This window comes from Neochlamydia sp. AcF84, assembly GCF_011087585.1.
Classification (GTDB): domain Bacteria; phylum Chlamydiota; class Chlamydiia; order Chlamydiales; family Parachlamydiaceae; genus Neochlamydia.
The window spans coordinates 1-57,671 of sequence record NZ_VJOT01000046.1; the positions used below are offsets into that span (position 1 = coordinate 1).

General features: G+C 37.2%; 33 protein-coding genes and 1 pseudogene (1 of these 34 running past the window's edge). 7 read left to right on the top strand and 27 right to left on the bottom strand.

The features are described from left to right. Positions 1-56 precede the first annotated feature (56 nt). From NEOC84_RS05180 to NEOC84_RS05190, 3 genes are all read right to left on the bottom strand, one after another. Positions 57-512 (bottom strand): transposase, encoded by a 456-nt coding sequence (locus NEOC84_RS05180; RefSeq protein WP_166156183.1) that lies wholly within the window; start codon positions 510-512, stop codon positions 57-59. A 226-nt stretch (positions 513-738) separates the two neighbouring features. Next, the gene (locus NEOC84_RS05185; protein WP_166156186.1) at positions 739-1,284 is read right to left on the bottom strand and encodes a hypothetical protein; all 546 of its coding nucleotides are present in this window, start codon (positions 1,282-1,284) and stop codon (positions 739-741) included. A gap of 237 nt (positions 1,285-1,521) precedes the next feature. Then, positions 1,522-1,920, bottom strand: a complete 399-nt coding sequence (locus tag NEOC84_RS05190) for a hypothetical protein (protein ID WP_166156189.1) — start codon at positions 1,918-1,920, stop codon at positions 1,522-1,524. A gap of 763 nt (positions 1,921-2,683) precedes the next feature. On the opposite strand from NEOC84_RS05190, the gene NEOC84_RS05195 reads away from it, so the two are divergent. Continuing rightward, entirely contained in the window at positions 2,684-4,588 is a 1,905-nt protein-coding gene (locus tag NEOC84_RS05195) for a leucine-rich repeat domain-containing protein (RefSeq protein ID WP_166156192.1), read from the top strand. Between the two features lie 818 nt (positions 4,589-5,406). Next, positions 5,407-6,873, top strand: coding sequence for a cryptochrome/photolyase family protein (locus tag NEOC84_RS05200; protein WP_166156197.1), 1,467 nt, complete (start codon positions 5,407-5,409; stop codon positions 6,871-6,873). Between the two features lie 684 nt (positions 6,874-7,557). Here the strand turns inward: NEOC84_RS05200 and NEOC84_RS05210 are convergent. The 5 genes from NEOC84_RS05210 to NEOC84_RS05230 form a co-directional block, all read right to left on the bottom strand. Beyond that, positions 7,558-8,817, bottom strand: coding sequence for a PP2C family protein-serine/threonine phosphatase (locus tag NEOC84_RS05210; RefSeq protein WP_166156203.1), 1,260 nt, complete (start codon positions 8,815-8,817; stop codon positions 7,558-7,560). 917 nt (positions 8,818-9,734) lie between these two features. Beyond that, positions 9,735-10,223 carry a methylated-DNA--[protein]-cysteine S-methyltransferase gene (locus NEOC84_RS10085; RefSeq protein WP_166156207.1) on the bottom strand — a complete coding sequence of 163 codons (489 nt, stop codon included), beginning with the start codon at positions 10,221-10,223 and terminating at the stop codon, positions 9,735-9,737. 17 nt (positions 10,224-10,240) lie between these two features. Next, complete coding sequence (locus tag NEOC84_RS05220; RefSeq protein ID WP_166156210.1) at positions 10,241-11,668, bottom strand: Ada metal-binding domain-containing protein; 1,428 nt, start codon at positions 11,666-11,668, stop codon at positions 10,241-10,243. Between the two features lie 532 nt (positions 11,669-12,200). Continuing rightward, positions 12,201-13,328 carry a DHH family phosphoesterase gene (locus NEOC84_RS05225; RefSeq protein WP_166156213.1) on the bottom strand — a complete coding sequence of 376 codons (1,128 nt, stop codon included), beginning with the start codon at positions 13,326-13,328 and terminating at the stop codon, positions 12,201-12,203. Between the two features lie 817 nt (positions 13,329-14,145). Next, complete coding sequence (locus tag NEOC84_RS05230; RefSeq protein ID WP_166156216.1) at positions 14,146-16,317, bottom strand: copper-translocating P-type ATPase; 2,172 nt, start codon at positions 16,315-16,317, stop codon at positions 14,146-14,148. Between the two features lie 910 nt (positions 16,318-17,227). Here NEOC84_RS05230 and map point away from each other — a divergent pair. Next, on the top strand, positions 17,228-18,121 hold the full coding sequence (map, locus tag NEOC84_RS05235) for a type II methionyl aminopeptidase (RefSeq protein WP_166156219.1): 894 nt from the start codon (positions 17,228-17,230) through the stop codon (positions 18,119-18,121). Positions 18,122-18,342: 221 nt separating this feature from the next. Beyond that, positions 18,343-19,287, top strand: a complete 945-nt coding sequence (locus NEOC84_RS05240; RefSeq protein WP_166156222.1) for an alpha/beta fold hydrolase — start codon at positions 18,343-18,345, stop codon at positions 19,285-19,287. Between the two features lie 379 nt (positions 19,288-19,666). Here the strand turns inward: NEOC84_RS05240 and NEOC84_RS05245 are convergent, their stop codons facing one another. Further along, positions 19,667-20,224: a peptidylprolyl isomerase gene (locus NEOC84_RS05245; protein ID WP_166156225.1), complete on the bottom strand. Its 558-nt coding sequence runs from the start codon at positions 20,222-20,224 to the stop codon at positions 19,667-19,669. Between the two features lie 389 nt (positions 20,225-20,613). Between NEOC84_RS05245 and NEOC84_RS05250 the strand changes: the two are divergent. Next, positions 20,614-21,533: pseudogene (locus tag NEOC84_RS05250) on the top strand (IS481 family transposase). A gap of 195 nt (positions 21,534-21,728) precedes the next feature. On the opposite strand, the gene NEOC84_RS05255 reads toward NEOC84_RS05250, so the two are convergent. From NEOC84_RS05255 to NEOC84_RS05305, 11 genes are all read right to left on the bottom strand, one after another. Further along, positions 21,729-22,262: a leucine-rich repeat domain-containing protein gene (locus tag NEOC84_RS05255; protein WP_166156230.1), complete on the bottom strand. Its 534-nt coding sequence runs from the start codon at positions 22,260-22,262 to the stop codon at positions 21,729-21,731. Between the two features lie 276 nt (positions 22,263-22,538). After that, a complete protein-coding gene (locus NEOC84_RS05260) occupies positions 22,539-26,183 on the bottom strand; it encodes a DEAD/DEAH box helicase (protein ID WP_166156233.1) in 3,645 nt (1,214 codons plus the stop codon). After that, on the bottom strand, positions 26,184-26,813 hold the full coding sequence (locus NEOC84_RS05265) for a hypothetical protein (RefSeq protein ID WP_166156236.1): 630 nt from the start codon (positions 26,811-26,813) through the stop codon (positions 26,184-26,186). Further along, a complete protein-coding gene (locus NEOC84_RS05270) occupies positions 26,814-27,455 on the bottom strand; it encodes a hypothetical protein (protein ID WP_166156239.1) in 642 nt (213 codons plus the stop codon). Next, positions 27,456-27,878 carry a hypothetical protein gene (locus NEOC84_RS05275; protein ID WP_166156242.1) on the bottom strand — a complete coding sequence of 141 codons (423 nt, stop codon included), beginning with the start codon at positions 27,876-27,878 and terminating at the stop codon, positions 27,456-27,458. An 81-nt stretch (positions 27,879-27,959) separates the two neighbouring features. Then, a complete protein-coding gene (locus NEOC84_RS05280) occupies positions 27,960-28,766 on the bottom strand; it encodes a hypothetical protein (protein WP_166156245.1) in 807 nt (268 codons plus the stop codon). 438 nt (positions 28,767-29,204) lie between these two features. Continuing rightward, a complete protein-coding gene (locus NEOC84_RS05285) occupies positions 29,205-36,167 on the bottom strand; it encodes an ankyrin repeat domain-containing protein (RefSeq protein ID WP_166156248.1) in 6,963 nt (2,320 codons plus the stop codon). Between the two features lie 29 nt (positions 36,168-36,196). Beyond that, a complete protein-coding gene (locus NEOC84_RS05290; RefSeq protein ID WP_166156251.1) occupies positions 36,197-36,835 on the bottom strand; it encodes a hypothetical protein in 639 nt (212 codons plus the stop codon). A 623-nt stretch (positions 36,836-37,458) separates the two neighbouring features. Continuing rightward, positions 37,459-38,856, bottom strand: coding sequence for a sodium:alanine symporter family protein (locus NEOC84_RS05295; RefSeq protein WP_166156254.1), 1,398 nt, complete (start codon positions 38,854-38,856; stop codon positions 37,459-37,461). Between the two features lie 16 nt (positions 38,857-38,872). After that, positions 38,873-40,264 (bottom strand): sodium:alanine symporter family protein, encoded by a 1,392-nt coding sequence (locus NEOC84_RS05300; protein ID WP_166156257.1) that lies wholly within the window; start codon positions 40,262-40,264, stop codon positions 38,873-38,875. Positions 40,265-40,434: 170 nt separating this feature from the next. Next, entirely contained in the window at positions 40,435-41,988 is a 1,554-nt protein-coding gene (locus NEOC84_RS05305) for a hypothetical protein (RefSeq protein WP_166156260.1), read from the bottom strand. A 193-nt stretch (positions 41,989-42,181) separates the two neighbouring features. Between NEOC84_RS05305 and NEOC84_RS05310 the strand changes: the two genes are divergently transcribed. Further along, positions 42,182-43,273, top strand: coding sequence for a 3-deoxy-7-phosphoheptulonate synthase (locus NEOC84_RS05310; protein ID WP_166156264.1), 1,092 nt, complete (start codon positions 42,182-42,184; stop codon positions 43,271-43,273). 1 nt (position 43,274) lies between these two features. Beyond that, on the top strand, positions 43,275-43,718 hold the full coding sequence (locus tag NEOC84_RS05315; RefSeq protein WP_166156267.1) for a hypothetical protein: 444 nt from the start codon (positions 43,275-43,277) through the stop codon (positions 43,716-43,718). A 189-nt stretch (positions 43,719-43,907) separates the two neighbouring features. On the opposite strand, the gene NEOC84_RS05320 is transcribed toward NEOC84_RS05315, so the two are convergent. The 7 genes from NEOC84_RS05320 to uvrA form a co-directional block, all read right to left on the bottom strand. Beyond that, positions 43,908-44,267 (bottom strand): hypothetical protein, encoded by a 360-nt coding sequence (locus NEOC84_RS05320; protein WP_166156270.1) that lies wholly within the window; start codon positions 44,265-44,267, stop codon positions 43,908-43,910. After that, positions 44,264-46,489, bottom strand: a complete 2,226-nt coding sequence (locus NEOC84_RS05325) for a hypothetical protein (RefSeq protein ID WP_166156273.1) — start codon at positions 46,487-46,489, stop codon at positions 44,264-44,266. Before NEOC84_RS05325 ends, NEOC84_RS05320 begins: the two co-directional genes overlap by 4 nt. Positions 46,490-47,303: 814 nt before the next feature. After that, complete coding sequence (locus NEOC84_RS05330; protein ID WP_207391808.1) at positions 47,304-50,165, bottom strand: valine--tRNA ligase; 2,862 nt, start codon at positions 50,163-50,165, stop codon at positions 47,304-47,306. Positions 50,166-50,961: 796 nt separating this feature from the next. Further along, positions 50,962-54,039 (bottom strand): serine/threonine-protein kinase PknD, encoded by a 3,078-nt coding sequence (pknD, locus tag NEOC84_RS05335; RefSeq protein WP_166156279.1) that lies wholly within the window; start codon positions 54,037-54,039, stop codon positions 50,962-50,964. 416 nt (positions 54,040-54,455) lie between these two features. Beyond that, the gene (locus tag NEOC84_RS05340) at positions 54,456-54,824 is read right to left on the bottom strand and encodes a hypothetical protein (protein ID WP_166156281.1); all 369 of its coding nucleotides are present in this window, start codon (positions 54,822-54,824) and stop codon (positions 54,456-54,458) included. Between the two features lie 190 nt (positions 54,825-55,014). Continuing rightward, on the bottom strand, positions 55,015-55,536 hold the full coding sequence (locus NEOC84_RS05345) for a DUF192 domain-containing protein (protein ID WP_242678205.1): 522 nt from the start codon (positions 55,534-55,536) through the stop codon (positions 55,015-55,017). Positions 55,537-55,635: 99 nt separating this feature from the next. Further along, positions 55,636-57,671, bottom strand: the final stretch of a protein-coding gene (gene uvrA, locus NEOC84_RS05350; RefSeq protein WP_166156286.1) for an excinuclease ABC subunit UvrA. It continues 3,661 nt past the right edge of the window; 2,036 of the gene's 5,697 nt are visible here — the last part of the coding sequence; its start codon lies off the right edge, out of view; it ends in the stop codon at positions 55,636-55,638.

A 57,671-nucleotide genomic window follows, 5' to 3' on the forward strand; every position in this document is an offset into this window, starting at 1 on the left:
TTGAATAGATTTAAAGTAAAGTTTGGCATCGGTAGGAAAGGCGATAGCTTTAGGCATTACGGTTGTATCGGCAATGACTTTTTTAAAGCTTTTTTTTTCACTGCGCCTGTCAGAACAGCTGCTGCAATCGTCCCTTGTAAAATCTTGCTAAGTCCAGCTTCGCCTAATCTAGATCTCCATCTAATTAAAGAAGTAGGATGAATAGGCAGCGCATGATGCCAAAACTCATACCCACAAAAGTATTGCCAATAAGGATTTTCTACCCATCGATGCACCACATTTACATCCGAAAGCCCATACATATGCTGCAAGATAAAGAGCCCTACAACTAGCCTTACAGGCTTAGCTGGCTGCCCTATCTTTTCTACAAACAGCTTATCAAACTCTTCTTCCAGCTGCTTCCATTCAATCAATTTGGATAGCTGGATAAGAGGATGATCTAGATTGAGTTCATCGCTAAATCGAGATTTAAAAAGACGGCTTTGTTTGTTATCTAGCTTGATTGGTTTCATAGTCAACTTTGCAAGAAATTAAGAGCTTTATAATGATTTAGGCGTAAACAAATTATAGCGATTTGGGAGAAAAAACGCTCTCAAAATATGCTTAAGCATGAAATATCCTTTAAATCATGTCAAACTAGCTAGATAAGAAAGAAAAGTAAAATATTGGTAAGCATTTTTTACTTTTAGTTTAATAGCTTTTTAGATAAATCCATTAGCAAGATAGATTCATAAGGTTTTAGCGTATGTGTGGCATAACTTTTCTTTCAAAAAAAGCCATTGCTTGATCTTCAGGTACACGTACTTCCTCAGTAAAGCCCCTTTCTTTTTTCCACTTATCCATAAACACTCGAGGATTAGTTTGAAATTCTTTTGTTTCTAATTTGTTATGAATGTACTTCAATAATTTGTCCGGATCTCCATAGGCATTTCGAGGCTGCTGAGCAAAAATTTTAGCTTCAGTGATAAAGAGTTGAATATTTACATGACAATTCTTTAAGGGAGAAAATGGTGAGATAGGTTGAGGAAGATGTAGTGAAAAAAAAGTTTTCGCTGCCCGATTTTTGAGCTGCTGATCTTGCTTGGTTAGGCTTGGCTTTTTATTGATACGTCCATAAAGATAAGTGGCAGCATAAACAGCTGCATAACCTACAGGGATTGCTAAAATAAAATAGGAAAACATTTTTAGCAGGTTTAAAGCATTTAATTGCGTATAATTTTTTTGATAATTCCAGATTTCATGAAAGCCTTTAAAATAGCTTCTTACCAGCCCTTGTAATTCCATGCCGTTGTTCCTTACCTTTATAGCTTCTATCTTTCCTATAGTAAAAAGAATTTGATTAAATTCCCATCTCTATTATAAATTTCATTTTTTTATCCTTTTAAAACGTTGTCGATAAGAAATACAATAAATTTTAAATTACTGTTATAAGCTTTAATTTTTTAGATAATCGCTTCTCCTCTTTGACATCTGTAGGGGGAAAGGAATCAGGATCCCAGCTTTAAATTCCTCCTTATGCTTTCAATTAAACAGGGAAAGGGAACATTTAAAATAATTAGGGTAGCGTTCATATTTAAAGGAGGGATTAAATGGCTCAGAGGAGGTCAATTGATAGATAAGAAGTGCGAAGCTACCATAAGCTGTCCCCGCTAGCACCGTCTCGCCATACCCGCGAATGGTATTTAAGATACCATGGAAGAACTGGTGGATCCCACAGTTGGTCATATGCCTCCACTTTCTTTTATTCTTTTCATCAAAAACCATTCCTAGATAACCTGTTCCTGCCAGAATAGCTCCTGCCGTTGCCTGCACGTTACCTGCCACAACACGTACAATTCCACTATATATACCTATGACAGGGAGGCTTCCTAAAATATTAAATTGCTTCTCTATTTTAGTTAAAGTTTGAAGGTAATCCATTTTTCTACTTTTGTTTTGCAAAAATTAATAAACATTAAATGTTAATGCAATTATGTTAATTTTAGATAAAGAAAGATTTTCTAATAATTAAGTTGGAAATCTTACAGCATGAGGGGAAGTTTACGGGGTGTATTAACCGTGATTCTAGCTCCAAAATTGTGGAATAAATTTTTAGGAATTGATTAACGGGCAACGGTAACGCTTAAAAGAAATTTGCCATAGCAAAATGCTTTTTAATAAGCAGGAGGGGATGGTTTTTGTAGCGTTTAATCTAGCAAAAACTTATTTTTCCTCATTTAACCAGAACTTTTTGATCTTATGCAAGCTCTTTAAGGCAAACAGAGGCAGGGTAAATATGCTATCCTAATTTATGCAAAGTGTGAAGCCTTTAAAGAATTTTATTCATTCTTTTTGCTTCGTAAGAAAAGACGAGGCGGAAAAGATAATAAGCTTCTTTTCTTAGAAGAATAAAAAGAATAGCTTTGGCGTTTCATATTTATAGGTGATTAGATAAAAACGTGGTGGCAATTAATCTTAAGTATTTAATCATAAAAATTAAGAAGAAAATTGCTAGAAAGATAGGAAAATCCGCTAAGGTTTTTATAAAATATGAAAGATTTCTTTCAGTTTTTAAAATAAAGATCGTTAAATAAAGAGGAAAAAAGAGTAAGTTCTCTAGCAGAGAGTTAAGATAAATCTTTGAAAAACCATCTCTCTTCTAATAATGAGAGAATAAATTGCTATGAAACTTTAAGGAGCTTATATGATGCCGCCAACTTCTACTTCTAGCAGCAAGGTAAACCTCTGCGTAATAGGCTCGAATAATATAAAAGACGCGACATCAGGAAAATTGATGGCTCATGCTGTTGTTTTGTTTCCTTGTGGTCACACCTTTAATGAAGATACGGTGATCCAACGTTTAGCAGGCGATAAGCTTTGTCCTCTAGATGGAAAGCCTATTGAAGGGCATGCACCTAACCACACGGTGAGGCAACTTGCCGCCACAGCTAAGCTCCGTCCGCTAGAATCTTCTAGAGAGATTTATATTGAGCGCTTAATCAGTCTTTTGGAGGAACTTCAAATTCCAGAAAATCCGACTTTAAAGAAAATGGTTGAGCTTGGAGACAAAATTCACGCTCTTTCTCCTCTTTCTATTCCCTCTCTTTACGGCGCGATAGCTCATCTTCATTTTCCTGATAGGGAGGGGGATGTGGCAGAACAGGTTCGTAGCTTGGATCAAATTTATCGGATTGAATCCAATCTTTCCGTTGAAGAAAAGGTGTCTTGCATTTTTCAAAGGCTTTTTAATTTAGCGACTTCTTATTCTCCAATGGAAAGAACATCCAAGAATAGCAAGGATTTTACTCTTTCTAATTATTCCTCCTATCTACTAAATATTAGCCGCCTATGGCTTTGGGGCCGCCTACCGGGAGGAAAGGAGTACTTAAACCAGGCAGAAATTAAAGCATTACCTTTAAAGATAAAAGGAGAGCTGCTAGCACAATGGATTAAAGAGCATGATGAAGATATTAGTTGTTTATATTTAGATATCCCATTAAAAATTTTAGAGGAGCCGAATTTAGATTTACAGTTAGAGATTACAATTTTGCCGCCTGAGATTGGGCAACTTTCTCAGCTGGAAAGGCTTTTTATATGCCATAGACAGCTAACCGCGCTTTCTGCCGAGATTGGGCAGCTTTCTCAGCTGGAACAGCTTAATCTAAGCTGGAACCAGCTTGCCTCTCTTCCTGCTGAAATTGGACAGCTTTCTCAACTGAAAAAGCTTTGTTTACACAGCAATAAGCTAACCATGCTCCCTACCGAAATTGGACAACTTTCTAAGCTGGAAAAGCTTGAATTAAGCAATAACCAGCTTGTTTTTCTTCCTGCCGAAATTGGGCAGCTTTCTAAGTTGGAACAGCTTGACTTAAGCCGTAACCAGCTTGTTTTTCTTCCTGCAAAGATAGGACAGCTTTCTCAGCTGGAACAGCTCGACCTAAGCTACAACAAGCTAACAGTGCTTCCTACCGGGATTGGAAAACTTTCTCAGCTGAAACACCTTGACTTAATAGATAACCATCTAAACGCTTTACCTGCTGAAATTGGGCAGCTTTCTCAGCTGGAAAAGCTTGACTTAATAGACAACCATCTAAATGCGTTACCTATGGAAATTGGGCAGCTTTCCCAGCTAACAAGGCTTTGGTTAAGCGACAACCAGCTCACTGCGCTTCCTGCGGAAATTGGACAGCTTCATTCTTTAACAGAGCTTTACTTAGTCAATAACCAGCTAGCTACCCTCCCTTCAGAGTTTGGACAGCTTGATGAGCTGCGGCTACTTTACTTGAATAAGAATCGGCTAACCTCTCTGCCTTTAACGATTGGACAGCTTGATTCCTTGCAAGAGCTTTACTTAGATAGCAACCGGCTAGCGAATATCCCAGGAACCATCGGGCAGCTTCTTGATCTTGATAAACTTCACTTAAGCAACAACCGGCTAACCTCTCTACCTAATGGCCTCGGGCGGCTTTCTTCTTTGCGAGAGCTTTACTTAGACAACAACAAGTTAACTACTTTTCCTAGATTACTTCAACAGCTTCCTGGTCATTGTGAAGTTGATGTAAGGGGCAACCCTTTTCTAGAAAATATTTATAAAAGTAAAATCGTGTGATGTTGAATTAGTAGATTAAAGATATTGTTAGATCGAGAGGTAAGGCGCCCTAAAGCATTTTTTTTTGCAACTTAAGTAACTTAGGTTTTGAAGCAGCATTTAACAAAACAACATTTAGCTCTCTTTAATTCAAAAAAATTTGTTTTCTTTAGTTTCTTCTAGCAAAAATTAGGCTAAGAAGTAAATCTTTTCTAAACATGTAGAGGTCCTTATTTATTCAAATTTTTATCTGTTTTTTTGCTAGCCGAGAGAATAATTTAATTAAGGAAGTCGAAAATTTTTGAATAGAAAATCTACATGGTCGCCTTTTTAAGGATGTTTACCCTAAAGGTTCACATCCGAATTAATTTACAAATTTCTTAACGTAAGTTTTTCTTATTTAGTTTAAATTATACACTTTGAAAAAACTTAGCCTGCATAACCAATCCTCTGAAACATCTCTCTCTACTTGGTCCGAGGGGTTTTTATGAAGTATGGGGCCGCATAATGAGTTTCTTAAAAGCGTATTATTTCTTAAGTCTATTCATTCACTCTATCGATTCCATCTGCCCATAAAAGCCAAACATTTAACTTGCTTTTGATGCTAATAATTTATTTGCCACTGCTATCTATTGTAGTCGCTACTGCTCCAGCTATCCCAGCTAAAAGCTCAAAAATAGAAGATGACTGAATTAAAGCAAATGATAGAGGCTTTTGTAAATAATCATTAGCTATTATTTAGCATAAAAATTTTAAGCAACCTTTTTATATAATTCTTGTTTAAAAAGGGATCTATTTGAGATGGTTAAAGAAAAGTTAGAGAGAGGATTCATTAAAAAATGAAAGAGATTACCCTAATTTTTCCCCATCAGCTTTTTGAAAAACATCCTGCCTTAGATAAAACGCGCCCTGTTTGCTTAGCTGAAGAATTTCTTTTTTTTAAGGTACAAAAATTTCACAAGCAGAAACTTGTGCTTTTGCGAGCAGCTATGAAAGCTTATGCCGATTGGTTAGAAAAGCAAGGATATTCTGTTTTCTATATTGACTCCACCTCCTTAAATAAGCGAGGAGACCTTTTTGAAATTTTAGCACAGAAAGAATATGACCAGGTTCATTTAGCGAATTTAACGGATGATTGGCTTTCCCAGGATCTTACTAAAGCTGCTAGAAAAAATCATTGGAAACTCTGCTTTTATGAGTCTCCAATGTTTTTGTGTACTGAAAAAGAGCTTCAGCTTTTCTTTAAAGGAAAGACCCACTATTCAATGGCTCCTTTTTACATTTATCAGCGTAAGAAACTTAATATTTTGATGGAAGGAGACTCTCCTGTAGGGGGTAAATATAGCTTTGACAAAGAAAACAGAGAACGTTTACCTAAAGGAATTGTTATTCCTCCCCTTGTTGCGCCTAAACAAAATCGCTGGGTTAAAGAAGCAGTTGAGTATGTAGAAAAGGAATTTCCTAAAGCCTATGGCAAGTCTACCCCCTTTTCCTATGCCGTCACTTTCAGCGAGGCTAAAGAAGTTCTTTCTGATTTTGTTGAGCATAGACTTCAGCTATTTGGTACCTATGAAGACGCCATACATGCCACAGAGGCAGTAATTTTTCATAGTGGTCTATCACCTTTATTAAATATTGGATTGCTGACTCCTCAAGAAGTAGTTGAAAAGGCTCTTTCTGCTCACACAAACCTTAATATTCCTTTAAATTCTTTAGAAGGCTTTCTTCGGCAGATTATAGGGTGGCGCGAGTTTATTAGAGCTTGCTATCTCTTAAAAGGAAGAAAAGAAAGATGTTCTAATTTTTTTAAGCATACTGCTCCTTTACCTAAAGGATTTTGGGATGGAACTACAGGAATTTTACCTATTGATAATGTAATTAAGCGCTTATTGCAGACCGGTTATTGCCATCATATCGAACGCCTCATGATTTTAGGGAATTTTCTACTGCTAGTAGAAACGGATCCCAATGCTGTTTATGAATGGTTTATGGGCTATTTTGTTGATGCTTACGACTGGGTGATGGTACCTAATGTTTATGGAATGAGCCAATATGCTGATAAAGGATTGATGAGCACAAAACCTTACATATCAGGAGCTAACTATCTGCTTAAAATGAGTGCTTACAACAAAGAAGAGTGGGTAGATAAATGGGATGGCCTTTTTTGGCGCTTTCTTGCAAAACATCAAGCTTTCTTTGAAAAAAATCCTAGAACAAAGATGCTTCTTAAATTGCTACAAAAAAATGCTAATACTATTCATCCAAAAATAGCCTTAGCAGAAACATGGCTGATGCAACAGCGTTAACTTCCATATTGAAGAGCAAGAAATTGCAGATAAATAATCTATAATCTTGACTAAGGAAGCAATAGGGGTAAAGAAATTTAATTCAGCTATAACCTCAAGAGTTGATGCAGCTTTTACTTTGACAGTCTATTCTCAACAGCTTCTAAGGTTTTCCTAAATTATCTTATACGCTTTAAAAACTAATACCTTGCTCTAAAGTAAACTAAGCTATGTACGCCCTTTTTAACTGAATCGGCTTATAAAATATAATGTAAGCCAGCTTAGGTTCCTACTAGAAAAGATCTCCAAGCGGCATCTACCAAAGTTACTATTAAAAGCCCATCTTTTAAGGTGGCTTGATTAGGGGTCGTAGGTGGCATAGGTAGCAAATCCAAATAGCATGCCTGTTAAGAAGGTGTTTAAATAGCTAGTTTTTTGGTGCAATGAAGGTAGAATAACCAAGAGAGATAAACATGCGGCGTAGATAAAAAAACTGGTGGGTAATATTATAGGCGAATCATCCATAAGATGACCAATATTGTGGCGATAAAAGCTCTTCCTCTTCAACCTAGCCACACAACAAAAATAGGCTGGATAGAACCGAGATTAATTCCAATGTGCATGACCTTAAAATTTTTTGTAAATGCTTGATTTATTCAATTATTAATCCCTTAATATCCTTGGCGTAGCCCTATCTATTTTTACTTAATGGATTTTCACTACTACCACCGTGATATTATCTGTGGAATTTTTTTCCAGCGCATAATCAACCAATCGTTGAGCTAAATTTTTTGGGGGATTATCCAAGGTGGCTTCTCCTTCCTCTATTTCTTCTTCCTCTGTGTTTTCTAAGTCAACCAAAGGCTCCTCTTCTTTTTCTTGAGGCTCTGAGGTAACATATGCTATTATCTCATTTTCTAAAACATAATCTTTTAGTCCATCACAAGCGATGATAAGAATGTCTCCTTTTCTTAATCGATTGACGGTAATTTTGGGCTTGTGAATAACTGCCGGTTTATCAGGCTTTCCAGTAGCATATTTATCCCCGATAGCACGACTTACATTAATACCAGTACGCGAATTAGGATACCTTAACATCTTAGGATTTTTTGCAAGAGGCCATGATTCTGCTAGCGTGGGATTTTCTAGGGCTATAGCTGCTCTTGCTGCTTCTTTTGCGTGCCTCCAATTTCGCACGCAAGATAAAGCGATGGACTCTTTGTTTCTATAGATATTAGCTTCAGTATCACCTAATGTAGCTGTATAAATGAGATGGGTATTTTTATCTATAAAGCTTATAGCTAGTGTAGTGCCTATCATATCATAGTAAGTGTACTGAATAATATTTTGGTGAATTTCATCAATTAATTGTTCGAAAGTTTGATGTACATTTCCTTCATTCAAAGCTAATGTTTCGAAGAAATTTTTTTCAAATTCTTCTTTCGCCTGCTTAGCAACCTGTCTGCCCCCATGCCCATCAAAAACCCCCATCAAAGCTCCTTGGGAGTTCTCTTGGAAAAGGTGGACATCTTCCATACGTGGTCTTTTACCTTGAGCTTCGGCTGATACATATTCCAAGCTTAAAGCAGGAGCTTTAGGCAGATTATCATCTAGGATAGGGAGACAGCTTTGATAAGTGGCGTAAGCCAGGATATCCTCTTCTATATGCTCTTCCATAGCTTTTTGAGAGTTTTTTAGCATTTTTTGCATAGCATTATCTATCTTTAAATTACGGGGCTTCCAAATTGCATATTTTTTTCTCTTTAAAATTTGTTTGCTTAGCTCTGTTTCCTTAACTTCCAGTGCTCGTTTCATCACCTTTTTTTCTTTTTGAAATGATTGAGCTTGTAATGGAGATTCTTTAGAATCATTTTCAGAGGTGGAAATTATAGAGTCAGAAAGATTCATTACCATTTCGAAAAAAAAGCTTCCAGGCTTAGCTTGTCCATCGGTTTCTTTCATCATAAACAAATCCTATTTTAAAATAATTTTTTAGTGCTTTTTTTGTCGCTAAACTTGGTTAAATTTATCGAAAGCTTATACGAGTTTTTTCTGCTTTAAATTCTTCTAATATTTAACAGTTATTTACTTTAGCTTGTTTTTATCTTTGTGCCTAGTAATAAAAATACTTAGCATTCATGTTTCTCATTTTCTGATTAGCAAGGTCAGTATTAAATAAAATGATTAATCATATTGTAATGGAGAGGCTAGGTTCAAACACAGGGAAATAGAAAAGTAAAATTTGCATCTCTTTCTCGCCTAGGTAGAAGGGGGCTTCCCTCTATGTTAATTGGGGATATGGCGATAAGAAAAAGAGATTTATTACCGGTTGCCAATGAGCGTAAAAGACTTATAAAGACAGTACTTATAGGTAAGCTTTTTACCGATCATCTTAAAGGCAAGTCCTAAACCCTTTAATGCCTCCAAGAAGAGGGGAAAGACTTAAAATCAAGAGATGGACACCTGCTGAATAAAGAATTGAACGATCTATCAAAAGTCATGAAAGATTTTGCAAGAGACGAGGAAGCTCTGCAGCTATTATGGAAGATCGCTTGCTGCCACGGCAATATTTTGCTTTAAAGAAACTTTGAAAGAAATTCTTCCTCTAGGAAAGTAGCTTACAAGTAAGCAGGGTTATATGCTAAATCTTTGACTGTAAATTAAGATCAGAAGAGGGGGAGAGGGGCTTCAAAGCATGGGTACTAGCTGAGGTGATAAGCCCTAGGATAGGTAGCGCCTTATCAGATGAGCTACGTACCCATATAGGCATTAACGCTGGTCGAATCCTAGGAAATAAATCTCTGAAAATTTTATTTTAATCGTTTTTTTAAGTGCAAAGGTTAAAAAAGAAAAGGGTTAAACTCTACTTTTTTTTAATTTTTTTAGATAACAGGGAAATCTTCAATTTTTAAAAGCGTTCTTTTGGCTTCTAATCCCCCAGCAAATCCTGTTAGTTTTCCATTCGTTCCAATCACCCGGTGGCAAGGAATAACGATTGATAATGGATTTCTTCCTATGGCTGCTCCTAAGGCACGTACTGCGCGAGGATGATTTATTTCTTTTGCAAGCTGTCCATAGCTAAGAGTAGTGCCATAAGGAATATGCTTTAAGGCCTCCCAGACTTTGTTTTGGAAGGGTGTGCCGTGGTGTTCTAAGGGGAGTTCAAAGAATTTTCGCTTTTTATTAAAATATTCTAAAAGCTGCTTTTCAGTTTCTATAAGAAGAGGATGATAGACATCTTCGATAAGTTCATCAAGCTTGACACGGTTGAGCTTTTCACGCTCCCATAAGATAGCTATAAGGACCTTGCCTTGAGCTACCAGCTTTAACTTCCCTACGATTGAATCCATGTATTTATAAAAAATTTTCATCTAATGAAGCTCCTTTTTTAAGATGAATGATAAGAATATTTTTTCCATAGGTAAACGGCAGCATATCCTCGCCAGGGTCGGATACAGCTTAAGTCCAAGGAAGGATTAAGCCTCAACGCTCTTTTTAAAATTAGATCCGTAGCGGGAAAAGCATCAGGATCTGCTATAGCTCGTAGGCTAATGTATTCTGCAGTCCATGGCCCAATACCTTGGATGGCAAGAAGGGATTTTTTAAATTCTTCAGGTGCTTGAGCTGGCGAAAGGCTAATTTCTTGTTGAAGAATCTTCTGGCTTAGCATTCGAATGGCAGCTTTACGTACTTGTGTGGTTTTAATCTCATGCAGAGAAGCTTTTGCTAAAATCTCAGGGATGGGAAATAAGTATCTTTCTTCATGCGTTACGGGATGAAAAATTTTTTCTCCATAATATAAAACCAAATGACCAATTAGCTGGGAGGCATGTCTCATGGTAATGCCTTGCCCTAAAATTGCGCAGATAGCTGTTTCATAAGGATCCCAACCATTAGCCAGCCTTAAGCCCGGCCATTGTTTCCATAGCAAAGATAAAGGTAAATGAGAAGCAAATTGATTGGCTATGAAAAGAGGATCGGAATTAAGGTCGAACATTTTACGGACACGGCTGGCTACTGCACATAAAACTTTAGTATCATGGCAAGCAATCTGCAGCTTGAGATAAGGATAGCGACTATCTGCTTCTACTGATAAAGCCCCTATTGAATCTTCAATCTTAAAAACTCGCTCATAGCTGTTCTCAGAAATACTTTCCATATAAGGAATAAAATGGTTTCTAAAATGATGAATTAAATGCGACCAGTCTAAAGGAGGGTGATAAGTTAACTTTAAAATAATGTTCTCATGAGGGGAATTGGAAAGATTTTTCTTTCGTATTAAAGAGGGGGCTTGCTTATAATATTTTTTAAAAGCATCATTAAAACGTCTTAAAGAGGAAAAGCCCGCGTCTAATGCTATACGAGTTATAGAAAGCTTAGTCTTTGTTAGAAGCTTTAAAGCAAAATTTAAACGATTATTATCCCAAATTTTTTGAGGAGTTAAGCCTATCTCCTCTCTAAATAGCCGGCGTAAATGCCTAGCGCTTAAGCCAAATTGCCCAGCAAAATAATCTTCTCCTTTATCCCCCATCCCCTGAGCAGTAAGTACTCTAAGAACATGTGACACTATTGCCGATCTGCCTGAATAGGCGAAGGAAGAGGTCGAAGATGGGGGGTGGCATCGTAAGCAGGGCCTATAGCCTACCTTCTCAGCAGATGAAGCTTTGAGAAAAAATTCCACATTTTGGCGTTTTGGCCTGGCTGGACAGATAGGACGGCAATAGATTTTAGTAGTTTTTACTCCCACATAAAATTTGCCATCAAAGCGAGAATCTTGGGATAGAAAAGCTTTATAAAAAATATCTTCTTCATTCATAACCATGGCCTATTTCTCTCTAATATAGAAAGAGTTTAATTAGAATGCTCGCCATTTTCGGCCGGGATCCTAAAATATCAATGAATTACCTACAGGGTAAAGTTGCATGTTTAACATTAAGAGAAATGTAATGATTAAAAGATTCTAAAGAGCAAATTAGACGGAGGGAAAGGTCTAGAAAACATTATGGGAAGAAAGATCAAGTAGGAGCTCAATCTAAAAATAAGCCTCCTTAAGTCATTCTTTGCCTCTTTATTGTTTACAAAAAAGTTTGATTACTACCCTACAAAGCTTTTTTAGCTTGTCCCAACCTTGCTCTTTAGCTCTTAGTCAAAGCTAATGCTAGCAGGTACGTAGATTCAGGTTAAAAGGAAAGACCTGGCGTTTGAGCCTATCAATAGGTTCTCTAAGAGAAATCGAGGGGTTATATTTGAACCTTTTTCTCTTTTATAGAGCTTATGGCATCTGGTTTGTTGCCCAAGAGGTTAAATAGATAAAAAGCTTTGTTCTTTAAAGAATGGTTTATTCTTTATCAGGATAGAGTAGCTAAATTTTTTAAAAAATGAAAATAAGGTTGCAAATGCTTCCTAGCTATAAAACTTTCTATTTCATAATATGCCAAGCATGGATGCCTTAAAGAGGAGCTCGGTAAAAGTAGCTTCTTTAGTATCAGGTCTTTTTCGACATAAAATTTAAATGATTCTAAAATTAAGGGGGAAGGGGTATAAACGATTATTCTATGCTTCGGACCTATGGGGCTTATGGGAGACATAAATAGGAGCAGCAGCGATAGGTCTTTGTCCTGAACATATGTATTTAGCAAAGGAAGCAAGCTTTGCCTCTCTTGTTGCCACCAATCGACTCCTTGCGGAAGAGAAGAAATTCCATAGAAAAAATTTCCGGCTAGATAGCTCTTGAAATCCTTATTAAGAAGCTGTAGGGGAGATAGTAGGGAGATGTTATTCTTTTCTACCTGGAGGATATCATAGAAATTAGAAGGGAGGGTGTCAGCAGCCACCTGGAGTAGTTTTTCAGCTATTTTAATATCTCGCCAGGTAGTTTTATCTATAGATTTTAAATCATGAGTATCTATCAATATAGGTGCCAATAGCAAGATAGCTATTTCAGGTGTAATATTAATGGTAGGATGAGTGATCAGTTTTTCTGCAATCAAAGTGGCTGTAGAACCCACCGGTTCTATTAGCAAGCTTGCAGGCGAGAGAAGAGGATAATTTATTGGCTCAGGAAAATGATGATCGATGATGCTTTCTACGACGGCAGAAAAAATCTGTTGGTCCTTTCTTAAAATATGATGATCGACAAGATTTAAGCGTAATTGGCTTCGAGAAAAAAGATAACTGAAAGGGGCTTCTTCTAAAAAAAGAAGATGATTAGTAGGGATTTTTGCTAGCTGGAGCAAATAGAGAAGGTCTCTGCGAGCATTTAACTCCTCTCTTTTGAGGTTGATAAGAGGAAGGTAGAGCTCTTGTTTAGAATGATTTTCATATAATAAGTAAGCATAAGTTAGGGAAGAAATAACGGAATCTAAATCAGCGGATTCATTTCCTAATACATAATGAATGAGCCTTAAGTTATTTGGTAAGTTAAGGCATTGGAAATATTCATCCAAGGAAGTTTTTAAAAATGCTGAAAAAGACATGTTTGGAAGCATTAATGGAAGCAAATAAACCGATCTTAAATCTCCTCCGCATATTAAGCAAGTTTTGCGGGCATTTTTTTAGCCAAAAATATTAGCAATCATTCATATGAAAAAATTAAAAGTTTTTTTTCTAAATGTTGCAAGCCTAAATGAGAAAGAGCTATTCATGCCAATAGCCCTAGATTGATGGCTAGCTGGTATAGAATAATTAGCTCGCCTCTTACATAATCGTACGTATAAAGCCGATCATTTAGCGCTTAGAATTTTTACAATTCTGTTAGATCTTGGATGTTTTAACGCTTCTATGCCATGCATTTATTGCGATCCCTACAATTGCTTAAAATGCTGAGCATGAGAAGAATACTGATTTTTAGAAGTTTAGAATAAGGATTATTTAGCTTTTAAGTCTTGCTCAATGATGTGTCGTCACGTCAGCCGTAGAGAAAAGAAGGCATAAAAAGATGGGGGTGGCGTAATTAAAAGACACAGATTATTTACCAAAGAGATACTAATTTTATAGGAGTAGTTTAGGAATTCAAAAGATCTAAAAATTTAGCTAGCCATCTAGCTTAGGGCCTAATGTATTGACTGATAAATGGGCAAGATAAGAAAAGAAGAAATGAACATTTCAATAGACACGCCTTATGTTAACCATTTTACAACTTATTTACTTTATAGTCTTGAATTGTATTAAAACACAAACGACAAAAAGAGAGCCGTTTTGTGCTTTGGTTACCGGTCCAGCTGCTTGTCTTAATAAACGCTTATTCTTTTTTTTCTCAGTAATTTTTCTAAGGGTTGATTTCTCTGTTCAGTGTTAACACTTTCTTAGCCTTAGCGCATTCATGATTACTGACACAGAGCTAAACGCCATGATTGCGCTGGCAATCATGGGATTTAAAAGCAATCCTATCCAAGGGTACAGAATGCCGGTTGCTAGAGATACACCTATAATATTGTAGATAAAAGCAAAAAATAGATTTTGCCGAATATTGCGCATAGTAGCTCGGCTTAACTTAATGGCTCGTACGATACCCATTAAGTCACCTTTTACTAAAGTAATTGCTGCACTTTCTTTAGCAATGTCTGTGCCTGTTCCCATAGCAATGCCTACATGGGCAGCAGCTAGGGCGGGTGCATCGTTGATTCCGTCACCAGCCATAGCAACAATATGCCTATTTTGTATGGCGTTCTGAATAAAGAGGCTTTTACCCTGAGGAGTGATTTCCGCATAAGTCTCATCAATATGGGTAGCTAAAGCAACTGCTTGGGCTGTCTGCGTATTATCTCCAGTCAACATAATAACTTTCAAACCTAGCAAATGGAGTTCATGAATAGCCTGAGCAGAAGTGGGTTTTAGAGCATCAGCTAACGCCATAAAGCCTATAATATTTCCCTCGACAGAAACAAACAGCACGGTTTGCGCTTGTGCTTGCGCTGCTTGAGAGGCTTTTAGTAATTCCTCTTGGCCGTGTACCTGCATTCTTTGCATTAAATTTCGACTGCCGATCAATACTTCTTTGCTATCAACTATTCCTGCCACGCCTTCACTAGTCATAGATTTAAATTTTACGTTTGGTAAAAGATTTAAAGATCGACGTTGAGCTTCATTCACAATGGCTTGAGCTAGGGGATGCTCACTGTTTTTTTCTATCGAAGCTGCGTATGTCAAAAGTTCATTTTCTTGCCAGCCATGCATGGGGGTGATTTGCAAGATACTAAGTTTTCCTTGGGTTACGGTACCGGTTTTATCTACCATTAAAGTATCAACTCTTTCTAAAAGTTGTAAGGCTTCTGCATTCTTTACGAGAATGCCTGTTTGGGCGCCTCTACCGATGCCCATCATGATTGACATAGGGGTGGCTAATCCTAAGGCACAGGGACATGCAATGATTAATACTGCCAACGCATTAATGAAGGCAAAAACAAAGCTTGGCTCAGGTCCTTTCCATACCCATATCATAAATGTTAGAATGGCTACTCCTATCACCGCGGGGACAAAATATTTGGCAATTAAATCCGCAAGTTTTTGAATAGGAGCTTTACTTCTTTGGGCTTGGGATACCATTTGGATGATATGTGCCAGCAGAGTGTGATTGCCCACACGTGTGGCTTGCATAAGAAAGCTACCCGCTTGATTTACAGTACCACCTGTAACCTGATCTTTAACTTGCTTTTCAACAGCAAGGGATTCACCAGTTAGCATTGACTCATCAATAAAACTTGTCCCCTCGATAATAAAGCCATCCACAGGAATTTTCTCACCGGGCTTTACTTTTAAAATATCGCCTTCTTGCAGTTGATCTAAAGGTGTTTCTTGTTCTTGGCCATTTTTCATTACATGAGCGCTTTTAGCTGTTTGATTTATTAAAGAGCGTATAGCTTGGTTGGTATGTACTTTAGCTTTAAGTTCTAGCAGTTGCCCAAGAAGAACAAGCACAGTGATAACTGCCGCAGCTTCAAAATAAACAAAAAGTTGCCCCTTTTCTTTAAACGCCGCAGGAAAAATGTGAGGAAAGATCACAGCGATAGCACTATATAAATAGGCGCTTCCTATTCCAAGGGCAATTAAAGAAAACATGTTTAGAGAACGATTGACTATAGACAACCATGCCCTTTCAAAAAAGGGCCATCCTGCCCACAAGACAACAGGCGTGGCAAGAATAAATTGCATCCATTCAGATGCTGTGCCTAAAGATAGGGTTAAAGCATCCAAGGTAGGGTGCATTTTGCTCATCGCTAAAAAGAAAAGGGGGAGGGTTAGGATCACTGCTACCCTAAACCTCTGCCACGTCTCTACATATTCTGAATCATCTGTTTCTAAGGAAAGATGTTTAGTTTCTAAAGGCATACCACAAAGGGAGCAATAACCGCGGTAATTTTGCTCAATCTCTGGATGCATAGGGCAGCTATAAGCTCCTCCTGAAAAGGTAGCTTTTGAGATAACAGGCTTTTTACTTTCATGACAAGGAGGAAGAGAAATATTCATACAGATCCTTGATGCTAGGAATTTACCATTTAAATCATAGAATTTAGAACTAAGAATTTTGGGATCCTTATAATCAATCCCTCTTATAAAGTTTTTTTGTTTAAACCATCGGTTAAAAAGTTGTCCATTGAAAAGTTAAGCTTTCTTAGATTTTTGCTATAAAGTTGAAGGCATGCCATTATGAGGGCACGGATTTATTGAAATTAATAAAATCTTTCCCGAAAGCTTAACTTAAGAGGCATTGCTGCTAAAGCACACTTGTTTAGCTGGTTTCCTAGCAAGAATCACTTTATTTTATTAGTAACCCTTTCTTTTTTTTCTAAAGTTTTTTTTGTGGCTTTCCAATAGAGGTGTTTTATCAGCATTCTTGCAAGATAGATAGAGAGCGAGAAAAATGAAAAGATAGATAAGCCAATATAGATACAGCTGGCCGTGTGGTCATAAAGGAAAATGAATACTTTTCTTAAACTTTGACCTTTTAGGCTCCATCCCAAAAAAGTGATAAAAATAAAATAAAAGCCAAAAAAAATAATTCCTAATCCTAAAGTCATCCATATTTTTTTGTCGAATTCATGGCATAAGCGAGGTAGGGGGCTGCCCCATTGCCTAATAATATAGACACCCAAAAGAAAGTTTAAAGATAAAAATCCTAAGAAAAAAAGTAAAAACAAGAGCTGTACAGTGGTGTAGTGCATAAATAATAACTTCTAAAAATTTTAGGATCTTGTAAAAAGCCTGTTAGTGAAGAATGTGCTTAGCTTATTTAAATGATTGGATTTCTTCTACCTTAAACTTACAAAAAAATTAGCTTATGCAGCTTTAGCAGGGTAACTCTTAAGAGAAGAAAGGTTAAAGTAGATTTAATGCGCTAGATTGAATAGAATACTTTCGCAAAATAAGGAAGTGAAGAATGAATGAAAAATATAAGCAAGATTTTATTCAAGCGGGGAAGATGGCTCATCAAGTACGTGCTTTTGGTAAAGCATTAATCAAAGCTGGGGCTTCATATAATGAGGTTATCACTAAAATTAAAGAGAAAATATTCTCATTAGGAGCCATTCCTGCTTTTCCTCCTCAAATAGCTTTAAATAATGTGGCTGCACATTTTCTACCTCAACCTGACGAAGATATTATTTTTTCCCAAGAAGTAATCAAATTGGATGTAGGAATATGTTATCAGGGCGCTATTGGTGATTGCGCGGTCACAGTAGATTTATCAGGCAAATACCAAGCTCTCATTGATGCTGTTGAAAGTGCTTTACTAAGTGCTGAGCAATCTATCCAGGTAGGTCTACCTATTAAAGAAATTGGTAGAATTATTGAAGAAAAAATTTCTTCCTATGGATTTAAATCTGTAAAAAACCTTGCAGGTCATGGGCTAGGAATTTATAAGGTACATACGGCTCCTTTGATTCCTAACTATTGCGATAATTCTACAGCTATCGTAAAGCCGGGTATGACCTTTGCCATTGAACCTTTTGCTACCGATGGAAAAGGTTTTATTTATGAAGCGGGGAGCCCTGCAATTTTCTCTTTTGTGCGTGCTCGGCCTATTCCATTATCTGTTCCTCGTTCTTTGATTGCAAAAATTAAAAGTTTTAGTGGGCTTCCTTTTTGTATGCATGATCTTATTGAAGCAGAGCTTGAACTTTCTGAAATTAGGCGCCATATGGCAGAGCTACTTAAAGCAGGGTCAGTGGTAGGTTATGCTCCTTTAGTAGAAGAAGGTCAAGGCATAGTGGCACAAGCTGAAAATTCTGTATTAGTAGATAAAATGGGAAAAGTTTTTATAACCACACGTTAAGCAAGGCGCAGAGAATTAAAATAAATCGCATTAAGTTACCGCCTTTTTGCTAAGAACTTTTAAAAACTGTCGATAAAAAGTGCAAGCCGGTGAATAGGATAAAGAAAATGATAGCCTATCTAGGAAGCTTCAAAATTAAGTTGCGTAAAAATTAACTTTAAAAGTTGCAGGGATCAGTCCTTTTTTGTGATAATTAAAAGCAAATCTTATAAAGGCATCCCTTGCTCAGCAAATTAAATTTTCAGCCTCTTTTTGGATTGAGCTCTCCTCATGTCCAAACCACTTTACCGACCTTTCTAGCCAATGGTAAAGCACCGCCTTCCTATGAAATTCTAGTTTCATTAGAGGATGGTGATCAATTGTCTTGCTATCTTTCTAACCCTCATCCAGGAAAACCTCCTACCAAAATTGTAGTGATGGTTCATGGCCTAGGAGGAAGCTATCAATCAGGTTATCTTTTACGGCTATCACGAAAGATGTATCAAGCTGGCCACTGTGCAATGCGTGTTAATCTTCGTAGTGGGGGAGTAAGTAAAGCCAAACGTCCTTATCATGGAGGCACAAGCCAAGATATCTTAAGTGTTTTGAAATGGCTTAAAATTCGTTTTCCTACCTCTTCGCTTGTTGTAATAGGCTTTTCTCTTGGTGGAAATATAGTTCTTAAATTAGCAGGCGAGTTAGGAGAAGAGGCTGTTCAATACATGGATCATCTCATAGCAGTATGCCCTCCAGTAGATTTACATCATGCTGTTCAATATATCGAAAAAGAAGCCTACTGGATTTACCATAAGTATTATTTAGCCCGGGTGTTAAAGCAGAGCCAAAAATGGCTAAAAGATCTTTCTATTCAATCGATGTATGAGTTTGATGATAAGGTGACCGCCCCTTTATGGGGGTTTAAGGACGCTATCGACTATTATCAACATTGTAGCTCGATTAAATTTATTCATTCTATTGCGATCTCTACTTATATCTTATTTGCAGAAGACGATCCATTTATTGATTGCTACAGGATAGACTACAATCATATTCCCTCGAATGTAAATGTTTATATGACCAGGTATGGTGGACATATGGGATTTCTCGGCTGGGCAGGCAAGGAACATGGTTGCCATTGGATGGATAAAACGCTTATGGATTGGATCTTCTCATCTTCCTCCTGTTAAGAAATTGTAGGTTTAAAAAAACTCCGTCTACATATCCAACTCTCAGAAAGCTGTCTTTCTACTTAACGTGAGTGGTTTATAAAGCATGAGGTTGCATGAGAAGTAGCTCAAAAGCATATGACTCTAACTTTTTAATTAAATGTGGGCTATCTGAGTATTTACTTAAAATTCCTGCGTTAGCTATTGAGAATGCCCGCCCCTCTGCCTTGTAGAGAAGATAGATTGTATAAGATTAAAAGACTTAAAAAGGAGTGAAGGGAGAAGCAGACCTTTAAAGGTAGAGAAAAAGAGGCTATAATGAAAAGTAATCCCACAGCCCATGAAGCATAACAATGAGAGGATACAAATAAAAATCTATCTATACCCTCTCAATCAAATGTTAATTTTTAAGGGAAATTTTAATAATTTTTTGTGCTACGAGAGGACGGTTTTGTGCATTAGTCTGCACGTCCTCTATTTTTTGGACAATCTCATAACCTTTAGTGACTTCCCCGAAAATGGTGTGCTTTTGATCCAGCCAGGGGGTTTTAGCGGTGGTAATAAAAAATTGACTTCCATTGGTATGAGGGCCTCTATTAGCCATGGCTAAGATACCGGGATGATCAAAATGGCGATCTGGATGAAATTCATCAGCAAAAGGCTTGCCCCAAATGGATTGGCCACCTGTACCGTTACCTTCAGGATCACCTCCTTGAATCATAAAACCCTTGATCACTCGATGAAAAGTAGTCCCATTATAATAATTTTCTTTAGCATGAGTTAAAAAGTTTTCCACGGCTTTAGGCGCTAGGTCAGGAAAGAGTGTCACTTCAAAATTGCCTTGGGTAGTTTCAAAGACGACTACCGGATGTTTAGAATGATAAGATTCGCCATAAAGAGCTAGATGAGCAAACAGCTGAAAAAATGCTAAACTTAATAATAACATCCATTTTTGCATGGCATACCTCTTGTTAATTAAAGGGTTTAGGTAGTAAAAAAATTAACATAGGTAGTAAAAACAGTCAACCATTTGCCCATTAAAGAAATTTTAATCTTTGAATAACATGTGATTTATATGGCAATGCCTAGCAGGTATAAAAGTGCAATAGACAGGACTTAATCGGGACATTTGTGATAAAAATAAAGAAAACGTGATTTAAAAGCCGTCAAGGTTGAAGTCCTGTTACTATTGAAAGTGATAGGACTAAAGTTGAAAGTGAGTGGCTCCAAGAGCCATAAGGAGGGTCAAAATGTCAAATTTAGCAACCCATCAAAAAGTTACAAAAAACAAGCTTAAATGTTCTAAAGCTAGCCGAAACATTAGGGAATGTATTTCATGCATGTAAAATGATGGGATATTCTAGAGATAGCTTTTACAGATTCTAAGAACTTAATGAAACAGGTGGAGAGGCAGCTCTTCAGGGATAACGCCTAGAAAACCTTGGATAAAAAGCAGGGTAGACGAGTCTACCGAAAAAGATGTGGTTGATTTTTCTCTTCAAAAGCCTGCTTATAGACAATTAAGAGTATGTAATGAGCTTGAAGAAACAAGGAGTCTTCATTTCGCCGGGAGGCGTACGCTCTGTTTGGCTACGATACAATCTTTAAGACCTTTCCAAAACGTCTCAAAGCATTGGAAGCTAAAATGTCTTTAAGAAGAGATGATATTAACAGAGGACCACTAAGAGCTCTTGTAAAAGCCAAGGAAGAAAAAGAAGCGCATGGCGAAATTGAAACTGAACATCCAGGTTATCTATTATCTCAAGATACTTATTATATAGACACTGTTAGAGGCGTTTATCAACAGAAAATGATCAATATCTATTCTAAGGTATCTTTTGTCAAACTATACGATAGGAAAAATGCGTTAATAGCAGCAGATATGCTAAATGATCGAATCATTCCTTGGTTTGAAGAGCAGGATGTTCGAATGTTGATATTGTTAACCGATCGTGGAACAGAGCATTGTGGCGTAAGAGAACACCAGGAGTATGAAATTTATCTGGCCATCAAAGATATTGACCACTCGCGCACTAAAGCTCGACATCCTTTAAACCAATAAAATCTGCAAAGGTTTTCCCCAGACTATCCTGAACGAATTTTATGCCATAGCTTTTAGGAAGAAAGTGTTTAAAAATGTTGAAGAATTACAAGAGAATGTGGATAAAAGGATGAATGAGCATAATAACGAAAGAATACATACAGGAAAGTATTGTTTTGGTAAGATGCTTTTACAAGCCTTCCTAGATGCAAAACATCTTGCATAAGAAAAGATGTTAGATAAGTTACAACTACCAGAAATAGTATTTGCCAGGCAATTCATGTTTTTCAGGTCAGGTGCTATCTAGGATATCCTAGCAGCCAAATAAAAACGTTTTACCCTACCTTAAAAAGCTAAAAATCTCTTAATATAATCTACAGCTCTTAATCATTTTTTTTATGCTTAATTAAGAGCTTCTTGATCAAGTAAATATCACTGTAGCAGGATAACTTTCGATAATATTTTTACAGCTATAGGGGATTTCTTTAATTTCTGTCCTATAAAGAGAAATACTTCTAATATTTTTTGTCTCTTGATTAACAACATATTCTGGTAGGCTTTCGATAGGATTTCCATTTAAAATTAGGTTGCGTAGTTTAGTAAGCTTTCTAATTTCTTCTCCTTCTGGAAAAGTTTTTAACTTGTTAGAGCTTAAGTCTAGGATAGTTAAATTTTTGAGTAAAGATAACCCTTTTGGTATGGTTTCCAAATTCTTACCAGAAATTTTTAGCGCTTTAATCTTTTCTAAATCTTTTAGGGCTTCCTCAGAATTAGAGTAGTGAGCCTTTACAAATCTTCTTGCTTCTCGGTCACCGTTTTCGAAAATAAGTTTGCACCATTTTGAAGCTTCATTATTAATAGAAGAGAGAGGCGTTTTTTCCCCTACTTCTATTATCTGCCCTTCATCGTAACCAGGGGGTCTAGAAAAATGAAGGCTGTTAATTATTATACTCATGAAGTGCTCCTTTTATAGGAAGGTTTTTATTTCACCATCTCATTTTTATTTTATTATTAGCAACCTAACAAATTCTCTTTATCTTTTTTAAAGAGTTTAAAAGATAATGGTAGGCTCGCTAATCCTAGCTTAATTGCCCGTTAATCAAGTTGATTTTATAATCAAAAATATGAAAACCTCAGGCCGTATAGGATGCCTCCAGGACACCTTTACCTCCAGTTGCTTTATTACTTTTTTTATTCAGTAGAATTGAACAGACACTTATTAAATTACTTTTCAAGGAGCTATGTTTTTTAAACTAACTTTGGCCATTTCGCGAATGTATTCGATAAAAAACAAGCCTGAAGAATCCTGATATTTTTTCCATAAAGCCATATGATGTTCAAACAACTTTTTAATTTCCTCTTTTAACAAAGCAAGTTTGTCATTCCTAATGCAGGAAATCTGCTTATTAAGAGTATTGGAAGCTTCTTCGTTTTTATCTTCTTTTTCTATCTTTATAAACCAATCCACTTCCTCTTGAGCCCTAATCATCTCTTGGATCTTTAATTGACCCGACATCTCTGAAAATTTTTTATAAACTTTTACTGACCATGTATGAAGGATTTGAGCTTGGATATAGGCCCCTATTTGTTTAAGAAGGTTCTTCCACTGTTCTTGTTCTGCTTGATCTACTTGAAGCAGTTTTAATATATCTTTTACTATCAGCTGCTCGGTAGGGCTTAACGTATGAATATCGGGGGAATGATTTTTACTTATTTTTTGATTCTTTAGAGTATCGGCCCATTTTTCTAAAATTTGTTCATTATTACAAAGAGCATTAAATGAGTGGAGAAAAGTAAAAAATTCTTGTACTAAGGTATAGCAATAGCGTTCAATCTCAGCTTGAAAGATTTGCTCATGCTTTAGAAAATTTGCTTCTCTCATTCGTTGATAGTGAAGGCAATGCTCAATAAATTCATGCCGTGGGACTTCTATTTTCTGCATACACTTCAGCAAATGCGGTAGATTTTCTAAAGAAATGATGATTTCTGAGGACCCCTTTTGTCCTTGACGGCCCGCTCTTCCACGTGCTTGATATTCCACTCGGTCAGAGTTAGGGTAAAATGTTAATATCACATGCAGGCCTCCTCTTTCGAGGCTTTCGGGATCTAGTCTAATATCCGTGCCTCTGCCTGCATTATTAGTAGCAATGGTAAGGGCGCCTGGTAGGCCAGCCACGGCTAAAATATCCTCTTCTTTTTCAGTTTGTATTTCATTAAGCATCCGATGGGAAATGTTGTTTTTAATTAACATTTCTCCAAGCACTTTGGAGGCATGAATAGTAGGGCATAAGACTAAAAGAGGGCGGTTTGTTTGTTTAAATTGTTGAATTTTCTCAATAATGGTTTGCAGATGAAGCTCGTTGGTATCTACTGCAACTAGAGGAAAATCTTTTCTTAGCACCGGCTTTTGTGTAGGAACATCAAAGGTTTCTACCTGATAAATTTTTCTTAATGTTTCTCTTTCTATTTGCGATCCAAGCGTGCCTGTAAGCCCATACAAGCAATTATACATTTCATAAAATGCAGGGTGGGATAAAGAAATAGGAGTTATGGTTTCCTTCGCCGGGGAAATAGAATGTTTAATTTCCACAAATTCATGTAGGCCATGGCTCCAGCGAGAATGCTTATGTATACGCCCTGTATTAATTGCATCAACGATTAAAATCTTTTTTTTATCTTCACCGCTTTTAGCATCAACCACATAATCTATATTTTCCTGCAAAACGAAAAGGGCTTTGAAAGCGGATTTAAGCCAATTTTTTAATTGTCTATTGCCTAATTGATGAACTTGAGAACTAAATTTTCCATTTGAATATTCTTTTAAAAATTCTTTAAGTTGTTGGAGGGATTCATCCTTAAAGAGACTTTTAGTATAGTTTGCTTTTACAAATGCAAATATAGGCTTGTAGACCCAATTAAAATGTATTTCAGCAGCATTTCCTAATCGTGCACTATTAGCTGCTGTATCGATCGTTAAATTATCTAGTTCATCAATGATTGCATAATTAAAACGTTTAAAAAGGTTGTGTTCGGAATGTTGAGGAAAGAGTGGCTTAAAATAAAGCATTTCGCGCATCACAGCAAATTCAAAATCAGTGGCGGTTCCGTATAGTATATTTGCTTTGAAGGAATTAGCTTCTGGCTCATTTTTGCAGATATGCGAGGAACTAATTGCAAAAATGTTAAAAAATTTGGCTGCTTGCTGCTGGTCACGCCTGGCTAGGTTTTGCGAAGAAGAGATAACGTGAACGCTTTTATTTTGCATAGCTAATACAAAAGCAAGCAAGGTCACAATCAAGGACTTACCTTCGCCTGTCTTGACTTGAGCTATGCAACTTGTCTCATGCGCTAATAAACCTAGTACGGTCAAGGTTTGAATGCTATGAAGCTCTATTTGAAATTTTATCTTTAAAGCTAAGTGACCGATAGCCATAATCTTTAAAATATCGCTATAGTTTGGCTGAGGGTGAAAACGGATTTTATGTGCCAAACTAATTAATTCTTCCAGCTGCAAATGTTTCCACTTGTGACACAAACCTTGTATTAAGGAGAATTGCTTAGTAATAGTTTTTAAATGCACGTCAGGAAGGCAGAAGTGAACATGGCCATCATCTTTCTTAAATCTTACCAGCACATTTTTTATATCTTTTTCTAGAATAGCTGCATTCATAGGAGTAGTGGGTGCAAGCTGCTCTAGCTTTTCTAAGAACTGATCAGGGCTTAGCTGGCAGTTGGAGTAACAATCTAATAATTCAAAAGCTTGTTCGGCTATCTGTAGATCTTCCGCCAAAATATGCATATGCTTGAAAATATGTATAATATGCTCTAGCCTAATGGAAAAGTGTACACGCGTAGCCTCGTAAAAAATCTGCAGCGTTTCTTCTCCCCATTTTTCATAAATATGTTGGGCTTCTGCAAGTATCTCTTCTAGCTCTGCTAGACAAAGCTCTTTTTCTCCCCAAGAATCTTTCCTGCGGGATGCAAGGATCGTAATTTTAATGAGAGCAACTTTAGAGCTCTCATTAAGTTTAGAATCCTTTTTTACCTTAGAAAAAAAGGATTTGTAGGTTTCTATCTCTACTTGATTTTTTTCTAAAGAAAAGTCTAGATAGCTAATAGCTGTTTGGATTAAATGAGGGAGGGAAAAGCTTTTTTCTAAAGCATTTAATAGATTTGCAGGAACTGTTTTAAGCAAGGGAGCCGGTGGCTGGTGCTCTTGCTTTTTAAATGGGGCTATTGAATTTATCTTTTCCAGATTGTTAGGCTGGTTTTTCAATTTTAATCCGAGCTTTCTTATTGCTGCCTCATAAGGAGGAAAGTGAGAGATCGAGGACAAAGGCGCAGTGGTTAATAAGGTAATTTGGTAAAAAGCCTCAATAGCTTCTAAAATTACAGGCAAGCTAAAATTCTCCTGCATGTCCACACATGTGCCCAGAGCTTGCTCCCCCTTCATTGCAAAAATCTTAGTAAGCTTTTTCAATATTTCCCTTATATTATTTTTACCCTCAGTTATAATTACATATAAAATTTTTTCTGTAATCTCTCTGCAGCTTTTACTGGATTGGTTAAGAATGTCTAAAGAAAGCTTCCGCTTTAATTCTTCGATCTCAGGTTTGAGTTTTTCACATTCTAATCTTGCCTCTGTATCTATAGGGTCTTCTTTTTCAAACCACCAAATTGAAAGATCGTCTTTAAGATCCTTAAAAAATTCTTGAAGATAATGAAAAATACCAAGAGCAATTCCTTTTATTTGAGCCCCTAAATAAGAACATATTTTACAAATTCTAACGAATAGTTGAGAAGCATGCGCAGTTTTTTGTGGGCATGTTTTGATAGGAAGTATATAAGATGAAGTAACACTTGGAGTTATTGCCATTCAATCTTCCTTATTTTCCAAAGCTTGTGTTAATAGAAGTGGAAAAACATTTCCTGCGCCTTTTGCAGCTTTTTCTGCTTCTATTACATGCTTTTCAAATAGGGTGTAAACTTCTTTAAACCTTGTAATAAAATTTATGCGTTGATTTACTTCAAATTCAAGGTCAAGTTTCTCTACTGCAAGAATATTTAACTGATCCACAGGATTATCAGGATCAAAATCAGTTCTCCCACAGCCTCTAATATTCTTGATAAGAAGATGTTTATATTTGTGATAATATTCTAAGCATTTAGCTTTAAGCTCTGGTCTTTCGTTTATAAAGGTATCCAGAAGTAAAGTTTTTCGCTTTAATTCTTCAATCTCAGGTCTAAGCCTTTCACATTCTAACCTTGCCTCTGTATCGATAGGATCTTCTTTTTCAAACCACCAAATTGAAAGATCGTCTTTAAGATCCTTATAAAACTCTTGAAAATAATAAAAAATCTCAAGAGCAATTCCTTTTACCCGGGCACCTAAATAGGAACATATTTTACAAATTCTAGAGAATACTTGAGAAGCATGCCCAGTTTTTTGTGCGCATATTTTGAGAGGAAGTATACAAGATGAGGTAACACTTGAAGTTATTGCCATTCAATCTTCCTTATTTTCCAAAGCTTGTGTTAATAGAAGTGGAAAAACATTTCCTGCGCCTTTTGCAGCTTTTTCTGCTTCTATTACATGCTTTTCAAACAAAGCGTAAACTTCTTCAAAGCTTGTAATAAAATCTATACGTTGATCTAATTCATACTCCAGGTCAAGTTTTTCTACCCCTAAAATATTTAATTGGTCCACAGGATCATTAAGATCAAGATCAATAGCAAGTCTTGTTCTTGGAGAACCCCTTTGATTCTTGATGAAGAAATGTTTATATTTATGGTAATATTCTAAGCATTTATTTTTTAGCTCTGGCCTTTCGTTTATAAAGGTATCCAGGAGAAAGGTTTTCCGCTTTAATTCTTCAATCTCAGGTCTAAGCCTTTCACATTCTATCCGTGCCTCTGTATCGATGGGATCTTCTTTTTCAAACCACCAAATTGAAAGATCATCCTTAAGATCCTTATAAAATTCTTGTAAATAATAAAAAATCTCAAGAGCAATTTTTTTTATGCGGGCACCTAAATAAGAACATATTTTACAAATTCTAACGAATACTTGAGAAGCATGCCCAGTTTTTTGTGAGCATGCTTTGATAGGAAGTATACAAGATGAAGTAATACTTAAAGTTATTGCCATTTAATCTTCCTTATTTTCTAATGTTTGCATTAATAGAAGAGAAGAAGTATTTCTTGCCCCTTTTGCAGCTTTTTCTGCTTCTAGCACATGCTTTTCAAATAGGGCGCAAACTTCTTTAAAGGTTGCAATGAAATCTATACGTTGCTCTAATTCATATTCAAGGCCAATTTTCTTCACTGCAAGGTTATTTAACTGACCTGCAAGATTATTGCCGATTAAAAGCAATCTTCCTACCCCCTCCACTGTCCTTTGCAAGAAGATGTTTAGAGTGGTAATAACATTCCAAGCATTTAGTTTAAGCTCAGGTCTTGCATTTATAAAGGTATCTAAAAGTAAAGCTTTTCGTTTTAAACCCTCACTTGTAGGTGTAAGCTTCTCACCATTTATCTTTGCCTCTGGAGCAAGAAGATCTCCTCTCTCCACTCATAAATTAGAAAATAACTTTTAAAATCATTAGATATATTTTGGAAAAGGGTAAACATATAAGTTCCTTTTCTGGCATAGTTAGGAGAAAGCAAATTTATCTTTTAACTGAAGGAGAAAAGTAGCTATATCTACGCCTTCTATAATAAAAGCTTGTTGTGGAAACAAAGCTTGGTTAACTAAAAAATGCTGCTGTAGCGTTCTAAATAAATCAACAGAACATTCTTCATCTTTTTCTAATTCTTGAAGCTCTTTTAACACGCGTGCTGCACTTAATTCTAAATGTACTTGCATGTTCTCTAACCTATTTTTTTCAGCTAGGTCTATGGATTGAATCCACTTTAATCGATGTGTACTTCCTTCGCGCAAAATAAAAGTGTCCACTAGCTTTCGTGCAGAAAAGCTACTTCCTAACAACCCGCATGCAAACGTTATTGTTCCGGCGGGAACTGCTCCTATACCTCCTCCCGCTAAAGCTCCTCCCAGTGCTCCCGTGCTGCCTAAAACAAATGCTCCGGTAGCCGCTATTTTAATCCAGGTCCATTGATGTCGGCTCCTCAATTTTTTTAAGTTTTTTTCGTCATATCCACTGGAATCTTTTAAAGTTTCTATATAATGCTTAATAGCATTTCTATAAATTCGGTCGAGCACTAAAATTTCTGGTGATAATTTCTTTGGATCTAAGCCTGCTAAGGCAGAAGGCAATAGAGAATCTCCTTGAAGAATTGCCATAATATGCTCAAAGTTTATGGCTCTCTTTTCCTCGGCAGTCATCAAAACGGGGTTTTTTTTCCAGTTCAATTTTGAGTTTTTTTTGACTAAAGTAAGCTTTTTTCCGTCATATTTAGCACGGATACGAGTGCAAGAAAAAGAAACGGTAAGAGACATAAAATTATTTCCTTATGTAATGAGTTAAATTTTTTTTATCCTATATATATGCTTAAGCCCCATGTGAAAAATGAATTATACGGGGGCAAAATCTGAAAATTTCTTCAGCCTTTATTTAGATTCACTTCGCCTATTTTCCTTTCTTTTTTATAAAAAAGTGTTTTTTTATTAATTATTTTATGTTTATATAAGCATAAAGAGAGGTAGCTAGGGTAATGCTGAGTAGGATGTTTTTTCTTAAATTATGCAGTGCTATTTCCTTTATATATTTTAACCTAATAGCCTTAATTTACTGGTTTCATCTCTCGTCTTTTAACAGCCAATTATCTTGTTGCTTTTGTTTCATCCCAAGTGGCCAGCGTGTTAAATATTAGCCTAAAATTTGGCCTGGCAATTGTCCTTAAGTTCCCTCTTTTAATAGCCGTAGGGTTTTTTTGATTATATTAGAGGTCCTATTTTATGAAGGAATTTTTTGGCCTCATTATTTAATAGATTTAAAAGTTTTTCCTTTCCCTCAAAGTTTATTTTCTCTACCTGTTGAATAATATTTAATGCCGAAATATCTGGATATAATGCATGAGCTCCTGCCTTAATGAGTAATCTGGCGATATCAAAATGTTGTTTTTGCACACAGGCATACCATAAAGGCGTACGGTAGTGTTTATCACAAATATCCACATCAATATTAACAGGTGATTGAGAGTGCAAAAGGCGGCGCACAGATTCTGTTTGTCCTTTTCTTACAGCTAAATGTAAAGCAGAACTGCCTTCACTGTCTTGTTCGTTGATATATTGCGTACGAGATAAGAGAGGAATAGCTAGCGGGTAATTACTTCTTACGGCTCGATGTAAAAGCGTTTCATTTTTCTTCTTTTTTTTATCCAACTTTTGATATTTTTTGAAGACACGACGTAAGGTATCGTTATCTTCGGCAACCAAATCAATAGGACGTTTGCCTTCAAAATTACAAATCTCTTGATTCGCGCCGCAAGTTAATAGTAAGCGAACAATTTCTACTTGACCTTTTTGAGCTGCACTATGTAAGGGAGTTAATCCGGTATCATCTTGGATGTCTAAGCTGGCATGATTTAAAATTAAAATTACAATATGGTTGAAGTTTCTAGCTGCGACAGCTAAATGCATCAATGTTTTACCTTCGTGATTAGCTTCATCTAAATCCGGCCGTGCAAATTCAATCAAAAGTCGAAAGTGTGTATAAGAGCCATTTTCTGCCGCTAATTCAAAAGCATTTTTGTTTAAAGGGCCATTTGCCCATGGATCCGCACCATTCTGTAAGAGCCATGCTGTGCTTTGCAAGGCTCCTTGCATACAAGCAATATGCAAGCCTGTATGATAGGGCTTTAATAAAGTATTAGGGGTGATACCATGCTGATAGAGATAAATGACGGCCTCAATATTATCCTGAGAAATTGCTATTCGAGCAGCTTGATTGAGGCTTTCAACATTTTTTGAAATACGATATTTATAGAATATCTCTAAGAGCGGCTTGGCAGCTTTGTTCATAGCAGCAAATGATAAAACATCTAAGTCGTGCTCAGTTTTTGATTGGACTTGAACTTGCTGTTTTAGTAGCCATCTGGCAGTTTCTGCTTGGCCATTAAAGATGGCCAAATGAAGGGGAGTGGCTCCTTGAAAAAGGCTGTCATTATTAGGTAAATCATTTAAATTTTCTGATGCTTCTAATTCTACACGAGTATCTAAAGAAACCCCTAATTGTTTTAAGTTGGATAAAATATCTGTTTGGCCATGATAAGCTGCAAGATGGGCAGGTTCTAGGCTTGAGCGAGAGGTGTTATTACATGTCTCTTGACGTGCTATCAATAGCTTGAGCACTCGCTTTGCTCCTGGAAAAGTAATAATGTTAATTTCCTTTTCATCTATAATATGAGGATTAGCCCCCTTGAGAAGCAGATGGCGAGCAATTTCCTCTCTTTCTAAAGTCAAAGAGATATATAAAGGCGTTACCTTTTCTAACGTTCCTATTTGATTGGGACGAGCTCCATATTTTAAGAGAGCATTAACGGCAAGGGATTTATTATGCTTGCATGCAAAAATTAGAGGTGTTATCCGCTCAAAGTCATAATGTTCAAGATTGGCTCCGAGTTCAGCAAGTATGCGAATGTTTTCTTTAGTAGTTGGAGTATTGTTCCGTATAGCATAAAAGAGGGGGGTACGCCCCTCATTATCTTCTCTATTTAAATCTTTCTTTTTAAGCTGTTGAATGAGTGTTTTTAACTCTACAAGATTGCAGTATTGCGCTGCTAAATGGAGAGGGGTGCTTCCTTTATGGTTTTTTATAGTTAATTCATTAGCAGGAATGCTCAAAAGAGATAGATTGTTTTTGGCAAGCAGGTGGGCGACTGTATCTCCATTACTATCACTTACTTTATGTATAAGAACGGGATATTTTAATAATTCGCTTATAAGCAAGCGAACATTATTCTTTTTAGAAAATTGAAGAATAAAATGTAGATAAGTTCCCCAATAATTAGAAAAGTTATCAGGCGAGAAGATTATCTCCTTAGAATCAAACTGAGGGAAAATTTCTAGTAAACCATTGACATCATCATTATTCAACGTTTGATAAAACTTACTAACCCTTAAATCTCTTTCGGCTGTCTTATTGTTTAAAATAGCAACTACACCTGGATGCTTGCAAGCAAGCTCTAGATTAGATTTACCAGATTTGTGGCCTTCATTCAGGAATCCCGCATTTAGAAGAAGTTGAACACTGTGGGGATTTCCCTGTGAACACGCTAGATGCAAAGCATTATAATCAGAATGAGTAGTTCTTTTATCTACAAAGCCTGTATGTAAGATGGCTTCAAGAATTTCCTTATTTCCTCGGAATGCAGCTAGCATTGTAGGAGTCCATCCATAGGGGTTAGCATAGTTGAAGGAGGCAAAATTCTTGCGTAAGAGAAAAAAAGCCTTATTAGAATGGTGAAGAATGGCCTCATATAAAGCATCGTCTAAAACAGCTTGTGAAGGCTTGGTAAGCATTAATAAATCAAAAATCCTTTCATCATCTTTTCGTGCAGCTTCACATAAATCCTCTCCACTTATAAGGATTTTGTGCTTGAGTAGGAATGTGACCAATTCTAAGCTATTGGATCGAATAGCATAAAATAAGGGAGAATGGTTCTTATCGTCTATTTTTGAAAGGTTGGCACCTTTTTCTACCAATAGCTGTACTAATGCCTGTGAACCTGTTTGGGCAGCTAAATGAGAAGCGCAGCAATTACGATCATCAAGAGGAATGTTGACTAAATCGATGGTTGTAAAGCTCTCCAACAGCAGTTCAATGCAAGCCTGCTGCCCTGATTTCATAGCTGCATAGAAAAGGTGTTTTTTTCCATAATGATTCTCTAAAGAAATATTGTTTTTCTTTACTATTTGAATAAGGAAATGCAATACACGTAAACTTCCATTTTCTGCAGCAATATAAGCAAGTGTTTTACCATATTCTTTTTCTAACGGTTGCATTCTATCTTTTACCTTATAAATCAAACTTCTAAAAAGAAAGATACCATCAGCCTTTGCAAGATAATGTAACAGCTTCCATCCGTTAGGTCCCTCGATGGCTTCTAAATTTGCTCCCATAGGTTTAAGAATGAGTGAAATAATCTCATAGCTTCCTGCCTGCGCGGCTACTAATGTATACTTATCCAGCTCCTCAGAAGATATATCTATAGAATTAAATATTTTTTTGATGCAGGCGTTATAGGTACTTGTTAATAAGGGCCGTGGGTAGATGGAGGCATGTTTTTTGAAAAGTTGTTTGACAATAGACCAAGCTCCTAGGGAAGCAGCTATGCTAAAAGGTGTTTCATTTTCTATATTAACGCTATTTAAATCTTCTGTAAAATTGATTAAGAGCTGTGCTGCAGAAAGATTGCCATAACGAAGTGCAATATGTAAGGGAGTATCGCCACAGCAGCTTTTATATTGGCTAAATTTAGGAGTATTAAGTGCTACAAACTCTATAACTTCAGAGGATCCTTCTTGCGCGGCTGCTTCAATGGCAAGAGAAGAGGGTTGGGTGGCTTGAAAAAGTAATTTAAGGATAGGAAGGCAATTATTTCTTATAGCAATTTCTATAGCTGTAACGCCATCTTGGCGCTTGATAGATGGATCAGCTCCTTTTTCAAGTAAAATGCTTACTACTTCCACTAAATTATGCTCGCAAGCCATCATCAGGGGAGTTCCTCCTTCAGCAGAGCAAATGTTTATGCAAGAATTGACGATAGATTTACTTTCCAATAGCCTGTGAATAATTGGAAGGTCTCCCTCATGTAAGGCGCAATGCAATTCTGTATATCCGCCAGTGAGAGTAGCTAAGACAGATTTCCGTTTTAATAAATGATGTATGAACTCTAGCTGTCGATGTTGAATAGCGATAATTAAAGCAGTCGATCCATTATTGCTTGCTGCAGAGAGCAAATTTGCATTCTTTTTTAATAATAACTCTAAGTGTTTTACATTTCCTGCCATAGCAGCATAGTGGATAGGTAAATAGCCGTGCACATCTTTTAACTCACAGGCTAGAGTTTGACTCAATAAAGTGTCCAAATAAAAAGGATTTCTAGCTAAAGCAGCAATATGGAGAAGTGTTCTTTTATATCTATCGACCATTTTATGCAAAGGCGGCTTTGTTGCCATTAATTTCATAAATTCATCTTTTTGGTCCGCCTGGATAGCTTTTTCAAGCTTTTGCCTTTGCTCTACCGCTTTCCAGTCGCTTCCTTTAGGAACTAGAAGATAGGATTCCATCCAACTGTAATCTTCAATCCGTTCTAGGGGAGCATCTTCATGCATTAAACTAAAGGCAACTCCTTGGAAATTTTCGCTTTTTATTTTAGTCCATGTCTCGGGAATTAATTCATGTAATTTGCTCCAGTTATCGTGGACAATGGTATTGGCCAGGGGAGAACCTTGTATCTGCTCGGTGACTAGCTCCATTCCGCAACCTCCTACCACTCTTTTGGACTTTTCTTTGATCTCTTTGCTAACCTGGGGTGAAATATGAATTTGATCATATTGAACTTTATTAAGAGTAACAGAGTTATTGCTAATTTTATTTAGATCAAAAATCGCCTCAAAAAGCTTGAGGTATAAACGGCTTCTAATTTGTGAGTCGCTAAGATTCCACGAATAATAATTGTTTTTTAAATTTTTTAAAATTTCAACGTAGTCTGACAAAGTTTGCTCAAAATAAAGAGAAGCTACTCGTTTATAAGTAGGTTGGAATAGATCATTTTGATTTAAAAAAGTTTGAAGCGATGAATTCGCACGTTGGAAAACATTTTGTTTGACGATGTCTTGTAAGAGATCAAGGAGGTCTACTTTTTGATCTAAAAAAAACTTTTTTTCTAAATTTTCTTCTTCTCTATGAAGTAGCATTAGCTCGCTAAGGTTTTTAAAGTAATTTTTTAGTTTTTCTTCGTGGTTTTTCAAAAATTGACGCATGACTTCACGCTTATTAACTTCAAGCTTCTCTGTATGGTGTACAGAGATAGGAAGATAAGGAAATAAGGGAGGGCATCCGTGCACAAGAGATTGCTCACATGATGGTAAGATAGGAACTTTGCCATATTTTTTTAATGTGGAAAAATAACTAGAAAAAAAGTTGATGATCCCAAGCATAGAAAAATAATGGCGACAAAGAGGCATCTTGACCATATGATTGTGAATTCTCTCTGACATGAGTTCATAAGCATTTTCCAAATCGGTATAGGCTGCAGGCATACATCCATATTTTCTCACATGCTTTGCGAGCGCTTCATTATAGGCTGGAGAAGGCTCTATGGTATAGTGAACCTCAAAATCTGTATCAATTAAGAATAAGTTTTTTTCTTTACGATAACTATTTTGTTTGGCAATAATTCTAAATGAATTTTTGAATCCCTCCTGGCTTTCAAAAATTTTTTCGTAGGGCTCATCTACAAAAAGAGCATCATGGATTTTATCCCATAATCTTTTACTTTTAATTAAATGAGTTAAGCCATTAACTGCAAAATAATTTTTATCTCCATCATTTAAATAAGCTTTGCAGTATTCTTCAAAGCTTATTAGCTTTTCTAAAGCAGAGGCCGACTTTTTATCCCAGTCTGGATTTTTATACCATTCATCTACGAACTCTTCGGAATAAATGCCCCCATTTAGGTAACCCTTCATCATATAATCTAGCATGCTGATTACACGACCTACGAGAGTATTTTCATAAGCTGGATGAATGACGGGAAATAGATCAGCTGTTCCCTGTTTGAAATGCAAGCTGAAAAAAGGTATAGCATTATCTACATAAATCCCTACAGCTAGCTCTCGCAAAATTTGCTGAAGCTCTTCATTTGAAAAAGGAAATTCTCCTTCAGGGAGTTGGGGGGTGCAGAAAAAGTGAGTGTTTTCAAATAAAGCGTCCGGTGAATCGAATAAGCCTTTAATATATTCCATGCTGCAGGCTACTCCGCCAATCTCTCCTTCTGCTCCACCTTTAACAGGGATAGGAGAATGGGGATGGGTAGAGTTATAAGAATTTGTCAGTCGCGTTTGTTGCAAGGTTTGATAGAATTGTTTACGGGCTGGAGTAGCTGCTTTAGTGGTAAATTTGCGAGAATCATCTAAAATTTTACTTGTTTTAGCTAAGATACTCTCGAGCTCTTTTCTCTCATCGGCTGTAAGGTCATCAAAACGCAATCGTAATTTAATGTCTCTTATAATTTTTTTTGCCCCGTTCTGCTGATCACTTACATCTTTTATATGGTCATAAGGCTTACCGTTTTTCGGGTTTAGGAGAGGTTTTCCTTCTCTGTTTAATAGTACTATGCCTTGTGCTTCTTTTCGATAAGCTGTATAGTGATAACGATTCAAGGCTCCCTTTTCAGTCAGACGCATTAAGCGTTCATTCAAATCTTTAATCACTTCCTGGCAAGGCTTTTTATCATACTGGCTTTGAGCTACTTTTCCTTCTAGAATGTAATTATGCCTACCTGCAGCTTCAAGATGGGGCCAGATAGAGAGGCATAATATGTTAATATCATACACCACATCCCACTTACGCAAGCTACAGCTTGTTAAACGAGTAATAAGCTTAGCCGGTGGCTCTTGAGGATTTAAAGAATTAATGATGTTTTTTTCAGGTACAATCACCAAGTGGCCTTCTCTATCTAACACAGCCCCTACCAGTTTATCATCCATTTTCCAAAGCTGAATGATGCTGCCCTCAATATCGTAAAAGGGAAGCATAAGAGGAATTAATTTTTGTTTTAGAAAATGCACCTTATCGTAGTTGATAGGTTGAATACGTTTATTTGTAAATCCTTCCCGGGTAGAGAGATTTAAAGGAAGATGTAAAGTAAATTGTGAAGGCGAGTTAACCATTTTTTATTCTTCCTTTATTAGAAAGGTAGTTAAAATTTTTGCTTGAGCCTTTGGCGAGCTTTTTCTAGCACACTTAAGTCTAGAAGCTCCATTTGACTGTTGAGGAGGCAATTTTCTATATCATCAGTATCAGGAAGGTTCTGATACTTTTCTCCCGAAGCAATAGCTAAAGCATTAAAGGCGCAGCTTCGTATAAATTCGCGAGCATAAGTACTATGTTCATGAAAACTATCCAGTTTTCCAAGGTTTTCAAAAACATCTAACACAAGCTGTAAAAGCTCTGGATCATAATTTTCTTTAAGAAAATCTCCGGCAATGCTTAACGCCCATAAGCGTATGTCATCATGAGGATCCCACTCTACACCTCTAATAAACATTTTAAGTTCTTTCAAATAATCTTTAGTGTACTCCCAGTAAGTGCAAAGGGCTTTTAAAGCTTGCATGCATACCCATGGTTCCGTTTGATGATAAAGAAATTTTTCCAATAAAGGGCGGTGACGAATTAATCCTAATCTGCCTACAATAAATATCCATGTATCTAAATCCTCATCTTCATCAGCCTTCTTATCTTGAAGTTTGTGTTCCACATAGGCAATTTCTTCAGGGGTTAGCTTACCCCATTTTGCTTCATGGGATAAATCGCTTGCTCTGCGCATTTTTTTTGGCATATCTTCGTTGATCCCCTAATAAGCGTTATAAGATTAAAGCTCGCCTAATTTTCTCTTAGTATAATTTATTATATAAATCAGGAATCTTATTGTTTTATCGTAAATAATACAAGCATTACTTTTACTAATGTTAGTTTTTTATTAGTTTTCCCTCTGAAAAAAAACTAAGCAGCGTGTTTATTTGATAATAGAATGATTTATAGTTCCTCAAAGAAGATTGTTATAAAAAGTGGGTTAATAGGTAGCTGGCAACCAACGTTTTAGATTCTATGATGCAGCTAAAAAGCGAAGTAGGACACGATGAATAACTTTTAAGTCGGAAATTTTCAATTTGATTTGATAAGAAGTTTTAGTGAAATTTAAGTCTATAATTTCAATAAGACATTTAAATCTTTCCCAGCTAACCCTTTTAAATTAAGGCTATAGTTTTTTTAAAGCAGATGATTAAATAAAGAGCTGCTTAAAAACTTATGACTGATATATCAAAGAGCAAAATAAAATGATTAGTGAACGATTTTAAGAAGCGCTTTCTTAATTTAATCTTATTCTTCTTTCTAACCCGATTATCCTACTTGAATTATAGCTGCATTGCTAAAGAGGCAGTTTACCTTAAGAAAAAAGTTTTAAGCCCTATCTTCTTGTTCATGGGAAAGCACTTTAAGAAATGAGCGGCTTTCAGCGATCACTACTTTTGACAGGGCACAGAGACCAATTAAGTTTGGAAAGGCCATTAAGCCATTGCATATATCAGAGATTTTCCAAACGACATCGAGCTCTAAGATGGCGCCAGGAATGACTACTAAGGTAAAAATAGCCCTATAAAAAGGAACGGATTTAGAGCCTAGTAAATATTCCACACATTTTTCTCCATAATAAGCCCATCCTAGGAGAGTGGTAAAAGCAAACAGCACAAGGCCTAGAGTCACTACATAGGCTCCCCCTGAAAATGTTTGGTTAAAAGCTGCAACGGTCATCGAAGCTCCGTTGAGGAGCTTACCCTCTGCATCTAAGCTACCAAAGACTTCGGTGACACCTAACACCAACGCCGTAGCGCTGCACATTACAATGGTGGCTAAAAAGCATCCTGTCATGGAGACTAAAGCTTGCCGTCCTGGTAAATCTGTTTTGGCGGCTGCGGCAGCAATCGATGCTGTTCCTAATCCTGCTTCGCTAGTCATGAGGCCACGGCTGACACCCACCTGAATAGCCATTAACATAGTCGAACCTGCAAATCCCCCAAAGGCGGCTTGTCCCGAAAAGGCATACTGAAAAATGTGTGATAAAGCAGTAGGCAAGCGATCATAATATTTACACAGTATCACGCCTGCTCCGCCAATATAAATGATGGCCATAAAAGGAACTAATAAACCGGCAACCTTACCTATCGATTTGATTCCTCCCAAGAGGGTAGCCCCTGTTAAAAGTGCTACAATGAAGCCAGTCACCCATGGCTCGATGTGAAAGACATTTTTCATTACATCTGCCACAGAGTTGGCTTGAAGCATATTACCGCCTCCAAAGGTTCCAATGGCTCCAAAGATTGCAAATAATACCGAAAGCCACTTCCATCCTAATCCATATTCAATGAAATACATGGGCCCCCCACACATCTCGCCTCGCCCATCCATCTTGCGATATTTAACAGCTAAAATGGCTTCCGCATATTTAATGGCCATACCTATCAATGCGGTGACCCACATCCAGAAAAGTGCCCCTAAGCCGCCTATGGCAATAGCTGTGGCTACACCCGCAATATTTCCTATTCCTATGGTAGCTGCTAGCGCCGTCATTAAAGACTCAAAATGGCTAATGTCACCTTGACCTGATACATCTTTTTGTCGGCCAAAAGCTATTTTTAAGCCATAGGGGAGGTAACGAAATTGTAAGCCTTTTAAGGCTATGGTAAGGTAGAGCCCCACTCCTATTAATAAGATTAAGAGGGGAGCGCCCCATATCCAGCTGTAAATATTATCTAAAGTGTGCAGGAGTAAAAAGCTTAATTCTAAATCTGGGGTTGCCATCGCTAAGGGGTCCTAGTTATTGCTTTGATTCAAAGGTTTTTTGTAAAGCTAATCTTTCTTTTTGAACTAAAGCTAAGAAATGTTCATTTTCTGCCACAACCACTGCCGATAGACCTATCAAGGAAATTAGATTAGGGATGACCATTAATCCATTCGTAATATCTGCTAAATACCAAGCGACCTCCATCTTGGTTACAGCACTGGGAATAATAATCAAAGTGAACAAAATGCGATAAACATTTACAGAATTAATGCCAAAAATGTATTCAAAGCATTTTTCTCCATAGTAGGCCCAAGCCAGCACGGTAGAAAAAGCAAATAAAATAAGGCCAATAGAAACGATATAACTGCCGCCAGGGAGGGTGGATTCAAAAGCTGCAAAGGCCATCGCAGCCCCATTTAAAACCTCTCCAGAATCGTTTATAGCTCCTTGCACTTGGGTAACTGCTAATACAAGGCCCGTTACTGTGCAAACAATGACTGTAGAAATTAAAGCACCCGTCATCGTAATCATGCCTTGACGCCCGGGGCTATCCGTTTTGGCCGCCGCCGCTGCTATAGAAGAAATCCCTAAACCTGCTTCATTGGAGAACACGCTACGCGAGACTCCTGATTGTATAGCCATCATAAGAGTAGCTCCTACAAATCCACCAGTGGCTCCTTGTCCTGTAAAAGCAGTTTTAATGATAAGGCCAAAGGCATGAGGTATTTTATCAAAATGAAAAGTAATGACGATAAGCCCGCCGATAATATAAAATAGAGCCATAATAGGGACTAATACTCCGGCCACATGTCCAATACTTTTAACCCCTCCAATAATGACTAATCCTGTAATGCCCGCTAGCACAATTCCTGTCCAAAAAGGATCCACCGCTTTAAGATGCTGAATAGCTTCGGTAATAGCATTGACTTGCACTAGATTGCCAGTAGTGATAGCTGCTAAAGCTCCTAAAAGAGCAAACAGTAGAGCCATCCATTTCCAACCCAAACCTTTCTCTATATACTGCATGGGGCCACCCATCATCTCACCACGATCATCTATTATCCGATATTTCACGGCTAATATAGATTCTGCATATTTAGTAGCCATTCCTACAAACGCTGTGACCCACATCCAAAAGATTGAGCCTAAGCCGCCGACAGCTAAACCTGTAGCTACTCCCACAATTGCTCCTGTTCCAATAGCGCCAGCTAAAGAGGTCATTAAAGCTTCAAAAGGGCTAATATCTCCTTTAGAATTTTGGCGTGTGCGGGCAAATACTTGTTTGATTGCATAACCGAGATAACGAAACTGCACACCTTTCAAAATAATAGTCAAGTAAGCCCCGGTGCCGATAAGAAAAATAAGAAGAGGTGCACTCCAGATAGCGTTTTTAAAGTTACTCAGAAAAATATCCACATTTTCCATCAGGAAGTCCTTTGTTTGAGGAAGAAAAAGGATATCTTAAAAAAGCTTTTTATTAAAGTCTAAAGCGGTTAACAGCAGCTAGGCGATTAAACTAAAAATTATATTAAATACTTTTGTATGAGTTAATTTCTTTAGCTTTTAAAGCCCCTTCAGAAGAGCGGGCAAAGAAGTTAAAAAAGAAATTCCTTTCCTTGCTTTTGCTCATGCATCAAGCGGCGTTTTGAACGCTGCTCTAAAGAGCTTTGCCTATCTTTCTCATTAAGTAAATGAGGAAGCGATAGGTTAAGGTCAGGAAGAATCTGCAAAATAATGAAGCGAGCATCTTCGGCGAAAAATTTAAAGTATTCTCCAAGGGCGATATTTTCGCTTTTTTGTAAGCATTTTCTTTCTTCTTTATCAATTCTACTGATAAGGGTATCGATCTGGACAAGAAGTGAATCTACAAATAAGCGGCATTCATGGCTAGATGGATGGCCGGCACTTTGCTGTTTAGCTAAAGAACGCAGTTGGTTTAGCTGTTTTGATAATAGGCCTATTTGGTAAAAAAAAGGAGCATAAAAATTGTAATTCCAATCAGGACGATGAGCGGAAAACCATGTTTCTACCCACATAAAGGCAGGTATCTGGGCCTTCCACATCATTTGAGAAGCTGTCCATAGGTTACAGTGGTGAATTCCTTTTTTAGCAGGAAGTTGATTAGCTACGCATAAGACTCCTAAAAAATGCTCATTTTGGCAACGTAACATGTATTCATCAATTAAATCGTGCACTAAAAGAGGCCATAAGCCCTCACTTTGAGGCACTTGCCCTACATTGAGGACAGGCATTAAAGGGGAGAAAGATTTCTCAATTTGATGACGGAGTTGATTCCAAAAGGGATGCGGGGATTGATTATTAAGTAAGCAATCTTCAGCCGTAACAGAGTAAGCTAACACGGTGTTTTGTCGCAAATCGTTAGCTAGGCGAGACATCCAGCTAGCGCTTTGCTGAGCAGATTCTTCTTGATCTGCAGGCACATAAAAAATTAAAGTTTTAGACTTTTCTAAAATATTTTCCACTAGGCGTGCTTCTTCTAAGACCAGTTCGGGTAGAGTATAAAAATCCATCCCTGGGGCTTCTAAAAATTCAGGATGTTGCCATTGGCTTTCCCAAAAAAGAAAATCATAATGGGCATTTTGAGAGGAAATTTGGTTAATGTAGCTTTTAACTTTATCGCTATAAGCGGGGGTTAAAGGTGAGCAAATAGCTTGTTGCTGAGCTTGAAAATGCGAAAGTTTTAAAACAACTTTTAGTCCATAACTTTGCAAAGCTGCGCAAAGGCTCGTAAGATTTATTTCATCGTTATATTGATCGACAACAATTGTATTATATCCTAATTCCAGCACGGTTGTAACAAATTCTTCTATTTTATGAGGCTGGCCCAAAAGGGCTTTAATACTATCTTCTATCCATAAAGGGCGGATTTTAAATCGAGGTTTAATATGCCCTAAGAAATCGGCAAGATGGCCGCTGCGTATTCCGGTATGGATTTGCTGCAGAGCATAAATTGCTCCTAGATAACCTTGAGCTTTTATGTTTATCCTTCCTGCAGCATGGCTAGCGCGGAAGCTTTCCAACCCGCTATTATCGATGGATAGCCAATGAATTTCGGGATAAGGCTTGAGGGCTTTAATAGAAGAATATTTTTTTCGTAGCGTTTCGAAGAGTAATTTTATTTTTTGCATTTTTAAGAAGAGATGGGTTTAGCTCATTATAAAAATTTATAATTCCTTTTTTATTAGTAAATGTTTTTAAAAACCATTATATAGCTTGTAAAAAGAAAAAGTCTGCCATCAGGCTTCGTATCCTAGTTGGTATTTAATCTTGCTTTTTGCTAACCTTCAGCTTTTCAATTCATATTTAATTTAATACTAGCTTATGCTTCATTATAAACCACTTCCGTCACCGAGGGAGTTAAAAACCTTATATCCTTTAGATGCTGAGGCTATCCTATTTATAGAAAAGGCACGAAAAGAAATCTCTAATATTTTGGAAGGAAAAGATCAAAGGCATCTGATCATTGTGGGACCTTGTTCTATTCATGATATAAAATCTATACGAGAATATGCTCTTAAATTAAAACCTTTAATGCATGAAGTTGCCGATCAATTTTTACTTGTCATGCGCACCTATTTTGAAAAACCTCGTACCGTCGTAGGCTGGAAAGGTTTTTTGCATGATCCTGAACTTAACAATAGCTATAATATCGAACAGGGCCTTAAATTAACAAGGCAACTTTTAATAGATCTTACCCGTTTAAAAATTCCCACGGCTGCAGAATTTCTTGAGCCTCATTCTTGTGCTTATCTTGATGATCTAATTGCATGGGGATGCATTGGAGCGCGCACTTCAGCTTCTCAGATACATCGCCAAATGGCTTCTGGCTTGCCTATGCCAGTAGCTTTTAAAAATAGTGTAGAAGGAAATGTGGAAATTGCTATTCATGGCGTTATTTCTGCTGCCCAACCCCACTCTTATATGGGAATAAATCAGGATGGCCAAATCTCTGTTGTGCATACGCAAGGTAACTCTAAAGGGCATATAGTTTTAAGAGGAAGTGATTCGGGTACCAATTTTGACCATGCCTCTCTTGCGCAAGTTATAAAATCTTTGGCAAAATTTAATTTACCTTTGAGTTTTCTTATCGATTGCTCACATGGTAATTCTAAGCGTCTGCATGAGCAACAGCGCCAGGTGTTTCATTCAGTCATTGATCAAATTACCGAGGGCAATGCTTCCATCCGTGGTCTAATGTTAGAAAGCCATCTACATGCAGGTAATCAGCCCATGCTGGAGAACCCCCAGCTTCTACGTTATGCTGTTTCTCTTACAGATCCCTGTATAAGCTGGGAGGCGACCGCTGCACTTATTCGTGAGGCTTATAATAAAATGCGCGATGCGCTTCCTATTGAGAACAACTCTACTCAGACCTTGTATTCTGCAGGCTGTAGTTTCCAAAAAAGCAGGTAATGTGAGAATCATTTGTTTCGTATTATTTTTGTATATTTTGGGTGGATGCTCCAAGAACGCTTATCTATCCGTCCAATCTTCCTATTTTACAAAAGAGTCTTTAGCAAGCTATCATGTAGGAACGCCCGATCCTATGCTTGCCAATCCGCCCGCAGAACAGCAACTACTCATCTCTTGGTCTTTTCCTTATACCTATTTAAAGAGTGAGAATTTGCATTTGGATATCCATATCCAACTGCGTAATAAAGAGCAGGTGAAATTAACTCTTCCTTTAAAAAAATCACATGGCTCATATCTCTATGTATTGGCTAATGAGCGCTACTTTAAAACTAAAGGAATTTTAACTTATAAAGTTGACTTAATAGCTAATGGTAGGATTGTAGAAGAATGGCGGCATCATTTGTGGCATGAAATTATTCAAGTAGGAGAAGATGAACCGGACTAAGCAAGAGAGATTGGTTATTAATAAGCTCGATTCCTTACTTATAGTCTCAGCCATTATCCGCCAAGGTAGCGAAAATTAAGCTGTCTAATCATTAAGATTAGTCAATTCAAATAAGGGCCCGAGCAGTCCTGTAAAGGTAGCGATAATTTCTATCTGCTGGCTTAATAAATATGCTAGTTATTTGAAAATTTAATAGCCATAAAAATTGGTATTTAAGTAATAATTTTGCAGCTCTTGCGTGGTCCCAAATTTGGGTTGCATAGCTGCATTTTTAGAAATATGTTTATCAAAAATTTCTTTAGTAAGGTAGACTAGCTTAAGCTGATGGGTATCTGAAATAGGAACGATGATTTCTGTAGGACAATAAGAAATCATTTCGTCTTTAGTACTAGGGCTTGTCTTAAGTTTGCTCCAAAATCCATGGCCTGTGTCTTCCCACTCAATTACTTTTCCTTGATTCTTTATTTGTGGGCGTATTGCCAAGGGGTTAATGCCACCTTGTTCGCTTTCCAAAACATAATAAACAGCTGAGTAAGTTGGTACACTCATTTCCACATCTCCATATTAAAGCTATCATTTATGATAATAAAGTCATTTATATTTCTGTTAGGTTGCTCGATTAATCCTTTAATGTGCCATTCATTTTCTTTTTTTTCAACAATATTATCGTGAATAAGTCTGCTAATAATGTTTTCTTTAGCTTCTTCAGTTTGCACAACAATTTTTTTTATGAAATGGGGAGCTATGTAATCTCTAATCATCACTTCATTACTTCTTCCAGGATGATCATCGAGACTAGAGGACTCCATATTAAAAGTTAAATCTTTTAAGCTGACTCGTCTAGCAGTGCGTGAGCCGAAGGCATCATGCCGATGACCGTAAGAATTGGCAGGATTTACAGCTTTTAAATCTATTAACAGTTGAATATGTCCAGCTTTAGCAAACTCTTCTACCTTATAATTCAACATTTTTTTGGTCACTAGTCGAGTAAAGACAGATTCTGCTCCTCCTGATTGGTAGTCTTGCGGCACACTTGATCCTTGAATGAAATTTCCAGCGCTATATCTTAATTGGCTAGAAAGCAAACCTACTTTAAGGATAAGAGATAAGGTTCTTTCAGGGTGCGGACCTGTTAATCCTAGCATAAGGCCTAGAGCCCCTTCTTGGCGCATTTTATCAGACATATTAAAAGAAAGTACTTTTTTACCAGGGAGGGTTTCCACCCAACAGTATTTTTTATTATCTATGTATTCCTTTATATAGGGGTTCATCTCAGGCTTTTGCTTGATAATCACGGTTTTTAAGGCGTCTAAAGATAAATTAAAGTATCCTGGCTGCTTATTTAATATCTTAGCATCATCTGGGAAAAATGCATTAAAAAGCTGATTAAAAACTAGCCTTTCCTTATCTATGTTGCGACTAGGAACTAAAGCGGGAGGACAGCCTACTATACTTAAAAGCATGTGGACTTTATTAACTACTTCTTGAGGCAGAGTATCACCTTTTAGATCAATATTGACCTCTACAATGACTTCTATTTGATCTGCTAAGGTTTTGATCTTATGAGAATGAGGGATGATAATTTGCCCTAAGTTTTTAAAATCAATGATAATGGTTGGAGCTTCCGGCAGCTCATATGCTTCAGTGGGCACAAACTTTCCATTGATTTGTTTTTCATAGCGGTATCCTCTTTCCTCAAGTTGTGGAGAAAGATCGATTAAAGAAGTTAAACTTTTTTTCCATAGGTTTTCTTGTTGAATGATAACTTCCAACCATTGTTGTAGGTGTTCGCAGGCTTGACCGTTCAGTTTAATTTCCCAGCAAAATTTTTTTTCGTTATCATAAGTTTTAATAAAGGAGCGAATGGCTTGATCCTTGATCGCCCAGGTGCCTACATCGTTTAATACGATGCCATTTAATGTATCCACGGACATTTTTATTATCTTTTCAATTTCGGATAAATTCTCTGGCGAGAAAGGAATCGCTTGCTGGGCAGCTTCGGCTAATAGTTCAAAGCCCCTTTCAACATTACCAGCAAGCAGGTTACTTCTGGCAGCTTGATGATAAAGCAGCTGAGAGGTAGTGATAATATAAGACTCATCTATAGATGTGGGAAGGCTAGCTAAATGCTTTGCTTGATTGATCATTTCTTTAATCACTTCATCTTTAGAGAGCTTGCCTAATTCTTCGAAATTTTCTATTGTTAAAAGATTGTTGGCAGAAACATAGAGAAGGTAATTTTTTTCTTTCGAGGAAGCGAGGAATGTTTCTGCGTCATTAATACTTTCCTTTTCTTCTTTTTCTTTACCTTTTACTTTTTTTCTTTCCTCTATCTTTACAGGAGTTAATGGAAGAGATTTTTCAGAAAAAGGAGGGAAAACAGTAATGCTTTCAGGAGTAGAAATAGTAGTATGAATAGGCTGCCCTTCTTGCACTTTCTCAAATAACTTTTTTAATTTTTCAACTTGTCTAGGTCTTTCAAAATGCGTGCCTTTATCATGTGTAGGTAAAATTTCTGATGAAAAAAGCTTGTCTTCAGGATTGTGAGTTTTAATGGAAAGCTGAGTAGCTCGTGTGCTATTCGCTCTCTGTCTTTCTTCAAGAGTGCTTAAAGGCAAGGTGCTATTTGCCAAACTTTCCTTGGCTTGTTCACTTATCTTTGCCTGTTCTAAATTATGCTTTTGGCTTGAACTTAGATTGTGATTTTCTTCAGGTTGCGTCGCTGATTTTTTCCAAAAATTTAGTAAGCTATTGTAATCGTTACTCATCATTATCCTAAATAGAAAATTTCTTAATTACAAATTATATATTATATATGGTTTATTTAATAGCTTTAATTTAATTAAACATTGATTTAAAATTAAACTATGTTTTATTTAAATTTTTATTTTGAATAAGTTAAAGAGTTGCTAGCTTGAGATATTTTAATTGAAGTATAGCTATTATGCTTTGCTTAATGAAAAAGACTAAGTATCGTGGATTCTAAGCGATTAAAGGAAGTTACGTAAGCGGCCACGGGAGGGATCATTACTTAAGGCGTCAATGCCTAAGGGCTTACTATAAATCAAAAAGGGCAATAAATAGAAAAACAGTTGCCTGAGAGCATTCTTGACATTGCAGATGCCCGCAGAATCGCACCTAAAGCTGGGTATACCCCGTGACCGCTTACGAAGTTACACCTTTTAAAGAAACTACGTCTGTATAACCCAAAAAGAAATTAGCGTTTTTCCAGACCGATTCTATCCCTAAAAACTAGCTTTTTATTAAGTATATGATTACATAAAGAGCTGCTCAAAAGCGTATGATGTGTAACCGAATAAATGCTAGAGAATGTGTAGTAAGATCTTTTTTCTTCTCCTGCTATCTCTCTATTTATCATTTTTCAGCATTTATAGATGTTTTCCAGGGCTTTTGATAAGGGAAAAAAGTTAGGGGAAAAAAACTTAAAGTAAGTAAAATTTATTTATACTAAAAGGGGGGATCTACTTATTTATTTAAGTCAGTTCAAAAATTTTATCTACCTACCAGGTAGATAAAACTTCTTAAACTATTTTCGAAAGACGTGAATCTTAAGTTTTCTTGCATTTATGCCAATTGGCTTAATTTTGCGGTAACTTCCTCTAAGCTTTTCTTGGCTTGTACCAACTGTTCTGTATGTTTTTGTATCAAGGCGGCAGGAGCTTTGGCTACAAAATCATGATTAGCTAATTGTATATTAATTTTATCAATGACAGAGTTTAAGCGCTCTTTTTCTTTCAATAGGCGAGCTTTTTCCTGCTTCATGAGCTCTTCGGGTATAGGAATAATGATCTTAAGACTTTGATAAAAGGTAGAGGAAGAAAGTCCAAATTCTTTTTCCACATGGTGGAGTTGAAATTCATTAATTTTTATCAGTGCTTTAATAATGCTTATATTTTCTTTTATTAACCTAAGAAGCTTATTATCTTCTTTTCCCACGATGTGCACATTGGTAACTGCATTAAGAGGTAGCTTCATTTCACCCCGCAAGTTACGAATGAGGTAAACGATATTTTCGATAACATTAAAAGCATGATCGATTTCAGCATGGCAATCTAGCTTATGAGTCACTTGGGGATAAGGGGCCACAATACAGGCTGGGCTCTGTAATGCCTCTATAGCTTCTTGCGTATAAAGATCCACGTCGGTATGCCTTGGGCTAGCCCCTAGCAAACGCTTGAGTTGCTGAAAGAGCTCTTCACTGATAAAAGGTGCCATAGGGTGGATAAGACGCATTGACTGACAAAGCACAATAGCTAACAGCTTTTGTTTGTTTTTTCGGTCTTCGCTTGTTCCTTGTTTGCCAAAAAGTATGGGTTTAGCAATCTCCAGATAATAAGAACAAAATTCTTTCCAGAAAAAATCGTATGCTTCCAAGGCAGCTTGATCAAATTGATAATGAGCTAATTTAGTATTAACTTTATGGACCACGCGATTAAGTACAGAAAGAATCCAGCGATCTTCTAGAGCAAGAATATTTTCATTAAGTCCTCGAGCAAACTCTTCGGGGCTTAAAGCATGCTCTCCCTGAAGATTCATAAAAATAAAGCGGGCTCCATTCCAAATTTTATTAGCAAAATTACGAAATTCTTCAAAACGTCGTCGATCTAAATCGATCTCTCGCGCTTGATTAGCACTAGCACATAAAGCCATGCGCATCGCATCCGTGCCATACTCATCGATAATTTCTAAAGGATCAATGACGTTGCCTTTAGTTTTGGACATTTTTTCCCAATTTGATTGAACATCGGGAGGGATCGGCTTGCCTAGATCATATTCTAAGCGTTCTTTATCGGTAAGATAGGAGATTCCTCCTTCTGCTGTCTTTCTCCAATAAGATTTGCCGTAAATCAAGCCATGTAGATAAATATCAGGAAAAGGAACTTGCTCCATAGCCTGCTCACCCATAAAAATCATACGGGCTACCCAAAAGAATAAAATATCATGGCCGGTAATTAACACGGAATTAGGATAAAACTTTTTAAGTACGGCGTTCTGTTCTGGCCATCCTAATGCTGCAAAGGGCCAAAGGCCTGATGAAAACCAGGTATCCAACACATCTTCTTCCTGTACCCAATCTTCAGGATTTTTTGCAATCTCCGGAGGCAGGCCTTCTCCTTCATAACAGATAATCTTCTCAGGGTTTTTACGATGGTACCATACCGGGATGCGGTGTCCCCACCATAGCTGTCGGCTAATGCACCAATCACGTAAGTTATCTATCCAATGGAGATAGGTGTTTTCCCAATTTTTAGGAATAAAATGAATGCGCTCTTCGGTCAAAGCAGCCCGTAATTTTTTAGCAAAGCCCTCCATCTTGATAAACCATTGCTTAGACATGTAGGGCTGAATGATGGCTTTAGAACGGTAGGAGACTCCTACGCGGTGAAGATGAGGAACCACCTGTTTCAAAAGGCCTTGCTGTTGCATCTCTTCTATTACCGCTTGGCGCGCTTCTTCCATCGATAATCCTGCATACTTTCCGCCTTTTTCGTTAATTCTGCCATCGGGTGTCATGATATTAATAAAAGGAAGATGGTGTGACAAACCTATTTGATAGTCGATAGGATCGTGGGCAGGTGTAATTTTGACCACTCCCGTTCCAAAGTCAGGATCTACAAGATGATCGGCAATGAGGGGAATATGCTGTTTAGTTAAAGGGTGATAAACAGTTTTACCTATCCATTGTGCATAGCGTGGATCTTTAGGGGATACGGCAAGAGCTGTATCTCCCAACATAGTTTCAGGGCGGGTAGTGGCAAAGCTTACAAAACCAGAAGCGTCGCTTAAAGGATACTGGAAAAACCATAGAAAAGATTGCTTTTCTTCATATTCTACCTCGTCATCAGCCAGAGCGGTTTGGGTCACAGGATCCCAATTCACCAGATAATCTCCACGATAGATTAACCCCATCTCATAGAGTTTTTTAAACATCGTTTTGACGGCGCGGTTATTTCCTTCATCGAGGGTAAAGCGTTGGCGTGTCCAATCACAAGAACAGCCCATCTTTTTTAACTGGTTGGTTATACGGCTTTCATTTTCTTCTTTCCATTTCCACACATGTTGTAAAAATTCTTCTCGGGAAAAATCTTTGCGTTTTTTACCAGTAGTTTTAATTAGATGGCGTTCCACTACTGTTTGAGTAGAAATACCTGCATGGTCAGTTCCTGGAACCCACAGAGTTTCAAATCCAGACATGCGTTTCCAGCGAATAAGAACATCTTGTAAAGTATTAGTAAGTGCATGCCCCATATGAAGCTGACCCGTCACGTTAGGGGGGGGGATAACAATACAAAAAGGCTTTTTGGGAGAATTTGGATTGGCGTTAAAATACCCTTTGCTTTCCCAAAAACTAAACCACTTGGTGTCAACCTGCTTGGCCTCATAAGCTTTAGGTAGTTCGGTAGACTCAACAGGTAAGGGGCTCATCATAAACTCTCAATTTTATAAAAGAGCATGATTATAGCTAAGCCGCTATTTTTTAATAGATGCATTTTATAAGATTTTTAAGGAAGACAGCTTGTTTTTATTTTAATCTAAGCAACTAGGCAATGTAAGTGATTAAAAAACAATTGCTAAAACTCTTAAAATTATTTTTTGTAAATCATGGGAGAAATTAAAGATCTCTTTCACAGGGTTTGCTTAGCAACTCGGGCACTAGAGGCTTAAGAATGGGCTATCGCAAAAAAATTAGAAAACAATGAATTTTTTAATAATACGCTTTATAAAAACTTCGTCTGCATACCCAATCCTCCGAAAGATGTCCCTCTGCTTAACAAAAGGGATTTTATAAATTACGTGATTGCGTAAGGAATAGACTAAAAGCGTATAAATAGAATGTTACAAAAAAGGTAGAAAGATAGGTAGATAAGATAATGAAAAGCGCTTAAACAATTAAGCTCTCTAGAATTTTTATGCGCGCGTGATGTTATAATTATTTATAAGTATTGAATCCATGAACTATAAATTGATGATTGTCATTGTGGTAAGCTCGTTTAGCTTAATTTATCCCTATCTTCTTTTGAGAATGATTATACGCTTTCAAGCTACTTCTTATGTAATCCCATACTTTATAAAATGGCTCTCATTAAATAGAGAGGTAATTTTTAAAGGTTAGGTATCTAGTATCTAGACTTAATTTTTTTCAAAACGTATTATTAAAAAATTAGGATGTACCTCCAACTAGCCTAAAGTTTTTTAGCGACAGATGAAAAAGAGGCTAGCTTTAGATTTTAGCATAAACATATTGCTGGGCTTCAAGGCGAGAGTAATGAGCATGTTTTTCTTCGTCGCCAATACAATGGAAAAAAAAGGAAGCCTGTGAATAGAGCTGGCGCTTTTCCCAAGTGAAAGCTTTATTTAACCAGGCAGGACTTTCATCGATTTTAAAAGCTATCATATGGCTAAATAGAGTCCACGAACGAGGAAAAGGCACCTCTAATACTTCTGAAAAGTGTAGGTAAGCTCTCTCCTTGCCTTTAGTCATGTATAGCCATATGCCGTAGAATAGGTGGAGAGGATGCCATTCCTGATTGATAATTTCAAAAGGATATTGTTGCAGCAATTCACCCGCTTTTTCCCAATTTTTTTCAGCCAGATGAGCGAAAATCAGGGCACAATTAAGCCCAATTGAAGCTTCGGGAGCTAAGGTAAAGGAGTGCATTTTTTTTACGGCTTCGAAAATAAAAGGGTAGTTGTGCTTCTTAATGGCAAACCTGATAAGATGGGTTAAAGCTCGAAGCTCGTTTCTTTCAAGAGAACGCTTAGGTAATAGTTTAATTAGGTGATCCAAACATTTTTCGATAGGCTGTTGGTAAACTTTTATAGCGATTGTAAGAAGCTCTGTTTCATGTAAAAGCGCTTGAGAAGAAGGGGTTTTTTTATTTAGCTCGTTCAATTTAACTTTGGCAAGGGCATAGCTGCCAAGCTCGATAAGCGCATAAATAGCGTTAGTGCATAAGGTTAAGGGAATAGGCTCAAGCTTAATAAGATCATCGAGGATTTCACTTAAGGCATAAGGCTTTGCTGTCCAAAAGGCAAGATGGATAGCAAAGTCAAAATTTTTCAATTTCTCAGAATTGGCCATCTCTATTTCATTTAACATAAAATGTAAGGGCTCCCAATGCCTTTGCAGGCTATGAAATAGCTTTCTAACATTGTTTTGTGAGATGATAGAAGGAAGGTAGCGTAAAACAAATAATATAAATTGATAGGTAGCTTTACGATTATGCCTGGAACTTTCAAGCATGCGATAAAGGATTTGCTCTTCAAGCACAGGAAGAAGAGGATGTTGAGGGTAGCGACGATACGCTAGCTCAAAACATTTGATTTCTTCATCAGGATCATCTAATGCTTGATAAACGAGAGCTTTACCTAGATATTCTAGGGGGGCACCAGGAGTAGAATGCAGTTTCCAGAATTCCTCTAAAGAGTCTTCATAAAGTTGCTGTTTCTTTTCTGGGCTATGATTGTTGCGAGCTTGCTCAAGAAGGGTTATCCCAGCTCTAAACATAGCTTCTCTACCTTCAGCCGTTCCCGGAAAGGAGTAGCCGATACGTCGATATTCACTTAAAGCTGTAGTATAATCTTTATGAGCAAGAAAGGCATCAGGAACAGCCAGGCAATTCACCCGGATATTAAGGCTTCCTACTGAAATACTAAGAGGAGAAATTTCATAATCAGCGTCGCGCGATAGTAGTCCTAGGTGAGTGCCCGCTAAGGGTAAATGACTAATATATGAAAATTGATGAATGTTATTTAAATAAAAGTGAATATTTTGATCGATTTTTTCAATGCGTATATGGTACCACTCCTCTCCTTGTAAAAAAATATCCGGATGATGCATCACCTCTACTGCCGAGCGCAGCAGCTTTGTGGAACGATGAGATTGAGAACCTAACCATAAACAATAGCCATCATTTAGATGCGTGCGCTCAGCAATTTCTGGGATACTAAGAAGAAAGCCAATGCCGTGGCATTTTTTTCCTAATTTAACCTGGGCTTCAATTTTAGTATTTTCTGCGAAAGAATCCTTAGAAATCATCAAGCTGACCCAATCAGAAATTTCCGTCCCACGCGTAATGGCAGTATATTCAGCAATTAAAACATTTTCTTGGAATTCCCAGTCGTTTTTATTGCTTACTTGTAATTCTGTTATCTGAAACCATTCTGAGCGGCCTTCGAGGTAGGTTTCTAGATCGTGAATCACATCATCAACCGTTGAATAACGTTGGTCTAATGCTACAGCTAGGCACTTTAAAGCAATTCTAGAGAGGATGCGTGGTACATCACGATAAGGAGCTACTTCCATGGGATCATATAGCTTTTCTTGAGTCATATTTTTTCTAAAGTCTTTTAAAGAACCTCTTTTGAAAGGATGCCTTAAGGTTAGCATCTGGTATAGGATCACTCCCAGTGAGTAGATATCTGTCTGAAAAGTGGCTGGCTGACCTAAAGCCCTTTCGGGTGCCATATAAGCAATCGTTCCAACAACTTTTCCAAGACGCGTAATATGATAGAAAGAACCCTGCTTAAGATCTTTGGAAGGCTCTTGATAAATTTCCTCTTCTGCACTTTCTGCTCTTAAAAGATGAGCTAACCCCCAATCAAGGATCACGGTTTCGCCATATTTTCCTACAATGACATTTTCAAGTTTAAGGTCTCTATGTAAAATACCTTTGGAGTGAGCATAAGCCACTGCTTGGCAGAGGCTAAGGAAAATGCGCATCAATGAGGGTATCGAACTAGTTTGCCCTGATTTTAAACCTAACTTATCTTGTTTCCTAGCATTCTTTAGAACTTGTTTTAAGGTCTCTCCTTCCACAAAAGGCATGGTGTAGTAAGCCTGGTTTTTTTCTGCATAAATAGAATAAATAGGAATAATAGCAGGATGAGTCAGCTGGCTTGTAATGTGGGCTTCTTTTAAAAAGCGATGATGAACTTGAGGATGTTGAAGTAGATCTTCACGAATGCGTTTAAGGGCTAGGCGGCGTCCACAGGAGGTATCATAGGCTAAAAAAACTTCTCCCATCCCTCCTTTACCAATGCTTTCAAGAATTTTGTAATTACCGAGAGAAAATTGAACTTGCTTTTCTTCAGGCAGCTGGTTAGAAACAAAAGAAGTGGCTGCTTCTGCTACCATTGGAGCAGCTTCCTCGTGAGGCAGCTCTTTAGGAGGTAGAGATTTAGCTTGAGACTTTTTATGAAGAGGCGTTGAGCAGTAAGGGCAAAATTTTGGCCGCCCTTTCTCTGCATGATTTTCAAGAGAAAATTGATGATGGCAATATGAACAGTAAAATTCCACAATATTTTTTAAAGCCTTAAGTATAAGAAAATTTATCTTTTAAAATTTTTTAGAGTTGCTTAAAAGCCCCTTTGGCGAAAAGTAGGGTGCCTATGGGCTTTTATCAGCCCTAGTAATAGTCGCATAATTGATATAAGCTTCATCAGCTAACATAGTTGTTAAACAAAGCTTAAGTAAAGTGAAGTCTGTTGCTAAGCATTTTTGATGCTAGAACCTTTTGCTTCTAAATAGGCTTTTAGATAATTATCCGCTAGCTTCAAGGAACCAAAGCACCTATTCTATTTTTTTTATTAAGCTCTTGCGCGCCTGCTGCCACCTACACCTTATATTTCTTTGCTTCTAATTAATAATAAGTGCCTGTAGGTAATCTAGCCAGCATAGATATTATGCCTTAGATGATTGTAAAAGGACTTTCCTTACTCCTCCTTGTGCTCATTAGCATTTCTTGGGCGTTCATCTAAAATTTCATTTTCTACGCTTTCATCTGCATAAAAATATTCTCGGAATATTAGATAAGTGCCTCCGATAACAAATAAAATAGGAATAATGACAGACCAATTTATTTTGATAAAGGAGACTAAAAACAAGCCTAGTAGGATAATAGTTGAGACAATTGTATCGTAAACTCTTCCTGTTAAATATTGCCTTAATAGAACGGCTATCCAGAGGACTAGGAGAATACCTGGCCACCAATCATGAGTGTATAATAAGATGCCAAGTCCTACAAGAAAAGCTCCATTTGAGATTGCATCTGCTTTCTTTTTGGAAACGAGAGGTTTTGCCATGCTGTCCTTAGTTGTTATAGTAGAGCTGAATTTATTTCTCTTAATCTAAGGGGAGAAATATTTTCTATCAATAAAAAATTGAGGGATCACCTTTGCCAAAAAAATTTATATTTTTTAAGCTTTTTCCTTAAAACGTAGAGTCGCACCTTTCCTGGTTAAATAGTTGATTAACCATTTTCAATTGAAGCGCTTACTCACCTGTCGAAGGGGAGGAGAGCTTTACTATAGAGGCCTGGGAAGAATTTAAATGCCACACGACTTTATCTCCTACAGTGACTCCCTGTTTTTTGAACCATTCTTTATTCATCTCTAAAACATAGTAAGTTCCCTTAGGTAGCGCCTTACTTTTTTGCAAAAAGAATAAATATATTTTATCATCCGCAGGATATTTCCACATCTCGTTTAATTTATTTACAGGTCGATGAGGATCCATCTTTTCAGGATAAGATTTTAGCTCGGCTATCTCTAAGATGCTACCTTTCTTATCTAAAAATGCTGCTGAAAGATCTATTAAAGTATTGAACATCCAAAGATTTCCTTTAGGAAAGTAAAACAACATTCCTTGATTCTCTGGTAAATGGGAGCGTTGCATCAAGCCCCAGGCGCGCTCTTCCTCTGTAAAAGCTATTTCTACTTCGATAGGAATTGTTCCAGCATGTAAAGGTAAAACTGTATACATTAAAAGCAAAAATAAAAGATAAGCTGGATGCATATTCAAGCTAAATTTTTAAAATATTAGAAAGCTAATTTATAACCTTAAATTAATAGGAAAGTCTAAAGCCAAACGAGCAGAGATCTAAGGCATAATTTTTCAAAGTAAATTTTTTAAATATTTTCCAGTAATAGAGGTCGGGTTTTGAGCAATTTCTTCGGGAGTACCGGTAGCTACAATTTCTCCTCCTCTTTCTCCGGCTTCTGGTCCTAAATCAACGATAAAGTCTCCATTTTTAATGACCTCTATATTATGTTCTATGATGATCATCGTGTTGCCTTTATCTACTAACTTGTGTAAAACTATCAATAATTTTTTAATGTCATCGCTATGTAACCCTGTCGTAGGTTCATCTAATAGATAAAGAGTTTTACCTGTCGAGCGTTTGGTAAGCTCACGACTTAACTTAAGACGTTGCGCTTCTCCACCCGATAAACTTACGGTTTCTTGGCCTAATTTCAAATAGCCCAAACCTACCGCAATTAATGTATCTAAAACTTTAGCAATACGGGGATGATTTTCGAATACCTGGCGTGCTTCGTTAATGGTTAAGCTTAGATATTGGCCAAAATTTTTTCCTTTATAAGTAATTTCTAAGCTAACAGGATTTAAGCGTTGGCCCTGACACTCTTCACATACTACGCGTACAGGGGGTAAAAAATGCATTTCGATACGTTTATAGCCCATACCCCAACAATGGGTGCACATGCCGCGTCGATGATTATAGCTAAAGTGCTTGCCTTGTAATCCTTTGGCTTTGGCAGCAGGAAGGGAGGAAAAAAAATCACGTAAGCGCGCCAGTAAATCGACGTAAGTTCCTACATCTGAGCGCACTGTATGGCCTAAAGGATTTTGATCAATAGTAATCACTTTATCAAAATTTTCAATGCCTTCCACTTTTGCTATATCGGCAGCAATTTCATAAGAATTATAAAGGCCTTTTTGGACTGCTGGTTGAATAACTTGGTGCATTAACGTAGATTTACCTGAACCCGAAACCCCTGTTAAAATGGTAAGAGCCTGGATAGGAATATCTAATTGGATAGATTTTAAATTGTTGGCTTTAGCCTCCCTGATTTGTAGCATGCCATTTTTAAGAGAGCGTCTTTTTGTAAGCATGGGAATAGTGAGCTTGCCGGATAAATACTTACCCGTCAGTGAGCGTGAATTTTTTATGATCTGTTTAAAAGTTCCTTGTGCCGTAATATGGCCGCCTAAGGCTCCTGCCTGAGGGCCAAAATCGAGAATATAATCAGCTTTTGCAATCGTTAAAGGATCATGTTCGACCATTAGTAAAGTATTACCAAGTTCCTTAAGCTGTTCGAGGGCTAGATTTAAGCGTTCATTGTCCCTTGGATGTAAGCCGATGGTAGGCTCATCTAAAACATACAATACTCCTGTTAGCCCGCTTCCTAATTGGCGCGCCAGGCGAATACGCTGTGCCTCGCCGCCACTTAAAGTAGGAGCCGGCCGATCTAAGGCTATATAGCCTAGACCTACTGCAGCTAGAAAGCGTAATCTATTGAGAAGTTGAAGGTGAACTTCTTCCAAAATTTTATTATCCTGTTGATTAATGACAAGTTTTTCAATGAAATTAAGAGAGTTATCCACAGGCAGACTACATAATTTGCTAATAGATAGGCCTTGAATAGTCACATGGCGGGCCAAAGCGTTGAGTCTATCTCCTTGGCATGAAATGCATTTATGCTCTTCCAAAAGAGGCGTAATAAGTTCGCGTAGTTGAGATTGTGCACTGCGCCCCGCCTTTGCTAATACATGGTTGATTCCTATCCAGCGAAATTTTAAACCGTTTGTAGCGGTGTACCACTTATCTTCCGGAGAGCCATTTAAAATCAGGTGGAGCTGTTTAGTAGGTAGCATATAAAGAGGAGCAAGCAGATCAATACCCTCTGCTTCCAAAAATGCTGCTACCCAAGCAAAGGCAGCAGCGTTATAAAGATCTTGCCATAGATAATACATCAGGCCGGCCACAGATTGCTCCATAATCTCTGGCTTTTGTATTAAATTAGCACCATATTGATATCCTAAACCTAAGCACTCCGGGCACATTCCCTCAGCATTGTTGAAAGCAAAGGTATGAGGAGTAATTTCTGGATAAGATTTTCCTGTGCTTT

Coding starts and splice junctions, on each gene's coding strand:
- NEOC84_RS05265 (WP_166156236.1), bottom strand. CDS start 26,813: ATGGCAATAACTTCAAGTGTTACCTCATCTTGTATACTTCCTCTCAAA.
- NEOC84_RS05245 (WP_166156225.1), bottom strand. CDS start 20,224: ATGCAAAAATGGATGTTATTATTAAGTTTAGCATTTTTTCAGCTGTTT.
- NEOC84_RS05305 (WP_166156260.1), bottom strand. CDS start 41,988: ATGCAAAAAATAAAATTACTCTTCGAAACGCTACGAAAAAAATATTCT.
- NEOC84_RS10085 (WP_166156207.1), bottom strand. CDS start 10,223: ATGAAAATTTTTTATAAATACATGGATTCAATCGTAGGGAAGTTAAAG.
- map (WP_166156219.1), top strand. CDS start 17,228: ATGAATGAAAAATATAAGCAAGATTTTATTCAAGCGGGGAAGATGGCT.
- NEOC84_RS05180 (WP_166156183.1), bottom strand. CDS start 512: ATGAAACCAATCAAGCTAGATAACAAACAAAGCCGTCTTTTTAAATCT.
- NEOC84_RS05220 (WP_166156210.1), bottom strand. CDS start 11,668: ATGAATGAAGAAGATATTTTTTATAAAGCTTTTCTATCCCAAGATTCT.
- NEOC84_RS05230 (WP_166156216.1), bottom strand. CDS start 16,317: ATGAATATTTCTCTTCCTCCTTGTCATGAAAGTAAAAAGCCTGTTATC.
- NEOC84_RS05345 (WP_242678205.1), bottom strand. CDS start 55,536: ATGCATCCAGCTTATCTTTTATTTTTGCTTTTAATGTATACAGTTTTA.
- NEOC84_RS05310 (WP_166156264.1), top strand. CDS start 42,182: ATGCTTCATTATAAACCACTTCCGTCACCGAGGGAGTTAAAAACCTTA.
- NEOC84_RS05300 (WP_166156257.1), bottom strand. CDS start 40,264: ATGGAAAATGTGGATATTTTTCTGAGTAACTTTAAAAACGCTATCTGG.
- NEOC84_RS05200 (WP_166156197.1), top strand. CDS start 5,407: ATGAAAGAGATTACCCTAATTTTTCCCCATCAGCTTTTTGAAAAACAT.
- NEOC84_RS05225 (WP_166156213.1), bottom strand. CDS start 13,328: ATGTCTTTTTCAGCATTTTTAAAAACTTCCTTGGATGAATATTTCCAA.
- NEOC84_RS05330 (WP_207391808.1), bottom strand. CDS start 50,165: ATGAGCCCCTTACCTGTTGAGTCTACCGAACTACCTAAAGCTTATGAG.
- NEOC84_RS05195 (WP_166156192.1), top strand. CDS start 2,684: ATGATGCCGCCAACTTCTACTTCTAGCAGCAAGGTAAACCTCTGCGTA.
- NEOC84_RS05285 (WP_166156248.1), bottom strand. CDS start 36,167: ATGGTTAACTCGCCTTCACAATTTACTTTACATCTTCCTTTAAATCTC.
- NEOC84_RS05185 (WP_166156186.1), bottom strand. CDS start 1,284: ATGGAATTACAAGGGCTGGTAAGAAGCTATTTTAAAGGCTTTCATGAA.
- NEOC84_RS05260 (WP_166156233.1), bottom strand. CDS start 26,183: ATGGCAATAACTCCAAGTGTTACTTCATCTTATATACTTCCTATCAAA.
- NEOC84_RS05340 (WP_166156281.1), bottom strand. CDS start 54,824: ATGGCAAAACCTCTCGTTTCCAAAAAGAAAGCAGATGCAATCTCAAAT.
- NEOC84_RS05210 (WP_166156203.1), bottom strand. CDS start 8,817: ATGATGAAAGAAACCGATGGACAAGCTAAGCCTGGAAGCTTTTTTTTC.
- NEOC84_RS05255 (WP_166156230.1), bottom strand. CDS start 22,262: ATGAGTATAATAATTAACAGCCTTCATTTTTCTAGACCCCCTGGTTAC.
- NEOC84_RS05295 (WP_166156254.1), bottom strand. CDS start 38,856: ATGGCAACCCCAGATTTAGAATTAAGCTTTTTACTCCTGCACACTTTA.
- NEOC84_RS05320 (WP_166156270.1), bottom strand. CDS start 44,267: ATGAGTGTACCAACTTACTCAGCTGTTTATTATGTTTTGGAAAGCGAA.
- NEOC84_RS05290 (WP_166156251.1), bottom strand. CDS start 36,835: ATGCCAAAAAAAATGCGCAGAGCAAGCGATTTATCCCATGAAGCAAAA.
- NEOC84_RS05270 (WP_166156239.1), bottom strand. CDS start 27,455: ATGGCAATAACTTTAAGTATTACTTCATCTTGTATACTTCCTATCAAA.
- NEOC84_RS05190 (WP_166156189.1), bottom strand. CDS start 1,920: ATGGATTACCTTCAAACTTTAACTAAAATAGAGAAGCAATTTAATATT.
- NEOC84_RS05280 (WP_166156245.1), bottom strand. CDS start 28,766: ATGTCTCTTACCGTTTCTTTTTCTTGCACTCGTATCCGTGCTAAATAT.
- NEOC84_RS05325 (WP_166156273.1), bottom strand. CDS start 46,489: ATGATGAGTAACGATTACAATAGCTTACTAAATTTTTGGAAAAAATCA.